Here is a 56412-nt window from a genome sequence, read left to right on the forward strand (position 1 = left end):
ATGTGCTGATGAAGGTGGAAACGCACAACCACCCCACGGCCATCTCGCCGTTTCCCGGTGCATCGACCGGCGCCGGCGGCGAGATCCGCGACGAAGGCGCCACGGGCCGGGGCTCCAAGCCCAAGGCGGGCCTGACGGGCTTCACTGTGTCCAAGCTCTGGGGCAGCACCGTGGGCAAGCCTGAGCACATTGCCAGCCCGTTGCAGATCATGGTCGAAGGCCCCTTGGGCGGCGCGGCGTTCAACAACGAGTTCGGCCGTCCCAACCTCAACGGTTACTTCCGCGAGTACGAGCAGAACGTGGGCGGCGTGCAACGCGGCTACCACAAGCCCATCATGATCGCGGGCGGCGTGGGCGTGATCGATGCCGAGCTGACGAAGAAGATCGAATTCCCTGCAGGCTCGCTGCTGATCCAGCTGGGCGGCCCCGGCATGCGCATCGGCATGGGCGGCAGCGCCGCCAGCTCCATGGCCACCGGTACCAACGCGGCTGAGCTGGACTTTGACTCCGTGCAGCGCGGCAACCCCGAGATCGAGCGCCGTGCTCAAGAGGTCATCAACCACTGCTGGGCGCAGGGCACAGCCAACCCCATCCTGGCCATCCATGATGTGGGCGCGGGCGGCTTGTCCAACGCCTTCCCCGAGCTGACCAACGACGCAGGCCGTGGCGCACGCTTTGACCTGCGCGCCGTGCAGCTCGAAGAATCTGGCATGGCTCCCAAGGAAATCTGGAGCAACGAATCGCAAGAGCGTTACGTGCTGGCGATTGCGCCCGAGTCGCTGGAACAGTTCAAGGCCTTCTGCGAGCGCGAACGCTGCCCGTTCGCCGTGATCGGCACCGCCACCGAAGAACGCCAGTTGGTGCTGCACGACCCCGCCGCCACGGCCGACGACCAGAAGCTGCCCGTGGACATGCCCATGAACGTGCTGCTGGGCAAGCCGCCCAAGATGCACCGTGACGTGAAGACCGTGGTGCGCGAATTCGCTCCCATGGACCTCACCGGCGTGCCGCTGCAAAAGGCCGTGATCGACGTGCTGGCCCATCCCACGGTGGCGTCCAAGCGCTTCCTCATCACCATCGGCGACCGCACCGTGGGTGGCCTCTCCCACCGCGACCAGATGGTCGGCCCCTGGCAGGTGCCTGTAGCCGATTGCGCGGTAACGTTGGCCGATTACAAGGGCTTTGCGGGTGAGGCGATGAGCATGGGCGAGCGCACGCCGCTGGCCGCCATCAACGCGCCTGCGTCGGGCCGCATGGCCGTGGCCGAGGCCATTACCAATCTGCTGGCTGCGCCCATTGAGCTGCCGCGTGTGAAGCTGTCGGCCAACTGGATGGCCGCCTGCGGCGAGCCCGGCGAAGACGCTGCGCTCTACGAAACCGTGAAGGCCGTGGGCATGGAACTGTGCCCCGCGCTGGGCGTGTCCATTCCCGTGGGCAAGGACAGTCTGTCCATGCGCACGCAGTGGAATGAAGGTTCCGACAAGAAGAAAGTCACCTCGCCCGTCAGCCTGATCGTGAGCGCCTTTGCTTCGCTGTCCGACGTGCGCGGTACGCTCACTCCCCAGCTTAACGCCACCGAGGCCGATACCACGCTGGTGCTGATCGACCTGGGCAAGGGCCAGAACCGCATGGGCGGCAGCATCCTGGGCCAGACGCTGGAGCAAAGCGGCAACGTGGTGCCCGATGTGGACGACCCCAAAGACTTGGTCAACTTGGTCAACGCCGTGAACGCACTGCGCGCCCAGGGCCGCATCCTTGCGTACCACGACCGCAGCGACGGTGGTCTGCTGGCTGCAGTGGCAGAAATGGCCTTTGCGGGTCATGTGGGCGTGTCGCTCAACGTCGATCTGCTCGTGACCGAAGGCGACGGTATCAGCGACAGCCGCGCCGAAGTGGGCGATGCCAAGAACTGGTCGGGCCAGGTCAGTGCGCGCCGCGAAGAACTCACGCTCAAAGCTCTGTTCAATGAAGAACTGGGCGTGGTGCTGCAGGTCAAGACCAGCGAGCGCAATGACGTGATGCAGACCTTGCGCGAGCATGGCCTGTCCAAGTTCAGCCACTTCATTGGCAAGACGCGTCCCGCCTCGTCGTCCATCGATGCAGGCAAGGGCGAACTCCAGGTCTGGCGCGATGCCAAGGCCGTGTTCAGTGCCTCGCTGGCCGACCTGCACCAGGTGTGGGATGCGGTGAGCTGGAAGATCTGCCAGCAGCGCGACAACCCCGCCAACGCCGATGCCGAGCACGCTGCAGCGGGCGAGCCCGCCGACCCGGGCCTGCACGTGCACCTGACGTTCGACGCGGCCGACAACGTGGCCGCGCCGTACCTCAACCTGGCCAAACCCAAGGTTGCGATCCTGCGCGAGCAGGGCGTGAACTCGCACATCGAGATGGCCTACGCCTTCACCGAGGCAGGCTTCGAGGCGTATGACGTGCACATGACCGACCTGCAGACTGGCCGCGTCAAGCTCGAAGACTTTAAGGGCGTGGTGGCCTGCGGCGGCTTCAGCTATGGCGACACGCTGGGCGCGGGCATTGGATGGGCGCGGTCCATCACCTTCAACCCGGTGTTGGCCGCACAGTTCCAGGGCTTCTTCGGTCGCACCGACACGTTCGGCCTGGGCGTGTGCAATGGCTGCCAGATGTTTGCTGAGCTGGCCGACATCATCCCCGGCGCGCAAGACTGGCCGCGCTTCACCACCAACCAGAGCGAGCGCTTCGAGGCCCGCCTGTCGCTGGTGGAAGTGCTCGAATCCCCCAGCCTGTTCCTGCAAGGCATGGCAGGCAGCCGCCTGCCGATTGCGGTGGCACACGGCGAGGGCTATGCCAACTTCAAGTACCGGGGCAATGCCGACAAGGCCATCGCCGCCATGCGCTACGTGGACAACCATGGCCGCGCGACGGAGCAGTACCCATTCAACCCCAACGGCAGCGCGGGTGGCCTGACGGCAGTGACCACGCAGGATGGCCGCTTCACGGCCATGATGCCGCACCCCGAGCGCGTGTTCCGCAACGTGCAGATGAGCTGGACCAGCGAAGACAAGGCGCAGTACAGCGGCTGGATGCGCATCTGGCGCAACGCGCGCAAGTGGGTGGGGTAGCAAGGGGCATCCCCCTGAGCGGCTGCGCCGCTTCCCCCTTCTCTCGATTCGCTGCGCGAATCGGGAAGAGGGACGCAGCCCTCGCTGCGGGGCGGCCCTTGCTCGGCAGCCCTGGCGCTTAGGGTGCGCGGGCTCGGCGGTCTGATGGTGGCGCTATCGCGCCGGGCCAACCCTTCAAAGTCGTGTTCAGGCCGCTGTTAAGGTGCGCTGGTACATCAGCAGCCGCCCTTTGTACGCCGGCACATCGGCCAGGGCGGGGTGGTCCAGTCGCTCTTCGATCACATCGAAACGGTGCACAGCCATCTGCTTATGGAAGGTGGAGCGGTTGCCCCTGTTCGGGTCCACGATCCAGATCTGCGCGCCGTCGCCTGCGTGGTGGTCCAGAAAGGTGGCCAGGGACGCACGAGCGTCGCGTTCGTACAGCACATCGCTGCCGATGATGAGGTCGAACTGGCCTTGCACCGCGTTGGCCGGTGCTGGCGCGTCCGAGCCCCATTGACCCGTGCGGTACTTCACGGGTGACAGGCCGTTCAAGCGCGCGTTTTCCTGCAGAAACTGTTGGGCCAGAGGATGGCAGTCGCTGGCGGTGACATCGATACCGCGCCGGTGGCACACCAGGCTGGCCAGACCCAGTCCGCAGCCGATCTCCAGCACACGTTCGCCCGCCAGCAGGGGGCGGCTGGCCATGCGCTGGGCCAGCTGCGCGCCCGACGGCCACAACAGGCCGAAGAGGGGCCAGGCGGCCGATGAGATACCCAGCGCCTCGGCGGCGCCCAGCGGGTCGGCAAACTGCTGCTTGTCCAGCAGCGACTGGATGATCAGGTCTGCCGCGCCGGTGATGGCGATGTCTTCTTGCTTGGTCAGGTAGCCGGGCATGGCGGGGCGGTGAAGCCCGCAGAAGGCCCCATAGTGGATGAGGGCGCGAGTATGCGCCTTGTGGCTGGGCAGGCATGCCCGCAGGCGGTGTGGGGCTATCTGCAAATCGCATGGCCGCTGCACGACGATGGGGCTTGCGCGGCGGTTGCCTGTGCGTTGCTATAGTGCGGCGCACACCGGCGGCTTGTTCGCCGCATTTTTTTGCGACTCATCCCAAGGACTTCCCATGGCCGCTGGCAGCCTGCTTGCTTTGCTCGACGATATCGCCACCATCCTCGACGATGTGGCCTTGATGACCAAGGTGGCGGCCAAGAAGAGCGCTGCCATGGCCGACGATGTGTCGGTGATGACCAAGGTGGCTGCACAGAAGACGGCGGGCGTGCTGGGGGACGACCTGGCGCTCAACGCCCAGCAGGTGACTGGGGTGCGCGCTGAGCGCGAGATTCCGGTGGTGTGGGCGGTGGCCAAGGGCTCGTTCATCAACAAGGTCATCCTGGTGCCCGCTGCGCTGCTGATCAGCGCCTTTGCGCCGTGGGCCGTGACGCCGCTGCTGATGGTGGGGGGCGCATTCTTGTGCTTTGAGGGCTTTGAGAAGGTCGCGCACAAGCTGCTGCACGCCCAACATGAGGATGAGGCCGAGCATGAGAGCCACGCCAAGGCCAATGCCAATCCGGCGGTGGATCTCGTGGCCTTTGAAAAGGACAAGATCAAGGGCGCCGTGCGCACGGACTTCATCCTGTCGGCCGAAATCATTGCGATCACGCTGGGCACGGTGGCCGCTGCGCCCTTCGTGCAGCAGCTCACGGTGCTGTCGGGCATCGCCGTCATCATGACCATCGGTGTCTATGGGCTGGTGGCGGGTATCGTCAAGCTGGACGACCTGGGCCTGTGGCTCAACAACAAGGCCAGCAGCGCCGCGCGTGCCCTGGGATCGGGCATCCTGCGCGCAGCACCCTCGCTGATGAAGGGGCTGTCCATTGCGGGCACTGCGGCGATGTTTCTGGTGGGCGGTGGCATTCTGGTGCACGGCGTGCCTGCGTTGCACCATGCGGTTGAGGCCGCAGGCACGGCAGCGGCGCAATGGCCCGTGGGCGGGCTGTGGGCGGTGCTGGTGCCCAACCTGCTGAATGCCGTGGTGGGCATCGTGGCGGGTGGCTTGGTACTGGCCGGGTGGTCCCTGGTTCAGCGCCTGCGGGGCAAGTCCACAGCTTGATAGTGGGTATTCCTTGATCTAGGTCTAAGGGTTACTACCGAGGGCTTGAGGTAAGGCAAGGCCGGGTCGTGGCCGCAGCGGTTCAATGCATGCACGGGGGTCGTCCCCGTCCAACCGATGCGAAATACCATGAAAAAGAACCTGCTGGCTGTCGCCGTTCTCTGTGCCCTCTCTTCTGGCGCTGCCCTGGCGCAACAGGCTGAAGGCCCCTGGATGGTCCGTGCACGCGCGGTGCACCTGGACAGCGCCAACAAGGACAGCACCCCGCTGGGCCTGTCGGTCAACAACAAGACCATCCCTGAAGTGGATGTGACCTACTTCTTCAACAAGAACATCGCGGCCGAGCTGATCCTGACCGTGCCCCAGAAGCACACGCTCAGCGCTGGCGGCGCAGCCATTGGCACGCTCAAGCACCTGCCCCCCACACTGCTGGCGCAGTACCACTTTGATGCCCCCGGCTTCAAGCCCTATGTGGGCGCAGGCCTGAACTACACGCGTTTCTCGAGCGTGAACCTGCCTGCGGGTGTGAGCATTGACCGCAACAGCTTCGGCCCCGCGCTGCAAGTGGGTGTGGACATCCCGCTGGCCAAGAACCTGTACCTCAACTTCGACGTGAAGAAGGTTTTCATCAAGACCGACGTGAGCGCAGGCGGTGCCAAGCTGGGCACCTTCAAGGTGGACCCCGTTCTGGTGGGCGTGGGTCTGGGCTGGCGCTTCTAAGGGCACAGGGCCCCAGGCGGGCCCTGCGTTCCTGACAATAAAAGTTCTCCAAGGGTCTGAAGGGCTGGCGCCTGCGCCAGCCCTTTTTTTGTGGGTGCGGAAATGGCCTACACACGGCAGTCAGCGAGGCAACGCACAATGGGGCAGGGGAGCGTGTGGGGCGTGCCGCAATGTGGGCGCTCCAGGTGCCTCTGCTTTTGACCACCCGGCGGCGCTGCCGCCCCAACGTCCTGACGACCCATGCTCCTGCCTCGCTATTCCGACATCACCCGCGGACTGACCCAGCGGCCCGCACGCATCTCCCCCAAGTATTTCTACGACCAGCATGGCTCGCAGCTGTTTGAAGCCATTACACGCCTGCCGGAGTACTACCCCACACGCACCGAAATGGCGCTGATGCAGACACATGCAGACAGCATCGCGGGCGCCGTGGGCGCAGGCCGCACCCTGATCGAACTGGGCGCGGGCAACTGCCAGAAGGCCCGCACCCTGTGCCGCCTGGTGCAGCCGGCCTGTTTTGTGGGCGTGGACATTTCGGCGGATTTTCTGGAGCAGGCGGTGCAAGGGCTGCGCGACGACTTCCCGGCGCTGGATGCCCGCGCGCTGGCGGGCGACATGACCCTGGGGGTGTCACTGCCTGACGACATTCCCCGCACCGGGCGCCTCGTGTTCTACCCGGGCTCGTCCATCGGCAACTTTGACCCGCCGCACGCGCTGGAGCTGCTGGCCCACATGCGCGATCTGATCGACGACGATGGCGGCCTGCTCATCGGCATCGATTTGCCCAAGGATGTGGCGGTGCTCGAAGCCGCCTACGACGATGCAGCTGGGGTCACCGCCGAGTTCAACCGCAATGTGCTGAGGCATGTGAACCGCCTGATCGGCAGCGACTTTGACGTGGCGCAGTGGCGGCACCGTGCGTTCTTCAACACCGAGGCGTCGCGCATTGAAATGCACCTGGAGGCTGCCTCTGCCACCGAGGTGTGCTGGCCCGGCGGCGGTCGCAGGTTCGACCAGGGCGAGCGCATCCACACCGAGAACAGCTACAAGTACCCGTTGCCCGTGTTCACCGACATGCTTGCGCGCGCCGGTTTTGCGCAGGCACAGGCGTGGACGGACGAGCAGGGCTGGTTCGCGGTGGTCCACGCCCGTCCTTGATCGGTGGCCGCCATGACCGTGACATCCCCCGCATTTGACACGCTGCTGGCGCGCTACACCGCGGTACGCGGCCGCTCGCTGGCCCTGGCGGCTCCGCTGTCGCCGGAGGACTGCGCCGCGCAGTCCATGCCCGACGCCAGTCCCACCAAATGGCACCTGGCCCACACCACCTGGTTCTTTGAGACCTTTGTGCTCGAAGCCCACGAGCCAGGTTTCCAGCCGTTTGCACCGGCGTTCCGGGTGCTGTTCAACTCCTACTACAACGGTGTGGGCGCCAAGCACCCGCGTCCGCAGCGCGGGCTGCTCACGCGGCCATCGCTGGACGAGGTGCTCGCCTACCGGGCCGACGTGGACGCCCGCATGGCGCGCCTGTGGCCCACTGTGGCGCACGACGCTGCGCTGCGTGGCCTGATCGAGCTGGGCCTGCAGCATGAGCAGCAGCACCAGGAGCTGATACTCACCGACATCCTGCACCTGCTGTCCTGCAACCCCTTGTTCCCTACCTATGCCAAGCCTTCAGACGCTGTGGCGCCCGAGGCTGACCAAACACTGGCGTGGCATTCCTTTGACGGGGGGCTGGCCGATATCGGCCACGCTGGCAGCGGCTTTGCCTTTGACAACGAGGGCCCGCGCCATCGTGTGTATCTGCATCCCTACGCGCTGGCCTCGCGGTTGGTGACGCAGGCCGAGTATCTGGCGTTTGTGGAAGGTGGCGGCTACCGCAACCCACTGCTCTGGCTGGCCGAAGGCTGGGACTGGCGGGCGGCGCAGGGTCTGGAGCAGCCGCTGTACTGGCATCGCGTCGACGGGGCCTGGCACCAGTTCACGCTGGCCGGCCTGCAACCGCTGCAGGGCAACCAGCCGGTGGTGCATTTGTCGTACTACGAGGCCGATGCCTACGCGCGCTGGGTGGGCGCGCGCCTGCCCACCGAGGCCGAATGGGAGCATGCGGCCGCGCAGGGTGCCGCCGGCATGGCCTATTGGCAGGGCGCTGCCTGGCAGTGGACGCAGTCGAGCTACGCGCCGTACCCCGGCTTCCGGGTGGCCGAAGGTGCCGTGGGTGAGTACAACGGCAAGTTCATGGTCAACCAGTACGTGCTGCGGGGCTCGTCCAGTGCCACGCCGCTAGGGCACGAGCGGCTGACCTACCGCAACTTCTTTCCGGCCACGGCGCGCTGGCAGTTCACCGGCATCCGGCTGGCACGCGACATCGGCTGAAGGCGGCCAGCGCCCGGCGCTGGCCGTCATCGACCCGCCGCGTTGGGGCCAGCATGACGGTGTCGCTGCGTGCCGTGGTCTTGTTTGCTATCAAATATGTAGCTGATGGCGCATATTCCACTAGCGCTTGGACGCAAAAAGCCTCAAAAGTACGGTGACAGGTGCCTGGCCATGCGCCTGTGGGGGCGCATGGCCATTCGCACATCACACCTTGTCGAGTGCCTGGGCCAGGTCCGCCCGCAGGTCGTCGATGTGCTCGATGCCGACCGACAGGCGCACCATGCTTTCGCTCACGCCCGCCTTGGCCAGCTCTTCGGGATTCAGCTGGCGGTGGGTGGTGGACGCGGGGTGGGTGGCCAGCGACTTTGCATCGCCAATGTTCACGAGGCGCGTGAAGAGCTGCAGCGCGTCGAGGAAACGGGCACCTGCCGCACGTGGATCGGCGTCGCTGTTCTTCACGCCAAAGCTCAGGATGCCCGATGCCTTGCCGCCTGACTGGCGTTGCACCAGCGCGTGGTCCGGGTGGTCGGGCAGACCGGCGTAGCGCACCCATTCGACCTTGGGGTGGCTTTGCAGGTAATGGGCAATGGCCAGCGTGTTGTCGCAGATACGGTCCATGCGCAGCGCCAGGGTTTCGATGCCTTGCAGGATGAGGAATGCATTGAGCGGCGCCAGCGCCGCACCCGTGTTGCGCAGTGGCACCACGCGTGCACGGCCGATGAAGGCGGCGGGGCCCAGCGCCTCGGTGTAGACCACGCCGTGGTAGCTCACGTCGGGCTCGTTCAGGCGCGGGAAGCGTGCCTTGTGCTCCGCCCACGGGAACTTGCCGCTGTCCACAATCGCGCCGCCCACGCTGTTGCCGTGGCCGCCCAGGTACTTGGTGAGCGAGTGCACCACGATGTCCGCGCCATGCTCGATGGGGCGCAGCAGGTAGGGGCTGGGTACCGTGTTGTCCACGATCAGCGGCACGCCATGGTCATGCGCCACCTTGGCCAGCGCGGCGATGTCGGTCACATTGCCCAACGGGTTGCCGATGGACTCGATGAAGATCGCCTTGGTGCGCGCATCGATGTGCTGCGCAAAGCTGGCCGGGTCGCGCGGGTCGGCAAAGCGGGTGGTGATGCCCTGCTGCGGCAGCGTGTGGGCAAAGAGGTTGTAGGTGCCGCCGTAGAGCGTGCTCGCCGAGACGATGTTGTCGCCCGCCTCGGCAATGGTCTGGATGGCGTAGGTGATGGCGGCCATGCCCGAGGCCACGGCCAGCGCGGCAATGCCGCCTTCCAGCGCCGCGACGCGCTTTTCGAGCACGTCGGTGGTGGGGTTCATGATGCGGGTGTAGATGTTGCCCGGCACCTTCAAGTCAAACAGGTCGGCGCCATGCTGGGCGCTGTCAAACGCGTAGGCCACCGTCTGGTAGATGGGCACGGCCACGGCCTTGGTGGTGGGGTCGGGGCTGTAGCCCGCGTGGACGGCCAGGGTTTCGATCTGCATGGGTGCTGTCTCTTTCATTGAAGGGATGGGAGTGGCACAACCGGGCTCAGCCCATGGCTGGACGAGGCCCGGTGTGCCGATGGCGCGGGCCATTCTGGCACCCTGGACCCCTGGCGTCATCGAATCGTTGGCTATGTGCTTATGACGTTCTTGTGCGCGCTGGACTCTTTCAGGCCGAGGGCTCGTCCATGGCGCTGTCCATGGGCTCTGGGGTGGTGCGGCGCGCCTGCTGGCTGCGGCGCCAGGCCTTCTCGATTTCCACGACCACCAGCACCACCAGCGCGGCGCCGATGCACAGCACCAGCTCACCCAGGCTCAGCGGCTCGGTGCGGAAGATGGGGTTGAGCCAGGGCACATAGATGGTGGCCATCTGCAGCGCAAAGGTGAGCAGCACGGCACCCAGCAGCGGGCGGTTGCTCAGCAGGCCCAGGCGCCAGCTGGGTTCGGATTCGGAGCGGATGGCGATCACATGCGCCATCTGCGCCAGCGTGAGCACGGTGAACACCATGGTCTGCCAGTGCGCGTGGCCGGTGTGCAGCGCCCAGGCCTGCACCGCCAGGCAAAGCCCGCCAATGAGCAGGCCCACGCCCAGGATGTGCTGCCACATGCCGTGGGCAAACAGGCTTTCGCGCGGCGCGCGGGGCGGGCGCTGCATGATGCCGCGCTCGGCCGGTTCGGCCGCCAGCGCCAGGCCGGGCAGGCCGTCTGTGACGAGGTTGACCCACAGGATGTGGATGGGCAGCAAAGGGATGGGCAACAGCAACAGCGGCGCCAGGAAGATGGTCCAGATCTCGCCCGAGTTGCCCGTCATCGCGTAGCGCACAAACTTGCGGATGTTGTCGTAGATGCGGCGGCCCTCGCGCACCGCGGCGACGATGGTGGCGAAGTTGTCGTCCAGCAGCACCAGGCTTGACGCCTCACGCGCCACGTCGGTACCGCCCTGGCCCATGGCCACGCCGATGTCGGCACGCTTGAGCGCGGGGGCATCGTTCACGCCGTCGCCCGTCATGGCCACGAAATGGCCTTGCGCTTGCAGGGCTTCGACGATGCGGATCTTCTGCGCCGGGTCCACGCGGGCGTAGACCTGCACCTGCTCCACGCGGGCGCGCAGGGCAGCATCGTCCAGTGTGGCCAGGTCGGCGCCGGTGAGCACCGGGGCATCGCTGCTCTTCACAATGCCCAGGCGGTGCGCAATCGCGCGCGCAGTCGCAGGATGGTCGCCTGTGATCATTACGGGCGTGATGCCCGCGCTGATGCAGTCGCGCACTGCGGCCTGGGCCTCGGCGCGGGGTGGGTCGATGAGGGCGATCAGGCCCAGCAGCTCCAGCTGGTTTTCTACTGCGTCGATGTCGTTGGTGTCGGGCAGGCGGGCGTGGCTGCGGCGGGCGAGGGCCAGCACCCGCAGGCCCTGGGCGGCGAGCTGCTGGGCGGTGGCGAGGACCTTGGCGGTGTCGAGCGCGGCAGCGCCTTCAGGCGTCCAGTGGGCGGTGCAGCGGGGCAGCACGGATTCGGGCGCGCCTTTGGTGTAGGCCACAAAGCCTGCGGCCGCGCGGTGGAAGGTCGTCATGCGCTTGCGGTCGGAGTCAAACGGTTGCTCCTGCACGCGGGGGCTGGCAGCGTCGAGCTGGGCCTTGTCCAGCCCGCCCGCGTGGGCGGCCAGCACCAGCGCGATCTCGGTGGGGTCGCCCAGCCAGTGGATGCCCGACTGGCCCTCTTCGTTGTGGACCTGCAGCGTGGCGTCGTTGCACAGCGCGGCGGCGCACAGGGCTTCGGCGTGGGCCGCACCGGGCAAGGGGTCGCCGGGCACCCAGCGCACACCGTGTGCCAGCAGCAGCTCGGCATGCATGCGGTTCTGGGTCAGGGTGCCGGTCTTGTCCGAGCAGATGGTGGTGACCGAGCCCAGGGTCTCCACCGAGGGCAGGCGCCGCACCAGGGCATGCACTGCCACCATGCGGCGTGCGCCCAGGGCCAGCAGCACCGTGACCACGGCGGGCAGGGCCTCGGGGATGGCGGCCACCGCCAGGCTGATGGCGGTGAGGGCCATCAGCAGCGGCGCCTCGCCGCGCAGCACGCCCACCACAAAGATCACCGCGCAGATGCCCAGCACCGCTATCGCCAGGCGCTTGCCAAACGCCGCGAGGCGCAGTTGCAGCGGCGTGCTGCGGTCGCCGGTGTCGAGCAGCGTGGCCACCTTGCCCAGCTCGGTGTGCATGCCGGTGGCCACCACTAGGCCGCGTGCGCGGCCGTGGGTGGCTGTGGTGCCCTTGAAGGCCATGTTGGTGCGGTCGCCCAGCGCGCCCACGTCTTCGGCTGCCAGGGCTTCGGTCTGTTTGGCTACCGTGACGGACTCGCCCGTGAGGGCCGATTCATCCACCTGCAACTGCGCAATCTCGATGAGCCGCAGGTCGGCCGGGATCTGGTTGCCCGCCTCCAGCAGCACGATGTCGCCCGGCACCAGCGCCGTGGCGGGCACCACCTGCACGGCTCCGCTGCGCAGCACCGTGGCGTGCGCCGCCGCCAGCTGGCGCAGCGCCGCCATGGCCTGGTCGGCGCGCCAGGCCTGAACAAAGCCGATGACGGCATTGAGCACCACGATCACCAGGATGACCAACGTGTCGGTGACCTCGCCCACCAGCCCCGAGATGACGGCCGCACCCAGCAGCACCAGCACCATGAAGTCCTTGAACTGGTCGGCCAGCAGGCGCCACCAGGGGCGGTCCTGCGATGCGGCCAACTCGTTGGCGCCGTGGGTGGCGCTGCGGCGCAGCGCTTCGTCGGCGTGCAGGCCTGCGTCAGGGTTGACGCCATGGGCCTGGGCCACGGCGTCGGTGGGGTGCAGGTGCGGCGCGGTGGATGGGGACATGCGGCGATCGGTGAAACGGGCCGCACGCCCACACAAGGGCTTGTTCGCGTTGCCTTAGAGCGGCTAACAAAACTCAGCGAAGCGGCCCTGGCTAGGCGTTTCGCCGCAGGCAGTACAAGTAGTACGACAAGGCGAGACAACGACGCTAGGGGAGTTTTGTTAGCCGCTCTTAGTGCGCGACTTGCGGCCGGGCTTTGTAGAACTGGAGCGGGGCTTCTGGCACCTGGTTCAGCACCTGGCGCTTGATCTTGCCCACCACATGCATTTCACAGGGCTTGCAGTCAAAGCGCAAGGTCAGCTTTTCCTTGCCATTGATCAACATCAAGGGTTCGGCCTTGATGGTGCCCTGGACACCCGTCACGCCCTTGGCCTGTTTGGGGCACAGGCTCATGGAAAAGCGCACGCAGTGCTTGGTGATCATGAGGCTGACCTCGCCTTCCTCTTCGTGCGCCTCGTAGGCCGCGTCGATCACCTTCACGCCGTGGCGCACGTAGAAGTCGTGGGCCTTGTGGTTGAACACATTGCCCAAGAAAGAAAGCGTGTCCTCTGGGTAGGGCGCAGGCGGCTCCACCGGCGTGGCGCGCGGCAGGCGGGCAAAGTTGTGGGCCCGGTTGGCTTCCAGTTCGGCCACGGCATCGCGGCGCAGGGCGTTGAGCACCGAGGCGGGCACAAACCACGGCTGCGAGAGCTGCAGCGCAATGTCATGCACCGCAAACACCGTGGCGCCAAAGCGGCCGAGCTGCTCGCGCAGGCTCGCCTCGGCCTTGGCCGTGTCAGTGGCTGGCTGGTGGGGTTGCTGCACGGATGCACAGCCCACGTTGCCGTCCTCGTCGGTCAGCATCAGGCTGAAGCCGGTGGGCGTTTCGCTCAGGTGTGCCCACAGGCCGATGCGGCGGTCGCTGGACTTTTTCTCCAGCGTGCGCACCCAGTCCATGTCGCGGTTGCGGTTGACCTCGGTGCCCTTGCGCAGGTCCTTGAAGCCGTCCATCGGGTCTTTCGGATACACCCGCCACTGGCCCACGCTGCGGGCCGACACCGGCTCGGCTACGTTGATGGCCATGCCCACCAGCTCCTTGTGCAGGTCGTAGTAGCACAGGCCGTCGCCGTTGTGCAGCACGGTGGCCGGGTCGCTCAGTTCCAGCTCCACAAAGTCTGGGCCCAGCTTGGTCACCCAGCCGATGGCCTGGCCGGGGTTCTTGGGGGTGTCGAACGCGCCGATGTCTTCCTTGCGGCCTGTCACGAAGTAGTCGGTGAACTCGCGGTTGAAGTTCTGCAGTGGGTCGGGTGTGAAGGTGAAGGTGGTGCGACCGCTGGACGAGCGCGACAGCGGCCGGCCTTGGGCCTCGCGCTCTTCGATGATCTCGTCGAGCAAGGTGCGGTAGTGGGCGGTGATGTTCTTCACGTAGCCCATGTCCTTGTAGCGCCCTTCGATCTTGAAGCTGCGCACGCCCGCATCGATGAGGGCGCGCAGGTTGTCGCTCTGATTGTTGTCCTTCATGCTCAGCACATGCTTGTCGTGCGCAATGAAGCGGCCCTGCGCGTCGGTCACCTGGTAGGGCAGGCGGCAGGCCTGGCTGCAGTCGCCGCGGTTGGCGCTGCGGCCCGTTTGCGCATGGCTGATGTTGCACTGGCCACTGTAGGCCACGCACAACGCGCCGTGGATGAAGAACTCGATGTTGGCGCGCCCCGGCGCATCCACGGGCCCCAGCGCCTTGTGCACTGCGGCGATCTGCTGCACCGTCAGCTCGCGTGCCAGCACGATCTGAGAGAGGCCCGCGTCCTGCAAGAAGCGTGCTTTTTCGGGCGTGCGGATATCGGTCTGGGTGCTGGCGTGTAGCTGGATGGGCGGCAGGTCGATTTCGAGCAGGCCCATGTCCTGGATGATGAGGGCGTCGGCACCGGCTTCGTACACCTGCCAGGCCATCTGGCGCGCGGCTTCGAGCTCGTCGTCGCGCAGGATGGTGTTGAGCGTGATGAAGATACGGCTGTTGAAGCGGTGCGCGTGCCTGACCAGGCGCTCGATGTCCCGGATGTCGTTGCCCGCACTGGCCCGCGCGCCAAAGGCCGGGCCGCCGATGTAGACGGCATCGGCGCCGTGGTTGATGGCTTCGATGCCAATGTCTGCGTCGCGCGCAGGCGAGAGCAGTTCGAGCTGGTGGGGCAGTAGGGACATGGGGCGTGATTATCCCAGCCTGCCTTGCCGGGCGGTGCGCGCCGGACGTATTAGCCCGGTTAATGCTGGAGCAACTTACTAAGTTTGCTTAGTAATTTTCCAGAAATGAGGGTTCGGGTGGCTACGATGCAGGGTTTGTTGTGTACAAGTTCGGTGCACAACAGGATGCTTTGACCGACCCAGGAGACTTTGTACTGTGCTGCGCCCCGTTTTCGCTTCTTCGCCCCTGTTCCGAATTTCTGCACTGACCGCCCTTGCGCTGGCGGCCCATCTGGCCTCTGCCCAGGACGTACAGACCGTCAAGATCGCCCATGCGGGCCCGGTGTCGGGCGGCATTGCCCACATCGGTAAAGACACGGAAAACGGTGTGCGTCTGGCCATTGACGACCTGAACGCCCAGAACCTCGTCATCGGCGGCAAGAAGATCAAGTTTGAAATTGCGGCCGAAGACGACGCGGGCGACCCACGCCAGGCCACCGCCGTGGCCCAGAAGCTGTGTGACCAGAAGGTGGCGGGCGTGGTGGGGCACCTGCAATCGGGCACCTCCATTCCCGCCTCGGCGGTCTACGCCAAGTGCGACCTGCCACACATCACGGCCTCGGCCTCCAACCCCGACCTGACCAAGCCCGGCCACAAGACCACCTTCCGCCTGATCGCCAACGACAACGCGCTGGGTGCTGCCCTGGCCTTGTTTGGTGCGGACCACCTCAAGCTCAAGAGCGTGGCCATCATCGACGACCGCACGGCCTATGGCCAGGGCGTGGCCTCGGTTTTCAAGGCGACGGCGCAACAAAAGGGCCTGAAAGTGGTGGCCGAGGAGTTCACCAACGACAAGGCCACCGACTTCATGGCCATCCTCACCGCCATCAAGAACAAGAAGCCCGACGCGATCTTCTACGGCGGCCTGGACGCCCAAGCCGGCCCCATGCTGCGCCAGATGGAGCAGCTGGGCCTGGGCAACGTGAAGTTCTTCGGCGGTGATGCGCTGTGCACCGAGAAGCTGCCCGAACTGTCGGGCAAGACCCCCGCGCTGAAGAATGTGACCTGCGCGACGGGCGGTGCCTCGGTGGACAAGATGCAGGGCGGCTCGGACTGGAAGAAGCGCTACGACGCCAAGTTCCCCGGCCAGTTCCAGATCTACAGCCCCTACGCCTATGACGCTGCCATGGTGCTGGCCGACGCGATGAAGCGCGCCAACTCGGTGGACCCCAAGGTGTTCGCGCCGTTCCTCGTCAAGACTGAATACAAGGGCGTGACCGCCAACATCGCCTTCACCGCCAAGGGCGAGCTGACCACGCCCGCCGTGACCTTGTACACGTTCAAGGACGGCAGCCGCGTGGCATTGAACTGAGGTCACTCTCCGGCGTTGCTTCAGCGACTCCTGACCTAACGGCCGCTCCCTGCGGCCGTTTTTGCGTGCGGCGTTTGGCTTTACAGTCAGATCCCATCGCAAGAACGCGCGGGCCGCCGGTGCCCGCCAAGGAGCCCAGGTATGCGCGCAATGTTTGGATTGGTCGGACTGGTGGTGGTGCTGGCCATCGTGGGCCTGCTGGCCAAGAAGCAACTGGCGGCCACGCGCGCCCCCGTGCCCGCATTGCAAACCGCCACAGGCGCGGCGGGGCCTGCGTCGGCGCCGACTGGAACGGTGCGTGAGCAGAGCCAGCAGATGCAGCAGCAGGTCAAGCAGCAGGTAGAAGGCCTGATGCAACAGGCACGCCCCATGCCCGAAGACGAGAAAAAATGAGCCAGATCGGCTTCAAGCGCTAATATTTCATGCCTTGGATGCTATTGAAAATATAGTGATGAAAATCGCCGACGATGCGCACTGGATGCGACTGGCCCTGGCCGAGGCGCAAGCCGCAGCCAGCGCGGGCGAGGTGCCCGTGGGCGCCATCGTGGTCAAGGACGGCCAGGTCATCGCCACTGGCCGCAATGCCCCGGTGGAAGGCCACGACCCGACGGCCCATGCCGAGATCGTGGCCCTGCGTGCCGCGGCGCTGCGCCTGGGCAACTACCGGCTGGACGGCTGCAGCCTGTATGTGACGCTGGAGCCTTGCGCCATGTGCAGTGGCGCCATGCTGCATGCTCGCCTGGCACGGGTGGTGTTTGGCGCGATGGAGCCCAAGACGGGTGCGGCAGGCTCGGTGCTCAACCTGTTTGGGCATGCCGAGATCAACCACCAGACCGAGGTGCAGGGCGGGGTGCTGGCCGAGGAGTGCGGCGGCCTGCTGAGCCGCTTTTTTGCGCAGCGGCGCCTTCAGCAACGCGCCGAGGCATTGGCCCGCCACCCCCTGCGTGACGATGCCTTGCGCACACCCGATGCGGCTTTCGCGAACCTGCCCGGCTACCCCTGGGCTCCCCACTACGTCAGCGACCTGCCGACTCTGGCGGGCCTGCGCCTGCACTACCTGGAAGAAGGCCCGCGCGACGCATCGCGCACCTGGTTGTGTCTGCATGGCAACCCGGCCTGGAGCTACCTCTATCGCCGCATGCTGCCCACCTTTCTGGCTGCAGGCGACCGCGTGGTGGCGCCCGACCTGATCGGTTTTGGAAAAAGCGATAAGCCCAAGAAGGAAGGTGCGCACCAGTTCGAATGGCACCGCCAGGTGCTGCTGGAGCTGATCGAGCGGCTGGACCTGCGCAGTGTCGTGCTGGTGGTGCAGGACTGGGGCGGCATCCTGGGCCTCACGCTGCCCATGGCGATGCCCGAGCGGTTTGGCGGCCTGCTGGTGATGAACACGCTGCTGGCCACAGGCGATGCACCGTTGCCCCAAGGCTTTGTGGACTGGCGTGCGATGTGCCGGGACAAGCCGCTGTACGGGGTAGGACGCCTGTTGGCACGCGGCAACCCGCACCTGAGCGCTGCGGAATGCGCAGCCTACGATGCCCCCTTTCCGGACAAAGGTTACCGGGCTGCGCTGCGTGCGTTCCCTGACCGTGTCCCTGCCGCCCTGGATGACGCCGGTGCGGCGCTGTCGCGTGCAGCCCGCGATTTCTGGCAGCACCGGTGGCCAGGCCGCAGCCTGATGGTGGTGGGGGCGCAAGACCCTGTGCTGGGGCTGCCCACCATGCGGGCGCTGCAACACAACATCCGTGGATGCCCCGAGCCGGTGGTGCTGCCGCATGCGGGCCACTTTGTTCAGGAGCATGGCGAGGCCATTGCCGCACAGGCTGTGGAATACTTCACGCACTGATGTGCCCGCTGGCGCCCCTTGACTGCATGGGGCAGCGGGCATCCCCCCTGTTTACGGAGCAGGCCCCACCGGGGCCTGAGCGCTTTGCACGACCACCATCACGATCCCTCGCAGTGCGACCACGACCGCGGTCCCAAGCACATCTACATCTACTCGCCTTCCAGTGCAGTGCGCGACAAGGTCGCCTTCAAGCGGGGCATCGCCCGTCTCAAGGCCCAGGGCCATGAGGTGGAGGTGGATGTGGACGCGCTGGCCACACACACACGCTTTGCGGGCGACGACGCCACCCGGCTGGCCGCCATCCACCGTGCGGCGGCCAGTGGTGCCGATGTGGCGCTGATCTCGCGCGGGGGCTATGGCCTCACCCGCATCCTGCCGGGCATCCGCTACAAGGCGGTGGCCAAGGCCATCGAAAAGGGCACCCACTTCGTGGGCGTGAGCGACTTCACCGCCTTTCAGCTTGCCGTGCTGGCCAAAACCGGTGCCACCACCTGGGCGGGGCCGTCGCTGGGGGCCGATTTTGGCGTAGAGGGCGCGCCTGACGACATCATGGAAGCCTGCTTTGACGACCTGCTGACCGGCCATGGTGAAGGCACGGGCTGGCGCATGCACAAGGAAAAGCCCCATGCCACTACCGGCAAGCCGGCTGTGCCCAACGTCTATGTGAAAAGCGCCACCCTGTGGGGCGGCAACCTGGCGGTGCTGGCTTCGCTGGTGGGTACGCCGTACTTCCCGCAGGTCAAGGGTGGGGTGCTGTTTGTGGAGGATGTTCACGAGCATCCCTACCGCGTTGAGCGCATGCTGACCCAGCTGCTGCACGCCGGTGTGCTGGCTCAGCAGAAAGCCGTGGTATTGGGGCAGTTCACCAACTTCAAGCTGGCGCCGCACGACAAGGGCTACAAGCTGCAGTCGGTGGTGGACTGGCTGCGCACCCAGATCAAGGCGCCCGTGCTGACCAACCTGCCGTTTGGGCATGTCGAGACCAAGGTGCTGCTGCCCGTGGGTGCAACAGTGTCGTTGTCGGTGGAAGAGCGTGATGCGCTGATCTATTGGGGCCACCAGCACTGAACTGGCGGCGCTAACCCGGGGCCGCTGCGTGGCACGATGCCGGTGCGGCGTGGTGACCGGCCCCGGCCGTCAGGGCTGCAATCTCAGGGTTTCAGAGGTGCGCGCGGGGTCCGTTGGGCATTTGTGGCACCCGCAGCGACAGCGGCAACTGCCCCTGGAACATCGGCGTCACCCGGTCCAGCACCGTCTGCGCGATGGCCTCGCCGCGCAGCAGGGTGAGCGTGTCGAGCAAATCGCTGCGCAGGTACCACAGCGCTTCAATGTCGCCCGCATAGCGCAGGCGCATGTTCATGCGCGCCACTTCGCAGCCGGTCAACCCCATCAGGCTGTGCAGCATGGCACGCCGCACCTCTTCCAGACCCTGGTCGCGCACCCAGGCCGTCGATGACGGCTTGTCACGACCGAGCAGGTCGTGCAGGTTGTTGCGGAGATTGGGCTTGTTCCAGCGCATGTGCGGAGGGAAGTGCGGTTTTTGTAACAGGGTCGATCAAAGTAAGCGGGACTCAGGATTGACGCAAGGGTGGCGCTCATGTTTTTGCATAAAGACAACACGATGCCCCGGTTTGTTGCGAACTTTTACGCAATTCATCGCGAAGGCTTGCTGCGGCCTGACGCGAGGCAACCAGGCGAACAGGTGCGCGGCTCGGCGCGGGCTTTGCCGGGTCTTCAGGCACCCAAGATGCGCACCTTCCACGCCTACCGCCACCATCAGCGCCTGCAGTGAGGCCGCAAGTACTGGGGTGCGTGGCTCGCAAAGACCTTGGCAAAGGATTGTTGACGCTTTGATAGATGCGTCTTCGTTGAGCTTGCACTAAACTGATTCACATGATGTTACTAATCGGCCATCGTTCATGAGTGTGTTGTCGACGGTGGTCTTCGCAGACATCTCGGGCAGCACCTCGTTGTATGAAACGCTGGGCAACGAGCGCGCCACCGAGGCGGTGACCCAGGTCACGCAGTGGATCAGTGACACCATCGAGGCGCATGCGGGCCGCGTCGTCAAAAAGCTGGGCGACGGGGTGCTGTGCGTGTTTGGTGACGCGGCCAGTGCCGTCACTGCCACCACCCACATGCTGCGCCAGCACCAGGCGCGTCTGGACCGGTGGCCGCAGCCGCTGCGCATGGACATCCGCGTGGGAGTGGCCAGTGGCGAGGTGGTCGATGTGGATGGCGACTGTTACGGTGATGCCGTCAATGTGGCCTCCCGCCTGTGCGAGCGCGCGGGCCCCGCCGAAATCTGGGCCACCGAGACGACTGTGCTGCTGGCGGGGGCCGCTGCCGATGTGTGGTACCGCAAGCTGGGCCTGATGGAAATTCGCGGCAAGGCCGAGCTGCAGATGCTCTACCAGGTGGAGTGGCGCGAGAACGAAGAGCCCGATTCGCTCACCATGCAGGCGGCGCTGGTCAGCAGTTTTGCTCCGGCCGATTCCATCCTGGGGCAGATCCAGTTTTCCTGGCATGGGGTGGACATGTCGTTCACTTCGTCGGATGCGCCCGTGCATGTGGGGCGCGCCAACCATGCCCAGCTGTGCATCAATGACCCCCGCGTTTCACGGCTGCATGCGCGCATCGACTGGCGCAACAGCGGCTTTGTGCTGACCGACATGAGCAGCTTCGGCACCTGGGTGCGGTTTGACGGCAGCGACTCGCCCGTGCGGCTGCGCCGCGATGCCTGCATCCTGCATGGCACGGGGCAGATTGCGCTGGGGGTTCCCTTTACCGAGTCCAGTGCTCCGATCATGAACTTTCAGGTCGCCGGCACCAGCGTTCATCTGGGCTGAGGCCGTCGGCTGCCGCCGACAGCTGTCACAGCGCGGCGGGCTCCCGGTCAGCGCGCAGCCCTTTCACTTCCGAACCCACACAAACAACCCAGAACAATCAGGAGACACGAGACATGGCGTGGATGAAGCGAACAGCCGTCGGGCTGGTGGTGGCGGCCTTGCTGGCTGGCACGGGGGCCGCCGTGTATGTACAGCGCAGCTTTGCGACACTGGATGGCAAGTTGGTCATGAAGGGCCTGCGGCAGGCCGTGCAGGTGCAGCGCGATGGCGCAGACGTCACCCACATCCGCGCGCAGAGCCCGCAAGACGCCTGGTTTGCGATGGGCTACGTGCATGCGCAGGAGCGCACCTGGCAGCTGGAGTTCAACCGCCGCGTGATGCACGGCGAGCTGTCCGAAGTGTTTGGGCCGGCCACGCTGGAGACCGACAAGCTCATGCGTACGCTGGACATCATGGGCACGGCCAGGCGGCAGTACGCAGGCCTGCCGTTGTATGCCCAGGAGGCCCTGCAGGCCTACAGCCAGGGCATCCACGCCTTCCACCAGAACCGCCCCCAGGCGCTGCCGCCGGAGTTCCACATCCTGGGCGTTCAGCCCGGCGGGACCACGGGCGCCGTGTGGGAGCCGGAGGACAGCGTGGGCTGGGCGCTGATGATGGCGCTGGACCTGGGCGGCAACTGGGGCAACGAGTTTGCGCGGCTGTCCATTGCGAAAACGCTGGACACCGAGCGTTTGTGGCAACTGATGCCACCGTACCCGGGCGAGCGCCCCGCAGCCTCGGCCGACCTGGCCGCGTTGTACCGGCAGCTGGGGGTGTACCGGGCCACCGATGCCAGCGCTTCTGCTGCACCGGCGGCCGCCGCTGAACCGGTCGACCGGGGGGCTGCATCTGCCGCGCTGGGTGACGGGCCTTTGTCCCGCCAGATCAGTGCCGGCATGCTGGCCTGGGCTGACGAACTGACCCGCAACGCAGGTATCAACGAGGGCAAGGGCAGCAACAACTGGGTGCTGGCGGGCACCCGCACCGTCAGTGGCAAACCGCTGCTGGCCAACGACCCGCACCTGGGCCTGTCGGCACCCGCCATCTGGTACTTTGCGGGCTTGCAGGCTCCCGCAGGCCAGGCGTCTGACGGCACCCCCATGGGTGCTATCGACGCGGTGGGTGCCACCTTGCCCGGCATGCCCTTTGTGGTGCTGGGCCGTACGGACAAAGTGGCCTGGGGCTTCACCAACACGGGTCCCGATGTTCAGGACCTGTACCTGGAGCAGATCAACCCCGCTGATGCCTCGCAGTACCGCACGCCCGAAGGCTGGGCACCCTTCACGGTGCGCAACGAAACCATCCGCGTAAAAGGGCAGGCCGATGTCGCCCTGAAAGTGCGCAGCACCCGGCATGGCCCTGTGTTGAGCGACGCGCAGAAGTCGCATTCGGACGTGCTGGACCTCGGCAAATACGTGCTGGCGCTGCGCTGGAGCGCGCTCGATGCCGACAACCAGACGGTGCTGGCGGGCCTCCAGACCAACCAGGCGAAATCGGTGGACGCGTTGTTCGCGGCCCTGTCGCACTACCACTCGCCGATGCAGAACGTGGTGGCGGCCGATGACCAGGGCAACATCCGCTTCAAGGCCGCAGGCCGCGCGCCCGTGCGAGACCCTGCCAACGACATCCGGGGCGTGGCGCCTTCGCCGGGCTGGGACGCCCGGTACGACTGGAAGGGGTGGCTGCCTTACGACCAGACGCCGGAGGATAACGGCGCCCGGGGCTGGATAGCCACCGCCAACCAGCGGGTGACTGCGCCCGACTATCCCCACTACCTGACCCAAGACTGGGCCTTGCCCTACCGCTACGAACGCATTGCGCAGCTGATCGAGGCGACCGACAAGCACGATGCCGCAAGCATGCAGGCCATTCACCGCGATGTGACCTCCCTGGCCACGCGCAGGCTGCTGCCCTATCTGCAGCAGGCCAAGTCATCACACCCCCTGGCCGCAGCTGCGCAACAGCAGCTCCAAGGCTTTGACGGTGTGATGGATGCGGGCAAGGCTGCGCCCCTGGTGTTTGCCGCGTGGACCGACGAGCTGGCGCGTGGCCTGATCGTGCCGCGCATCGGTGACGCGCGGTTTACCGCCACCTACGGCAAGCGCGACTACCGGGCCGCGCTGGAGGGCATCCTGGAGCGCAACGACCCCTGGTGGTGCCAGCCCGCAACGTGTGCAGAGCAGTCGGCCGCAGCCCTGGGACGCGCGCTCGACCGGCTGCAGGCGGCCTACGGCGCAGACCCCGCGCAATGGCGTTGGGGCGCGGCGCACCCGGCACTCAGCGTGCACCGGCCATTTGGCAATGTGCCTGCACTGGCCCGCTTTTTTGACGTGAGCGAGCCATCGCATGGCGACGCCTACACCGTCAATGTGGGGCAGTACAACGCGGGCGAAGCCAAGGGGCCGTTTGTGAACCGTCACGCCGCATCGCTGCGCGCGGTGTACGACCTGGCCGACCTGGAGCAGTCGCGCTTCATCTACCAGACCGGACAAAGTGGCCTGGTGTTTTCGCCGCGTTACCGCGACATGAGCAGCACCTGGGCGCAGACGGGCTACCGTGTCCTGCAGCGCCAGCCTGCTCGCTGGTCCCATGAGCTGACGCTGGCCCCCGCACCGGCGGCGCAGTAACCACTGCTGGATATCACCATGGGTTTTGTTCCGCTGATCGAGGTGACCCGGGGCGACCTCGCCGAATGCCAGCACTGGGGCGCCGTGGCGGTGGCCGACCGCCATGGCCGTGTGCTGGCGCAGGTGGGTGACCCGTACACGGTCACGTTCACGCGCTCCACCATCAAGGCATTTCAGGCCCTGCCGTTCATGCAGTCTGGCGGCGCCCAGGCGCTGGGCTGGGGCGCCGGTGAACTAGCCCTGCTGTGCGCCAGCCACAACGGCGAGGCCATGCATGTCGAGCAGGTTGAGCACATGCTGGGCAGTGTGGGGCAGAGCTACCACGCCCTGCGCTGCGGCTGCCACCGGCCGCTGTTTGCCGAGCTGGGGCTGGGTTCGCTGCCAGACGGCTTTGTGCCGGACGAACGCCACAACAACTGCAGCGGCAAACACGCGGGTTTTGTCGCCCATTGTGTGCAGCAGGGCTGGCCGCTCGACAACTACCTGGACCCTGCGCACCCTTTGCAGCGGGCGATTCGTGAGCATGTGGCGCAGGCTGTGGGGCTGGGGCCTGAGCAACTGGTCATGGGCATCGACGGCTGCTCCGCCCCCAACTACGCCATGCCGCTCGCGCACCTGGCCCGGGGCTATGCGCGCCTGGCGGGTGGGGCGCCCGACACGGATCTGGACCAGAGCCTGACCGCACTGGCCGATGCCATGGTGCAACGCCCGGAGCTGGGCTCCGGCACCGGCCGGCACGACCTGGATTTCATGCGGGCAGGGCAGGGAGACTGGGTCTCGAAGACCGGGGCCGACGGGGTGCAGGTGGTGGGCAGCCGCAGCCGTGGCGAGGCCTTTGCCCTCAAGATCATGGACGGCAACATGACGGCGCAGGTGGCGGCTGCGGTGGAGGTGATGGACCAGCTGGGATGGCTGGACGCCACCCAGCAAGAGGCCCTGGCGTCGCGCAGAAACGCGGTCATCCGCAATGCCAAGGGGCTGGTGGTGGGCGGCCGGCGGCCTGTGTTTCGCCTGCAGCGCGCAACGGCTTGAGCCGGGGTGGCGTGTGCGTGGCTACTGCCGGAAGTGCCAGCGCGTGAGCCCAGGCCGTGCTGGGCAAGAATATTGAATCAAATGTGCCGGTAGCGCACTATTTATATGCGCTAGCTGCTTTAAAAAATGTAGCAAAAGGCTCGGTGTCCGGCAGCACGTAGATCACCCCCGGTGCCCTCCCGAACCAAGGCGCGATGAACTGGTCGTAGAACGCGGCAGGTGCGTTCACGCAGCCGTAGCTGATGCGTTTGTCCCGCGCGCCGGGGCTCGCCAGGCGCTGCAGGCGGCGCTCAGCGGCGCTGACGCTGCGCACCCGGTGCAGTGAGACGGCCGCGTCGTAGTCGATCCACACAATGTCGTCACCCTGCAGGTTGCGGCCGGGCTCAGTCACAAAGCGGCCCGCAGGGGTGGTGCGTTCGTGCGGGCGGATGTGGGACAGAGGCTTGGCCCCGATGCCCGGGGCTGAGCGGTCACCCGCAGCGGCCCCCAGCAGCACGGGCGCGCTGCCGAGCCATTGGGCCTGTGCCGAAAACACGTGGATGTGCGCCGCAGGCTTGTCGATCACGGCAAACGGCAAGCCCTGGTGGTCGGCCGTCGCTGCGGACCAGCGCACCAGCTGGCGCACCCGGGCCGATGCATCGTCGGGCAGCGCCAGGGCGGTCCCCGGAGCGGCCAGCGCACCAGCCACGGTGATGAGGGCAAGTCTGCGGTCCATAGAGAAGAGCATGTGGGTTGTTCAGATCGCCAAAAGCGAATGCGGCCGGGGCGCTCCGGCGCGGTGCAGTGCCCATGCGCGTGGGTAGTGGCCGCACCAGCCGTTCGCCGCTTTGCCCTTCCGACATGGTGAACCAGGTCACAGAAGGCGTCCCGCCGGTTTGCCGCAGCGGCCGATGCCCCCAATAATGCCTGCATCCGTGACTTCCGCGAAGCCTTGGGCTTCGAATCGCCATGTTTGACCGTCTTCGCAAAGCGCTGCATCTGCCCGGTGGCCCGAATGCCGCGCGGCCCGTGTCCAACCAGGAGGTGGTGCGTTGGGCGGCCACCCAGCGCTTGGCGGTGGTGCCGCAGGCCGTGGACGGGCATTTTGACCTGGGGGGCGACCTGAATGGCCACCCGTGGCGGCTGGAGTGTGGCAACCCCACGCGTGACTATGTGCGCGGCCTGGAGTTGCGGGGGCGTGCCGACCTGGGGGTGGACCCGGACGCGGCGGTGATGGTGCTTAATCGCCCCTTGCAGGAGTCCCTGGAGGGCAATGCCTACAACGCCATCACCGACACCCTGCAGACCACAGTGAATGCCAGCCTGCCCGAGGAAATGCGCTGGCTGGCCATGTTTGAAGAGGTGACCTGGCCGGGCCTGCCGGCCTCGTTTCGCCAGCACTTTGCGGTGGTGGCGGAGCGCATGGAGACCGCGCAGCGCTGGATCCATGCGCCGGTGGTGTCCAAGTTGCTCAACATCGTGGAAGGTGAGGGCGGGGAGGTACGGGCGCAGTCGCCGCTGCTGTTGATGCTGGTACGCGGCAAGGTGTATCTGCGCATGGAGCACACGCAGCGCAGCCTGACGGAGATCGCCCAGGCCACGCAGTTGCTGCTGGCGGCTGCCCAAGGGGCATTGCAGAACCTGCCGCCCCCTCCGCCTGCGGGTGTGCCGACGGAAGGCACTGCAGGCCCGCAGTAGGGCCTGCGGGTGTCAGGCTCTACGGAGGTTGGCGTCAGCTGCCGCGGGTGACCGGCACGGCGGCGTCCCGGCCGTAGGTGCCGTACTTGCCCAGCTCCCACTTGGCAATGGCGTTGCGGTGCACTTCGTCCGGGCCGTCGGCAAAGCGCAGGGTGCGCGCACCGGCGTAGGCATAGGCCAGCGGGAAGTCGTCAGACATGCCGCCACCGCCGTGCACCTGCATGGCCCAGTCGATGACCTGGCAGGCCATGCTGGGGGCCACCACCTTGATCATGGCGATCTCGGTCTTGGCGACCTTGTTGCCAGCCACGTCCATCAGCCAGGCAGCCTTCAGTGTGAGCAGGCGGGCCATGTCGATCTTGCAGCGGGCCTCGGCAATGCGCTCCTGTGTCACGGTCTGCTGGGCCACAGTCTTGCCAAAGGCCACGCGTGACGATGCGCGCTTGCACATCAGCTCCAGCGCACGTTCGGCCAGGCCAATGAGGCGCATGCAGTGGTGAATGCGTCCAGGGCCCAGGCGGCCTTGGGCGATCTCGAAGCCACGGCCTTCGCCCAGCAGGATGTTGGAGACGGGCACACGCACGTTCTCGAAGGTCATCTCGACGTGGCCGTGCGGTGCGTCGTCGTAGCCCAGAACATTCAGCGGACGGATGATCTTGATGCCAGGGGCGTCGGCGGGCACCAGCACCATGCTCTGCTGCGAATGGCGCGGGGCTTCGGGGTCGGTCTTGCCCATGGTGATGAACACGGCGCAGCGCGGGTCGGCGGCACCAGAGATCCACCACTTGCGGCCGTTGATCACGTACTCATCGCCCTGGCGCTCGATGCGGGTCTCGATGTTGGTGGCGTCGCTCGATGCCACATCGGGCTCGGTCATGGCGAAGGCCGAGCGGATCTTGCCTTCGAGCAGGGGCTTGAGCCAGCGGGCCTTGTTGGCTTCGTCGCCATAGCGGGCAATGGTTTCCATGTTGCCGGTGTCGGGCGCGGAGCAGTTGAACACCTCGCTGGCCCACGGCACGCGGCCCATGATTTCGGCCAGCGGTGCGTATTCCTGGTTGGTCAGGCCGGCACCTGCATAGCCGGATGCTGCGGCGCTGTCGACCGGCAGGAACAGGTTCCACAACCCGGCGGCCTGGGCCTTGGGCTTGAGGTTCTCGATGGTGTTCAGCGCGCTCCAGCGCTTGCCTGCGACGGTGTTGGCGGCCAACTCATCCTTGTAGGCAGACTCGTTCGGATAGATGTGGTCATCCATGAACTGGAGCAGCTTGGCCTGCAGTTCCTTGGTTTTGGGCGAGTAGTCAAAGTCCATGGGTTTCTTCTCCGTTGGTAATCGTGGGCGGCGCTGGTGTTGCGTCGTGTGTTCAGCCGCGTTGCGCGAAGGACCAGGCCAGCTGGGCCATGGGTCGTGCGGTGTCGCCCGAGGCCTTGGCCTGGGCGCTGGAGGCCGTGCCAGCCTCTACCCGCTTGGCAATGCCCTGCAAAATGGCGGCGATGCGGAACATGTTGTAGGCGAGGTAGAAGTTCCAGTCGGCACGCAGCGCATCGGGGGTGGTGATGCCGGTGCGCTCGCAGTACAGGCGGATGTAGGTGTCTTCGTCGGGAATGCCCAGCGCGCCCAGGTCCAACCCCGCAATGCCACGCCCCAGCGAGGCAGGAATGTGCCAGCTCATGCAGTGGTAGCTGAAGTCCGCCAGCGGATGGCCCAGTGTGGACAGCTCCCAGTCGAGCACGGCGATCACGCGGGGCTCGGTGGGATGGAACATCAGGTTGTCCAGGCGGTAGTCGCCGTGCACGATGGACACATGGCCCTCGTCGCGTGCGCTGGCGGGCATGTTGGCGGGCAACCATTCCATGAGGCGGTCCATCTCTTCGATGGGCTGCGTGATGGAGGCCACGTATTGCTTGCTCCAGCGGCCGATCTGGCGGTCAAAGTAGTTGCCGGGCTTGCCGTAGTTGGCCAGGCCTCGGTCTGCAAATTTCACCGTGTGCAGCGCTGCGATCACCCGGTTCATCTCGTTGTAGATGTCACCGCGTTCAGCTGGCGTCATGCCGGGCAGGGACTGGTCCCACAGCACGCGGCCCTGCATGCACTCCATCACGTAGAAGGCGCGCCCAATCACCGATTCGTCCTCGCACAGCACAAACATGCGCGGCACGGGCACATCGGTGCCGTGCAGGCCGCTCATCACCGCAAACTCGCGCTCGATGGCGTGGGCCGACGGCAGCAGTTTGGCCACGGGCCCGGGCTTGGCGCGCATCACGTAGCTGGCGCCGGGGGTGATGAGCTTATAGGTGGGGTTGGACTGCCCGCCCTTGAACATCTCCACCGTCAGCGGGCCCGCAAAGCCCTCCATGTTCCTGGAGAGCCATGCGGTCAGTGCTTCGATTTCAAAGGCGTGCTGATCGGAAACAGGGCGGGTGCCGACGAAATGGTCAAAGTTGCTCATGGAGGCGGATGAAGGTTCTGGCTGTCAGTGATGGGGTAAGTGAGTCAGTTGTCGGCTTCAGCGATGCGCATCAGGGCTTCGCGGTCCCGCACCACCAGGCCGCCCGGCTCGATGCGGATGGCGTCTTCGCGTTCCATGGCCTTGAGTTCCTGGTTCACGCGTTGGCGCGACGCACCCAGCAGTTGTGCCAATTCTTCCTGCGCCAATTGCAGACTGATCCGCATTTCGCTGCCGTCCGACAGGCTGGGCACGCCGTAGCTGCGCACCAGGTGCACCAGCTGCTTGGCCAGGCGCGATCGCAGGGGCAGCGTGTTGAGGTCTTCCACCAGCCCGAACAGCTGGCGAATGCGCCGCGCATGCAGGCGCAGCATCGCTTCGTACAGCTCGGTGTGCACGGCCAGGATCTTGCGAAAATCGGCCTTGGCCACACACAGGATCGTGGTGTCGCCGTGCGCGTAGGCGTCGTGCGTGCGCCGGTCTCCATCGAAGATCGCCACGTCGCCGAACCAGATGCCCGGCTCCACATAGGTCAGCGTGATCTGCTTTCCCGAGATGGATGTGGAGCTCACCCGCACTGCACCGCGCGCGCAGGCAATCCACTCCTCGGGCGGGTCGCCGCGTGCGGCGATGAGGCCGCCGTCCTTGAAGCGTTTGACGTATGCACATCGCAGGATGTCGTGGCGTAGCGAAGGTGAGAGTGATGAAAACCAGCGACCGGAGTTGATCGCTTCACGTTCTTCGATAGTAAGAATCGGGTCGTCCATGGCCTGTCTTTTGGGTGACTAGAAACAGGCCCATTGTCGCGTCAGGGACCTGCGCAATGCGTCAGGGTTGTCACCTGCGTGTCTGCCCCGTAGGCCAAAAGAAAACCCCCGGCGCTGGGTGGCAGCGTACGGGGGTTGATGGGTCTGCGACGGTGGATGCGTCGAGGCGTTTGTGGTGCAGCGCTACTCGTAGCGTGGCACGCGCTTTTCCAGAAATGCTGAGATGCCTGCGCCGCCATTGGCGTGGTGCAGGTTCTTCACGAAGTGGTCGCGCTCATGGCCCAGGTGGTGTGTGAGCTGGGCATGGGGAGCCTCGTTCAGCAGCTCCTTAATGCTGGCCAGTGCATTGGGTGCACGGGCATTGAGCTGCTCAGCCAGCGCCAGGGCGGTGTCGAGTGCATTGCCTGCTTCGGCAAGGCGGTTGACCAGGCCCAATGAGTGCAGGCGTTCTGCGCCGATGCGGTCCCCGCACATGAGGATCTCGGTGGCAATCTGGCGGGGCAGCGCGTGGGCCAGGCTCCAGCTGGCGCCGCCATCGGGCGACAGGGCCACGTTGCTGTAGGCCATCACAAACACGGCATTGCGGGCCGCCACGATGAAGTCGCAGGCCAGTGCCAGCGAAAACCCTGCACCGGCTGCGGCGCCCTCCACGGCGGCGATCACCGGCTTGGGGTAGGTGCGGATGGTCTCGATCCAGTTGTGCAGGCCTTCAATGCTTTGTGCCTGCACCTGCGGCGCTTCCTGGCGGTTGGCCAGCAGGCGCTGCAGATTGCCGCCCGAGCAGAACATGCCATCGGCGCCCGTGATGACCACGCTGCGGATGTCGGGGCTGCTTTCGGCCACGCCCAGCGCTTCCACACCCGCGGCATACATCACCGGGTCGATGGCATTGCGCCGCTCGGGGTTGCGAAGGGTCAGGATCAGGGTTTGGCCCTGGCTGGTGCTCTGGAGTTCTGCGGGCATGGTGGTCTTCAGTGAGGCGGCCGTGGTGCTTGGCAATCAGTCTTCTTCGACATGGCTCAGGCTCAGGCCAATCGCACCCCTTCGGCGCAGCCATGGGCTGGGGCGGTAGCGCGTGTCGCCATACACGGTCTGCATGTTGAACAACACTTCCAGGATGTTGGTGGGGCCCCAGCGGTCGCCCATGGCCAGGGGGCCCAGCGGGTAGCCCAGGCCCAGGGTCACGGCGGTCTCAAGATCCTTGGGGGTGCAAATGCCTTGCTGACAGATGTCGCTGGCGATGTTGACGATGGTGGCCACCACGCGCTGCGTGACGAAACCACCGCTGTCACGGATCACACTGACAGCCTTGCCGTCGCGCGCAAACAGCGCATGTGCAGCGTTGCGGATGTCCACGCGCGTGGCGGGGTTGGTGGCCAGCACGCGGCGCTTGGTCGCGGCGTCATCGATGAGCATGTCGATGCCGATGGTGCGGGCTGGGTCCAGCCGCTCCACCACGGCGACGGTGGTCACGTCAAAGCCAAGCGGGGCAACCAGCGTGATGGCCTGGGGGGAGGGGGATTGGCCGGTCTCGATGGTGGCCCCCAGGTCCTTGAGCAATTGGTACAGCTCGGCCCGGCGTGCAGCGCGCGGGGACACCCACACGGGCGGAATGTCGTTGACCACGGGGGCAGGCGCCTCGGCAGGCACCTGCGCTGTGCCCTCCACGTAGCGATAGAAGCCTTCGCCCACCTTCTTGCCCACCACGCCCCCCGCCAGACGCTGCGCGGTGATCACGCTGGGGCGGAAACGGGGTTCGTCGTAGTACTGGCGGTAGATGGACTCCATGACCGGGTGCGACACGTCCAGCGCCGTCAGGTCCATCAACTCGAAGGGCCCCAGCTTGAAGCCGACCTGGTCGCGCAGGATGCGGTCGATGGTGGCGAAATCGGCCACACCTTCGCCCACGATGCGCAGGGCCTCCGTGCCGAAGCCGCGCCCCGCGTGGTTCACGATGAAGCCAGGGGTGTCCTGCGCCTGTACAGGGGTATGGCCCATTTCCTTGGCATACGCGGCCAGCGCAGTGCAGATCGCTGGATCTGTCTTGAGGCCCGCGATCACCTCCACCACCTTCATCAAAGGGACGGGGTTGAAGAAGTGGAACCCAGCCAGGCGTTCGGGGCGCTTGAGGGCTGCGCCAATGGCCGTCACGGACAGAGAGGACGTGTTGGTGGCCAGCACCGCATCGGCGCGCACCACCCCTTCCAGTTCGACGAAGAGGGCCTGTTTGGCATCCAGCCGCTCCACGATGGCTTCCACCACCAGATCGCAGGCCGCCAGGTCTGCCGCCGTTTTGACGGGGTGCAGCCGCGCGGTCAGCGCTGTGGCTTGGTCCGCTTCGATCCGGCCCTTGGCGACCAGCTTGTTCCATTGCTCCTGCAGGGCAGCCCGTGCGGCGTCGGCGGCTCCGGGGTTGGCGTCCAGCAGAAAAACCTGACTGCCAGCCTGGGCAGCAATTTGTGCGATGCCTCGGCCCATGGCACCGGTACCCACGATGGCGATGTTGGGAAACTGAATTTTCATAGCGGCATTATGGCTCTGGCCTTATCTGGGTCTTATGTGCAAGAATCCTCCGGACCGAAAAACAGAAATGATTGTGAAAATCCGTAACACCGTTTTTGGACCAGGATTGTGGGCGCTTGCAGCCGGTGCTTCGGCGCTGTCCCTGGGCAATGGTAGTGGTACGGTCGTGTTGGGCGCCCCGGTCGATCTCTCGTTCGAGTTGCAGCCCGACCCGGGCACGGATGTCGCATCGTCCTGCGTCACGGCCAAGCTGGTGGCAGGCGACAACGCCATCAGTGACAACAAGGTGCGCGTGGTCCCATTGCCCGAGGTGCGTGGGCGTCCTTCAGGGGTCCGCGTGCTGGCCTCGGTATCGCTGGATGAACCGGTTCTCACCGTGACCCTGACCGCAGGGTGCAACGGAAAAACCACGCGCAGCTACACCTTCCTCTCGGATTTGCCGACCACCGTCACCCGGTCCGCCTCTGCATCCCCGGTGGACTTGGCGCGGCTTCCTGCAGCAACCCCCAGCGCAGCTTCAGAGTCACAGCGTTTGCCTTCACAGGGCAGTGGCAGTGCATCTGCGGCTGCGGCCGGTGCTATGCAGGCCACCAGGCCGCGTGACAAGGCGCCTGCACTGGCAAGGGCCTCGGGCTCGCCCTCCGCTGAGAGCCGCGCTCCCGGCTCTCCAGCTGCCGCACGGCCTTCCGCGCGTGTGGGCACGGCAACACCTGGCAAGTCGGTGGTGGCCGCTGCACCTGCAGCGCGCTCGCGTTTGGTGGTTGAGCCCCTGGATACCTGGTTGGACAGTCCTGTGGCGTTGCGCTCTACCGCGCAGCTACCCACGGCACCTTCTGAAGAGATGTCGGCCCTGCGCACCCAGGCCGCCGCGTTGTGGAGGTCGTTGAACGCGCAGCCGGAAGAATTGCAAAAAGACGGCGAACGGTTGAAGGCGCTGGAATCAGACACCGCCGCATTGCGAGCACAGGCCGCCAAGGACCGTGCAGCCGCTGGTCAGTTGCAGCAGCAGCTGGAGGCGATGGAGCAGGAGCGTTTTCCTGCGACGGTGGTATATGCTTTGGGCGGTCTGCTGGCCTTGGCCTTGGCGGGGGTGGCATGGATGTGGTCGCGGATGCGCAGCGCCTCTGACAAGGCAGTGCGTTCGTGGCGCGATTCTGTGGCTTTGGGCGCACGTGGCGATGCAGCATCGGCGCATGAAGAAGCGGTCAGTCTTACCCCCCATCCCGGTGACACCTGGCTGCCGTCGGAAACCCAGCCTCATGCCGTCGCGGCGAACCCAGAGTCCGGTGCCATGCCCCTGCGCAAGGCAGCCCCTGCGGCCGTGGAACCACGCTTCGTAGCGACCAGCCCGGCGGCGAGTGCTCCCGCTCCCTTGCAGGCGAAGTCGGTTTCCGCGCCGGCCGCCGCCTCGGTAGCGCCCCACATCGTCAACCCTGAAGAGCTGTTTGACATCCAGCAGCAGGCTGAATTTTTTGTTTCGGTGGGCGAGCACCAGCAGGCCATCGAGGTGCTGAAGAATCACATTGCCGAGCACCGCCAGACCTCTCCGTTGGCCTACCTGGAGCTATTGCGGCTGTATCACACGCTCAGCCGTGTGGATGAGTTTGCGCAGCTGCGAACGCAGTTCATGCAGTCCTTCAACGCGCAAGTGCCGGAGTTTGCGGGCTTTCACCGCACGGGCCGCATGCTGTACCACTACACCGACGCACTCGCCGAGATCGAGGCCGAGTGGACAACGCCTGCGGTGCTGGGCTTGCTGGAGAAATTCCTGTTCCGCCGCACGGGCGCTGAAGCGGTGGAGCCGTTTGATCTGGCGGCCTATGACGATCTTTTGCTGCTGCTGGCGATTGCACAGACCACGCCCGCCAGTGCGCGCGGTGCAGCGCCCCCGCGCAAGCGGACGACGCCCCTGGCACCGCCCCGGTCCGAGACCCTGGTGGCACCTGCAGCTCCGGAACCGGTGGCGCTGCACGACGACCAGCCGCTTGATTCACTGGCAGCCAGCCTCGAGTTCGAGTTTGCGATGAAGGCCCAGCAGGAGCCCGAGCCCGTGCGCTCTGCAGCCACTCCCTCCAGGCCTGCAGCAGCATTAGGCGAGGATTCGCGGGGCATTCCGCTTGACCTGGATCTGTCGGACCCACCCCACCTCACGCTGAGCGATCTGCCCCCGGTGCCCGTGACGGCGCCGCCGCCAGCGGGCCAGCCGGTCGGCTTTGGCATGGAGAACGATCTCATGGAGCTCCGCCTTGAGCTGGAGCAGATGAAGAAGCCCGACAACAAGTAGCGAGCAGGCGACCAATCGGCCACCCGGCGACTATCCAGGGGGCGCTGCGACGGTCGTGAGGGATGCGCGATAACCGCCGTGGCCGCTATCGCCACCGAGCCGTCACCGCATCAGCGCCATCAGCTCTGCGGCCGATGCTTCAGGGTCCGGTGCATTGACCAAGGCACGCACCACGGCCACGGAACCCACGCCAGTGGCCAGTACCCTGGGGAACTGCTCGGCGCTGATCCCACCAATCGCCACCTGCGGGTAGTGCCGCATCAGCCGCGCATACACGCCCAGCCTGCCCACGCCCTGGGGAGCGGTGGCCATTTTTTTCAGGGTCGTGGGGAACACTGCACCCATCGCGATATAGCTGGGCCCCACGGCGTCGGCACGCACCATTTCGGCATATCCATGGGTGCTCACGCCCAGACGCAGGCCCGAGCGATGAAGCGTTTGCAGTTGCTCTGCGGTGAGTGCGTCCAAGTCTTCCTGGCCCAGATGAATGCCGTAGGCGCCAGCTTCGATGGCGTCCCGCCAGTGGTCGTTGACGAACAACAGCGCGCCTGTGCCTTGCACCGCCTGGACGGCGGCCTGAACTTCGGTCCGGATGGCCTGGGCGTCGTCCGACTTGAAGCGCAATTGCACCGTGGGCACCCCGGCACGTGCCATGCGGCCCACCCACTGGGCGTCGGGCAGTACGGCATACAAGCCCAGGTGCTCCGGGCACGCGGCGAACTGCTGGGCGCGCGGAAGGCGCTGCAGGCCAAAGTCTTGGGGCTCGTTGGGCCACTGCTCGGGCTGTGCGCTGCCGGTGCGCAGCGCGCGCGCCTGCCAGGCACGGGCCAGGCATTCGGCGTCGTGGGCGATGAAACCCAGCTGGCTGCAGGCCTGTAGCGCGGCGAGATAGACAGGGTCTTGCAACGTGGGGGCTGGCACGGGCTCGGGCGCAAACCCCGCAAAGGTGGCCGCGTGGTGGCTCAGGATGGCGTTCGCCAGAGCGGTGGTGTCATGCATGGGCGTGGTGCCAGAAAGGGGTGCCCAGCACGGGGGTGCTGGGCTGGGCGGCTTCTTGTGCGGCCATGGCACCGGCCAGGCGGGCGGCGCGCCCGGCGCTGACGGCATCGGCAAATGCGCCGGCCATGGCCACCGGGTCTTGGGCCAGGGCCACGGCGGTGTTCAGCAGCACGCCGTCATAGCCCCACTCCATGACCTGGCAGGCGTGCGAGGGCAGGCCCAGCCCGGCATCGACCAGCATGGGCACGTTCAGGCGCTCGCGCAGTGTCTGCAGCGCGTAGGGGTTGACCGGACCGCGCCCGGTGCCGATGGGGGCGGCCCAGGGCATCACGGCCTGGCAGCCCACATCGACCAGGCGCTGGCACAGTACCAGGTCTTCGGTGCAGTAGGGCAGCACCTGAAAGCCATCCTTGATGAGGTGCTCGGCCACGCCCACCAGGTTCAGCGTGTCGGGCTGCAGGGTGTAGTCGTCGCCGATCAGCTCCAGCTTGATCCACGGGGTGTTGAATACCTCACGCGCCATCTGCGCGGTGGTGATGGCCTCTTGCGCACTGTGGCAACCGGCGGTGTTGGGCAGCACGGGCACGTTGAGCTTGCGCAGCAGCTCCCAGAAGCTGCTGCCGCTTTCGGCCGGGTTGCTGCCCTGGCGGCGCAGTGAGGCAGTGACCATGGCGGGCCGGGCGCGTTGCACAGCGGCTTCGAGCACGGCGGGCGAGGGGTAGCGCGAGGTGCCTAGCAGCAGGCGGCTGGCGAACGTCTGGCCGTACAGCACCAGCGGGTCTTGGGGCGTCGGAGTGGTCATTGGATTACTATGGTTTTGATAGCTGCTGGCGCATAATTTGTATGCGCTTGCAGCCGTTTTCATTGAGTTTCTGCTACCTCAGCCCCCGGTGACCGGCGAGATGATCTCCACGCGGTCGCCAGGCTGCAGTGCATGGGCGGCGTAGCGGGTGTTGGGTACAAAGGTGGTGTTCACGGCCACTGCAAACGGGGGGCGCGCTTCGATGGCGGCCACAGCATCGGCCACGGTGGCACCTTCGGGCAGTTCGTGCGGGATTTGGTTGATCGAGATGTTCATGCAAATGCGGGGGCTGCAACGCCGGTCGGGGCGGGTGCGGCTGGCTCCAGTTCCAGCCGGAGGTCAAAACGTTCGGACAGGGTCGATTGTCCCGTGTTCAGCACCTCCAGGGTCACATCCAGCATGGCGGGCGAGATCATGAAGCCGTGGCGGTACAGACCGTTGATCTCCAGCACGCCCGGGCGGGTCTGGCGGATGGCGGGCAGGTTGTCGGGCAGCGTGGGGCGGCACTGCGTGGCCAGCTCGAGGATGCGGCCCTCGCCAAAGCCGGGGTGCACCGCATAGGCGGCGCTCAGCAGTTCCAGGGTGGAGCGAACACTGGCCGGGGAGCGGTCGTCGGACTCGATCTCGGTCGCGCCAATGACAAACAGATGGTCTTCCTTGGGCGCAATGTAGATGGGGTAGCGCGGGTGCACCAGCCGGGTGGGGCGCTGCAGCGTGACGTCGGGCGCATGGATGCGCGCCACTTCGCCACGCACGCCGCGCAAGGCACTCCACTGGCCCTTGGCGCCCAGGCCCCGGCAGTCCAGCACCCGGTCAGGCTGGCCGGGTGCGCCGGGCGTAAAGGCTTCGGGCGACTGGGGCGTGTGCCAGTGCATGCGCACTCCCAGGCGCTCCATTTCCACCACCAGGGCGGCCAGCAACTGGCGGTTGTCTAGCTGGCCTTCGCCGGGCAGGTACAGGCCCTGGTTGAAGCGGTGCGCAAGGGCGGGCTCCACCTGTTCCAGGGCGCCACTGTCGAGCTTTTGCAGGGCGGGCAGCTCGGGCAGGCTGCGCTGGTTGTTTTCGAGCTGGCGGGTGAAACGCTGGGCTTCGGCAGCGTCCTGGCGGTGCCACACGATCAACGTGCCGGCCTGCTGAAAAAACACAGGCGCTGACAAGGTTGCCAGCAACTCGGGCCAGCGCGTCAACGCGTGGTGGCCCATGCGCACCACGCCGGGTTCGGTGATCGCAGACTCTGCCAGCGGGGCCAGCATGGCCGCAGCCACGGTGGCGGCAGAGTTTTCGGCGGCGGGGCTGCCCGCGTCGTAGATGTCTACACGGTGCCCCAGACGCGCAAGCTCCACAGCCAGCAGACGGCCCATGAGCCCTGCGCCCAGGATGGCAAAGGAAGAAGGTGGAAGTGACATAGCTCCGTCAGTGTGTCCATGTAGTGGCAAGCAGCCATGGACAAAACGGGGTCACCGCTGATGGAAACTCCCCACGCCAGCATGACCTGGATCGGGTAGCGGGGCTGCTGCGTGTGCCGCAGTGCACAGAGTTCTGTGCGGGCCCCAGGGTATTTCTCAGTCGCGCACCATGCGGTGGGACACCCCTGTTTCGTCCGGAAAATGAATTACAGCACATCCCCTAAGCGCCCCGTTTTGACGTGGCGCATAGGCCATAATTTTTGCCATGATTTCACCGACGATCTCCTTGCCCTCCACGGGCCACCGCTACGCACGCGTGCTCTCCATTGCCGGGTCTGACAGCGGCGGCGGCGCGGGCATCCAGGCCGATCTCAAAACCTTCAGTGCCTTGGGCTGCTATGGCATGACAGCCATCACCGCCATCACGGCCCAGAACACCTGTGGGGTGACAGGCATCCATGGCATTCCGCCCGAGATGCTCAAGGCCCAGATCGATGCGGTGGTGCAGGACATTGGCGTGGACGCCGTCAAGATCGGCATGCTGCACTCACCGGGCGTGGTACACGTGGTGGCAGAAGCCATTCGGACCTATCAGCTGCCGCACGTGGTGCTGGACCCGGTGATGGTGGCCACCAGTGGCGATCGGCTGATTGCCCAGGAGACGGTGGCCGTGCTGGTCCAGGAGCTGTTTCCGCTGGCCGAAGTGGTCACGCCCAACCTGGACGAGGCCGGATGGCTGCTGGGGCGCAGCATCGAGGGCGTGGAGGCGCTGGAGCTGGCCGCGCAAGACCTGCTGCGACTGGGCGCCCGCGCCGCGCTGCTCAAAGGCGGGCACCTTCCGGGCGACTGGGTGGTGGATGTGTTGGCCGTGCAAGGCGGGGAACACGCACAAGGTCAGGGCCACCGGTTGCAGTCACAGCGCATTGCCACCCACAACGGGCATGGCACCGGGTGCACCCTGTCGTCAGCGATTGCCGCGCAGCTGGCACTGGGCCAGCCGCTGCAGCAGGCCGTGGAGCAGGCACGGGCCTACATTCTGGGGGCCATTGCTGCCGGGGCGGATGTCACCACCGGCCACGGCCATGGCCCGCTCAACCACGGCTACGCGCCCGTGGCGCAGCGGGTGTTTCAGGCACTGTAGAGCGATTTTTGGGTGTTTTGAGGCTCAAGCGCTAGTCAATCATGCGCTGAGCGCTCATCTTTTGATAGTGACTGATTGGTTCAGTGTGCCTTGGGCCTCGTGGCCCAGGCGAGCACAAAGCTGAACACCAGTGCGGGCAGTGCAGAGCCCGCGTCAGGCAGTACCTTGGGTGCCAGGTGGTACACCGCGATACCCGCCAGCCAGATGGCCACGGGCGCCGCATTCACCTTGCGCGCAGCCGCGAGCAGGGCGGGCGCATCGGTGCCGAAGGCCAGGCGCCCCAGAATCACGCCAAACAGCGGCACAAACACCGAGCTGAGCAGCAGCAGAAATGGCTCCAGGCTGTGCATGGGTAGCACCAGTGCCAGCCCGGTGCACAGCGCGGCCACCAGCAGGCCCCAGGCGCGCACGCCCCAGCGCGGCAGCAGGCTGTGGGCCGACACGGCGCCCGAATAGGCGTCGCCATAGGCGTTGTCCACCTCGTCGATCAGGATCAGTGACAGCGCAATCAGCCCGCCCTGGGCCAGCAGCAGCGCCTGCACCAGGTCCTGGCTGGGCAAGGTCAGCGCCACCAGAACACCGAGGCTGTAGCACCAGATATTGGCCAGCGCATAGCCCAGCCAGGTGCCGCGCAGTGCGGAGCCGCCGTTCTTGCCATGGCGCGCGTAGTCGGCCACCAGCGGCAGCCATGAGATGGGCATGGCGATCACCAGGTCCAGCGCGGGCAGCACGCCCATGCCTCCGTCGCCCTTGCGTGTCCACAGCGCTTCAAAACCTTGGGTTTGCGCCAGCGAGAGGAACTGCCACGACAGCCACAGCAGCGACAACACGACCAGCGGCAGGGCAATGCGCGCAATCAGCTTGCGCACCAGCTGCACCATCGACCCGCTGATCAGTAGCATCACCACGCCGCCCCACAGCAGCGTGGCCAGCACCGGCCAGTGGGCACCAGCCATGGCGCCCGACTGCTGGCCGATGGCCACGGTGGCATCGCGCATCACCACCAGCTCAAACGTACCCCAGCCCACCAGCTGCACGATGTTCAGGATGATGGGCAGGCTGGCAAACGTGCGGCCGTACACGGCGTGCATCAGCCCGGCGCTGGCTAGGCCGCTGTCGCAGCCCAGCTTGGCCACCCAGCCCAGCAGGCCCGCGCCCACGATGGAACCGGCGACGATGGCGATGAGTGCCTCTTTGGTACCCAGCGCAGGCATCAGGTAGGCACCCACCTGCATGACCAGCAGGCCCACGCCCAGGCTGAACCAGAGCGAGGCGTGGTCATGCCACTGGAAGACGCGGCGGTCGGGGGAGACGGGGGCCAGCGCTTCGTTGGTGGCGTGCGTGGCAGGCGATGAGGACATGGAATGGCTCCGTAAGCAGATACAGAGCAGGGGCCGCCCACCGGTGCGCCCTGACGTGTTCAGGGCCGTGCCATAGCGGACTTGCTTCCCTGCGCGAGGATGATCTCAATCAGGTTCAAAGGGACTCTCTCAGTCGATTCCGGTGGCCCGGTCTCGACACCCCTAGCGTGGGCACTTCGGTGGAAGTGCGCTGCGGATTGTAGTGGCAGCGGGAACGGGTTCGGGACGCCGTCTTAGGAAGACTCAGGAAGACGAGGCAGAAGCTGCAGAGGTAGCGAGCGCCACGCCCAGCAACTGGTGCAGGCGCAGACTGGTGGTGGTGTATTGCAGCGCCACCTTGTCGCCTTTGAGCACCTCGGCCGCACCAAAGGCCGCCAGCGTGGCTTCGTGGAAGCCGCACAGGATGAGCTTGCGTTTGCCGGGGTAGGTGTTGATGTCGCCCACGGCGTAAATGCCGGGCACGCTGGTGCGGAAGGCTTCCGTGTCCACCACCAGTTGTTTGCGGTCCATGGCCAAACCCCAGTCCGCAATGGGTCCGAGGCGGGGCGAGATGCCCAGCACGGCCACCAGCAGGTCCAGCGCCAGGGCGCGGGTGCTGCCGTCGGCATCCACCACCTGCAGTGCGGTGAGGCGGTCGCCCGCAGTGTCAATACCGGTGATCTGTGCGGCCTCGACGTGGATGCGGCCCGCATCGCGCAATTGCTGCAGGCGTTGCAGCAAGGCTTCAGGCGCCTGGAACACGTCGCGGCGGTGCAGCAGGCTGACGCGTGCGGTCTGGCCTTGCTCGACCAGTTCCACGGCGCGGGCCACGGCGGGCTCGTCGCCGCCGTGCACGACCACGTGGCGCCCGGTCACATCCACAGTCGCGGCCAGATTTTGATAGTGGACCTGGGTGCCCACAAAGCGCTCGATGCCGTCCACCTTGAGCGTGCGCGGCACAAAGGCGCCCACACCTGCGGCAATGAACACGCTGCGGGCCAGCAGTTGCGAACCTTGCGAGGTTTCGACCAGCAGGCGCCCATCGGCCTGCACGGTGAATGCGGACACCAGCGTGTTCAGGTGCCACTGGGTCTTGAACGGCGCAATCTGCTGAAGCAGCAAAGCGGCCAGCTCGCGGCCGGTGCACACCGGGATGCCGGGGATGTCGTAGATGGGTTTGTCGCCGTACAGCTCGACGCACTGGCCGCCCGCATGGGGCAGGGCGTCGATCAGGTGGGCGGTGATGCCTTGCAGGCCCAGCTGGAAGACCTGGAACAGGCCCACGGGACCCGCGCCGATGACGACGGCGTCGGTCTCTACGACGGCGGGCGCTTGCAAAGTCTCAGTCACCAGCGGGGCGCGCGGCGGGTTACTTGATCAGTTCGTTGACCTTGCCCGGCTTGCCGTTCCATTCGTCGGCGTCGGGCAGCGCCGGCTTGCGCTTGGTGATGCTCTTCCAGCCGTCGGCAAAGGCCAGGTCGGCGTTGAGCTTGATGAAGGCGATCTGGTCTGCGGGCAGGTCTTCCTCGGCAAAGATGGCGTTGGCCGGGCACTCGGGGATGCAGACGGCGCAATCGATGCACTCATCGGGATCGATGACGAGCATGTTCGGGCCTTCGCGGAAGCAGTCCACGGGGCACACGTCCACACAATCGGTGTACTTGCACTTGATGCAGTTTTCGGAAACGACGTGGGTCATGACAGGAGTTGTGTGGGTCGGTGAAAACCCTCGATTTTAAAAGCTTTCACCGACCTTTGGTTGCAGGGTCCCTCACCCCGATGGGGTGACTGGGGCTTGGGGCGCTGATCTGGATCAGTTGACGAGCACGGCGCCAGCGGTTTTGTGGCTGGCGGTGTCCACCAGAATCAGCGAGCCCAGCACGCGGGCCTGGCTGAATGCTGCGGCGGGAATCGCCTCCTGCAGCAGCAGGTCCACATGGCCGATGGCATTGGGATCGAGCTGCGTGGCGGCTTCTTCGGCCAGCGTGTTGATGTTGAGCTTGTGCACCACAGCCTTGACCTTGGCCTTGACCCAGCGGTGGCCGTGCAGCGCCCAGTACACGCGGCCTGCGACCAGGGGCTCGTCGTCCATCCAGGCGACGGTAGTGCGCAGCTCGCGGCTGGCGGGCCAGGCCGGGGTGGCGGCGGGCGTGTCGCCAAAGTCGTCATCGGCTGGGGCTGCAGCGGGTGTGGGCGCTGCCAAAATCCAGTCGCCGCGCGATACGTCCACCTCGCGGTCCAGGATGATGCCCGCGCTGGTGCCTGCGGGCACGTCCTTGGGGCGGCGGGCGTGGTCCAGCACCTGGGCCACCGTGGCGAGCTGGCCGCTGGGGAAGATCTGCACCGCCGTGCCGGGCGCAAAACTGCCGGCGGCCACGCGGCCCCAGAACACGCGGCGGCCCTGGCTGGTGTCCGACGAGGACGAGAACTTCTCGACCCACTGCACCGGGAAGGCCGGTGCCAGTGCTGTGTCTGCCGGGGTGTTGGGCAGTTCTTCCAAGACTTGCAAGAGGGTAGGACCGTCATAGCCGCACCAGCCTGCGTGGGCGTCCACCACGTTCCAGCCCTTGAGGGCGGAGACCGGCACCATGGCGCGCACGGTGATGCCTGCCGCCTGGGCAAAGGCCTGCAGTGCGCCTTGAATATGCTTCCAGGCCAGTGCGGGGTCTTCCACCGCGTCCAGCTTGTTCACGGCAAACACCAGCGAGTGCACGCGCAGCAGATGGGCCAGCAGGCTGTGGCGGCGCGTCTGCGGCAGCAATGCGAGGCCAGAGTTCTTCCAGTCGAGCTTGGTCGCATCGACAAGTACCACGGCGGCGTCGGCGCTGGATGCGGCCGTCACCATGTTGCGGGTGTACTGCTCGTGGCCGGGCGCATCGCCGATGATGAACTTGCGCTCTTCCGTGGCGAAGTAGCGGTAGGCCACGTCGATGGTGATGCCTTGCTCGCGCTCGGCGGAAAGGCCGTCGGTCAGCAGGGCCAGGTCGGTCTCACCCTGGCGCTGCACACCGGCCAGGTGGTCTTGCAGCACGGCCTTGCTGTCCACCAACAGGCGGCCGATCAGCGTGCTCTTGCCGTCATCGACGGAGCCGCAAGTGATGAACTTGAGGGCGGAAATATGGTCGTTTTGGCCGGTAGCGCTAGTGTTGTTTGTGCTAGTAGCTATTGAATTGATAGCAGTCATCAGAAATACCCGTCCTTCTTGCGCTTCTCCATCGAAGCATCGGATGTCTTGTCGTCCATGCGCGTGGCGCCACGCTCGCTCACGTCGGCGGCCAGGGTCTCGATGACGATCTCGGCCGGGGTGGCTGCGGTGCTTTCCACGGGGGCGGTGCAGGTGATGTCGCCCACGGTGCGGAAGCGCACATCGCGCGTTTCCACCACATCGCCCTCACGCGGCGGGGTCAGGTCGGTCACGGGCATCAGCAGGCCCTTCTTGTCCACCACCTGGCGCTTGTGTGTGTAGTAGATGCTGGGCAGGCCGATCTGCTCGCGGTCGATGTACTGCCACACGTCCAGCTCGGTCCAGTTGCTGATGGGGAACACGCGGAAGTGTTCGCCGGGCTGCAGGCGGGTATTGAACAGGGTCCACAGCTCGGGGCGCTGGGCCTTGGGCTGCCATTGGCCAAAGCTGTCGCGGTGGCTGAAGATGCGCTCCTTGGCGCGCGCCTTTTCCTCGTCGCGGCGGGCACCGCCGATCAGGGCGTCAAAGCGGAACTCTTCAATCGCTTCGAGCAGCGTGACCGACTGGTGCACGTTGCGCGACTCGCCGGGGTGGGCCAGGCGCACGGTGCCGCGCGCCATCGAATCTTCCACGCTGCGCACGATGAGTTCGGCGCCCAGCTCCTTCGCTCGGAAGTCGCGGAAGTCCGTCACTTCAGGGAAGTTGTGGCCCGTGTCGATCATCAAGAGCGGGTAAGGGATGCGGCCCGCGCCAAAAGCCTTCTCGGCGCACTTGAGCATGACCAGCGAATCCTTGCCACCCGAGAACAGCAGGGCGGGGCGCTCGAAGGCGGCGGCGACTTCGCGCAGGATGAAGATGGTTTCTTCTTCCAGGGCGTCGAGGTGGGAGTTGTTGAGGTGGTAGCTCATGTTGTTGGTTTTCTCAAGCAGCGCTGAGTCGGTGCGGGCGTTCATGGTCGGACCTGGGGTCAGTGGGCAATGTGCAGGCCACACTCACGGTTGTCTTCGCCCTTGGTGGGGTCCACGTAGTCGAAGTTGTTGGGCAGGCCGTGTTTCACGCAGTACTCGTGCAGGTCTTTGGACGACCAGTGCAGCAGCGGAGCCACTTTGATGAGGCCGTCGGGGTTGATGCTCACCGGGTCCATCTGCGCGCGCACGGCGGTGTCAGTGGCGCGCAGCGCAGTGAACCAGACTTGCGGTGCGGTCTCGCGCAGGGCGCGGGCAAAAGGCTCCAGCTTCACCTCTTCGGTGAAGGCGGCGTGGCGTGGGTCGTCCAGCGCGGGCGTAGGGCCGTCCACCGCTTCGCGGTGGGCGCGCGAGCGCAGTGGCAGGTAGATCTTCAGCTTCAACCCCAGCTGCTGGGTCACTTCGTCGGCAAAGCGGTAGGTAGCTTCGGTGTTGTAGCCGTTGTCCATCCAGACCACGGGTACGTCAGGATTCACCTGCGTGACCATGTGCAGGATCACGGCTTCGAAGGGGCGAAAGTTGGTGGTGACGATGCTGGCCTTGCCCAGGCCCAGGGCCCATTCCACCAGGGCGGGTGCGTTGCGGCCCAGGTCGGCGTTGATGCGTGCGAGATCGATTTGGCTCATGGTGAGGGACTCGTTTGTTGGTGCAGCGGGCGCGTGGGCAGTGCGCCTGTCAGGCAGCCTTGGCGGCAAACAGGGGTTGGGGGTTCACTGCGTCGCCCTGGTAGAAGCCAGGGAAGCGTTCAAACTGGCGCTGCGCATCGGCAGCGTCCACGCCCTCGCGCAGCACGGCGCTGGAAAAGCCCGTGCGTTGCATCTGCACCAACTGATCGATCAGCACATCGCCGGTGGCTCGGATCTCACCCGTAAAGCCACGGCGGCGGCGCAGCAAAAAAGCCTGGCTGAATGCGCGGCCATCGGTGAAGTTGGGGAAGTGCAGATCCACACGGTCCACGCCATCGAGCGGCAGGGCCAGCGCATCGGCATCGTTGGGCAAGGCCACGGCGCGGGCGTCGCCATCGGCAGGTGGCTGGTGGTCTTGGGCGGCGATTAGTTTCAACATCATGTCTGTGGGGCTGTGCTGTACGGCGCTGCGGGGCTCAGGCGGCAGCGGTTTCTGGTTCTTTGTGGCGTGCCTGCTTGGCGGCTTCCTTGAACGGGTCGAGGCCAGTGCGGCGCACGGTGTTCTGGAAGGTCTCGCCGCTTTCGCGCAGGTCGCGGTAGGTGCCGAGCACGGCCTCGATCACATCCGGCACTTCGGCCGCCGAGAACGATGGGCCAATCACCTTGCCGGCCACGGCAGCGCCCGACAGGTCAGAGCCGTCGGAGCCGCCCAGCGTGACCTGGTACCACTCCTTGCCGTCTTTATCGACGCCCAGGATGCCGATATGGCCGCTGTGGTGGTGGCCGCAGCTGTTGATGCAGCCGCTGATGTGCAGGTCGATCTCGCCGATGTCATCCAGCTCGTCCAGGTCCTGGTAGCGCTGGGTGATGGCCTCGGCAATCGGCAGCGAGCGGGCGTTGGCCAGCGCGCAGAAGTCGCCGCCGGGGCAGGCGATCATGTCGGTGAGCAGTTGCACGTTGGCGCTGGCCAGGCCCAGGGCCTTGGCCTCTTGCCACAGGTCAAACAGGCGGCTGGCGTGCACCCAAGGCAGCAGCACGTTCTGGTCGTGCGTCACGCGGGCTTCGCCGGCGGAGTATTTGTCCACCAGGTCGGCCAGTGCGATGAGCTGGTCGCTGGTGGCGTCGCCGGGCGATTGGCCGGGGCGCTTGAACGATAGGGTGACCGCGCGCAGCTGGGCGTTTTGGTGGGCGTGCACATTGCGCTTGAGCCAGCGGCCAAACATCACATGCTCTGCCGCCTGTGCGTCCAGCGATGCCTGCAAGGCTGCGGGGGCCACGTCGGCAATGTCGGCCAGCTTGGGTGGCACAAAGCAGGCGGCCACGCGGTCAAATTCAGCTTGCGGGATGGTGTGGGGGCCGCCGTCGATCTCCAAAATCTGGCGGTATTCGGCTTCCACATCGTCGATGTACTGCTGGCCCTCGGACTTCACCAGAATCTTGATGCGGGCCTTGTACTTGTTGTCGCGGCGGCCGTGCTCGTTGTACACGCGCACGATGGCCTCGATGTAATTCATGATCTGGTTCCACGGCAGGAACTCGCGGATCACGGTGCCGATGACTGGCGTGCGGCCCATGCCGCCGCCCACAAACACCTTGAAGCCGATCTCACCTGCATCGTTCTTGACCAGGTGTAGGCCCACGTCGTGCCAGCCGGTGGCCGCACGGTCGTCCTTGGCGCCGGTGATGGCGATCTTGAACTTGCGGGGCAAGAACGCGAACTCGGGGTGCAGCGTGGACCACTGGCGGATCAGCTCCGCATAGGGGCGGGGGTCCACGATCTCGTCCACGGCGATGCCTGCCAGCGCGTCGGTGGTGGTGTTGCGGATGCAGTTGCCGCTGGTCTGGATGCCGTGAAGGTTCACGCTGGCGAGCAGGTCCATCACGTCGGCGCTCTTGGACAGCGGAATCCAGTTGAACTGCACATTGGTGCGGGTGGTGAAGTGGGCGCAGTGCGTGGGCAGGAACGTGGTGCCCAGCTTGCCCTGGCCTTCCATGGCGGCCTTGAAGACGGCGGCTTCGGGCTCGTCGTATTCGCGGGCAATCTGCGCCAGCACGCGCAACTGGCGGCTGGCGATCTCGCCGTAGGGCACTGCCACGCGCAGCATGGGCGCGTAGCGCTGCACATACCAGCCGTTTTGCAGGCGCAAGGGGCGGAAGTCGTCCTCGCTCAGCTTGCCCGTCTGCCAGCGCGTGAGCTGGTCACGGAACTGTGCGGCACGCTGTTTCACGAACTGGGTGTCGAAAGCGGTGTATTGGTACATAGGGGCTCAGATCAGAATCAGTTTGAAGCCTGCCCAGGCCAGCAGAATGGACAAGGCGGAGCGAATCAGGCGCTCAGGGGTACGGGCGACGAGGCGAGAGCCCAGCCAGATGCCCGGCAGCGAGCCAGCCAGCAATTGTGCAAGCAAAGGCCAATCCACCGAGCCCAGGGATGCATGACCCAACCCTGCCACCAAGGTCAAAGGCACGGCGTAGGCAATGTCGGCACCGATGATGCGCGGCAGCGGCAGCATGGGGTAGACCAGCAGCAGCACCGTGACGCCGATGGCGCCCGCGCCCACCGAGGTAAAGGTCACCAGCGTGCCGATCACGGCGCCCAGCAGCACAGGCAGGCTCCAGTGGCGGGGGCGGGTGGGGTCTCCGGTGTGGCTTTTGCGGGCAGCGGCTTCGGCTGCCTGGCGCTGGGCAGAAAACGCCACCACCTTGTAAAGCGTGGCCGCCGCCGTGAGCAGCAGGGCAAAGCCCAGCGTGGTGGTCATGATGGCCTGCGCCGTGCCGCTGGCGGGCCCCAGGACTTTCAGCGCCCACAGCGCCAGCAGCGCCGCCGGAATGCTGCCGGCGCACAACTGGCCCACCACTTTCCAGGGCACCAGCCGTTGGCGGGCCAGGCTCACGGTGCCGCCCATTTTGGTGAAAGCCGCGAACAGCAGGTCGGTGCCGACCGCCATGTGGGGCTTGATGCCGAAGAAGAAGATCAGGATCGGCGTCATGAGCGAGCCGCCGCCCACACCGGTCAGGCCAACGATGAGCCCGACGGCAAAGCCCGCAAAAACAAACGCCAATTCATGCATGGCGGCGAATGTAGAGGGGCTTCTTATGGATGCAAACTATTGTTTTGCTCTGCCAATATGCTTTTTTGTTTATAAGCAAGGTTTGGCGCGGGCTGGCGGGGTGGCGGCCGCTGGCCACCCACTTGCCGAGAGGGTGTTACGGCAGGCGCTCGGTGCCCAGCGCCTTGGCCAGCCGCGCATCCAGCGGCAGCGGCTCGCCCTGCAGCCGGGCGGCCAGCAGTTCGCCGCACAACAGCGCCAGTGTCAACCCCCGTGCGCCCATGGCCGTGCTGGCCCACAGGCCCGGCAGGTGGGCCGCGTCCACCGGGCCCACGAGAGGCAGCCGATCGGGCGCGGTGCAGCGCACGGCGGCCCAGGTGCGCAGAGCCGGGGACTCGCCCGGGGCGGGCTGAGGCGCTGACACGGCCAGCGCCTGGGTGAACAAAGGCTCCAGCTGGGGCGCGATGCCGGGCAGCAGGCCCTGCAGCTTGGCCCAGTTGGTGGCATGGGCGGTGTGGATGTCGGCTGTGCTGGGCGGCAGGGCCTGCACATCGCGTTCGAACGTCGAGCCCATCACCCAGCCTTGATCGCCATCGGCTTGATCGCCCAGCGGGAACCGGGGCACCAGGTTGCCATTGCCGTTGGCTGGGAACGGAATCGATGGTCGCAGCGGCGTTGCCGTGTCGGCATGTTGGCCCCACGACACCTGCCCGCGCACCGGCTGCAGGGGCCAGCGATGGTTCAGCAGCGCCGCGCTGCCGGCGCCTGCGGCAATGACCACGGTGGGCGCCTCGGCCAGCAATTGGCCGTGGGTGTCGATCATTTGCCAGGTGGCGATGGCCGGACTGTGTGTCGTGGCGGGTGTCTCCACGCGCCGCAGCTGGGCCACCGCGCAATTCCCCCGCCATTGAATGCCGGGTTGGCCCAGCAAGGCCCTGGCCAGGCGCGCCGGGCGCACCCAGCCCGCCTGGTGGTGCCAGCAGGCAGTCGCGTCAGGCGGCAACTGAGCGGCGGCCAGGGCAGCAGATGGCGCAGGCTCGCTCCAGGCGGCGCCCGGCCCTTGGGGCCATTCGGGCGACAGACCTGGGCTGCCGTCGGTGCGGTGCTCCAGCACGCCGCAATGCGCCCAGTCCACCCCCTCGTTCAGCAACCAGCGGGCCTGCTCCAGCGTGGAGCGGATGCCGCTGCGCGACAGGCGCGACAGCACACTGTCGTCGGGCGACACGTGGGGCGCAAACACGCCAGCGGGCAGGGCTGAGGCGCCCGCAGCGGGCTCGGGGGCCTGGTCCAGCACCGTGACCAGCCAGCCGCGCCGGGCCAGGCTGGCGGCGGCGGCGGCACCTGCAATGCCGCCTCCGATCACGATGCAGGGGCCGGGCAGAGAGGGCTCCGGTGTCGCCCCGGGCTGGCGCGGGGTGCGGGGCTCCCAGCGCGGGTTGAAGGTGGCACGCAGGTTGTCGCGCTTGGGCGGCACGCCGGGCACGCGGGTCACTTCAAAGCCGCATTGCGCCAGGGCATCGCGCACGGCGCGTGCGATGGTCCAGGTGGCGAGCTGTGTACCGCGACGGCAAGAGCGCGCCACGGCCTTCAGAGTGTGCAGGTCCCAGCTTTCGGGGTTGCGCTGGGGGCTGAAGCCGTCGAGGTAGATGGAGTCCACCGTCAGGTTCTGCTGGCGCAGCATGGCCTGGGTGTCGCCCACATACAGGGTGAGCAGCACCCGGCCTTCATCAAAACGCAGGCGGTGCACGCCCGGCAGCAGGCCCCACCACTGGCGTTGCAATGCCTCAGCCAGCGGCGCCAGCTCAGGGTGGACCGAGGTGGCACGCAGCAGATCGGCTGCACTCACAGGCCAGGCTTCGGTCGATACGAAGTGCAGCAGCGTGGGGCGCTTCGGGTCGGCGCGCCAGGCGGCCCAGGTCACCAGGAAATTCAGGCCAAAGCCAAACCCGGTTTCCAGAATGCGCCACTGCGGCTGCCCCGCCCAGGCCTCGGGCAGGCCACAGCCGTGCAAAAACACGCGGCGGGCCTGGGTGAGGCCGCCGTTTTCGCTGTGGTAGCGGTCGCCGAAGCGGGGGCTGTAGGGGGTGCCATCCGGCAGCCACTCGATGGGTTCAGTCATGTGGACGGCAAAAGGCCGGCTTGGCGCCGGCCTGTTGGAAAGGGAAGGCGGTTTTTACCGCGAACCGCTCCACGGTGCGTTGCGTTGCGTCACGTGCCGGGCGGGACATATCCCGCCGCAGCGTCAGCACCGCTGCCAAAAAAGTGGTTTTAGCGAAACCATTTCTCGCAGTGCTTCACTACGTTATGCACTGGGCGGGACGTATCCCGCTGCGGCGTCTGCGCCGCCGCCGAAGAAATGGTTTTGGCGAAACCACTTTTTGCAGCGCTGCACTTCGCGTCGCTCCGTTACGCGCTGGGCGGGACGTAGCCCGCCGCGGCGTCTGCGCCGCCACCAAAAAAGTGGTTTTCCATCTGGCGTGCCAGGTACTGGCGGGCGCGCGCATCGGCCAGGTTCAGGCGGTTTTCATTGACCAGCATGGTCTGGTGCTTGAGCCAGCCGGCCCAGGCTTCCTTGCTCACGCTTTCCCAGATGCGTTTGCCCAGTTCGCCGGGGTAGGGGGGGAAGTCGAGGCCTTCGGCTTCCTTGCCGAGCTTGATGCATTGAACGGTGCGTGCCATGGGATGTCCTTGGTGTGGGGCGAGCGAAAAAAAGCTTCGCTCAGATGATTTGGATATTAAGAACTGAAATCTCAGTAGTTCCAGTTTTGAAGAGGGCCTTCCAGAATGCGTTCCATCGGTGATTTGCACCGCAACACATTCACAAAAAGAGGCCCTTCCATGAACTTTCGCCGCGACTTTATCAAGTTTCCCTTCGCCGCTGCCCTGGTCAGCAGTTTGGCCCTGACGGCATTGCCGTCGTTTGCACAGTCTGTGACGCTGCTCAATGTGTCGTACGACCCGACCCGCGAGCTGTACGTGGAGTTCAACCAGGCCTTCGCCAAGCACTGGAAGGCCAAGACCGGCCAGGACGTGACCATCAAGCAAAGCCACGGCGGCTCGGGCAAGCAGGCGCGCTCCATCATCGACGGGCTGGACGCCGACGTGGCCACCCTGGCGCTGGCGGGCGACACCGATGCGCTGCACACCAACGGAGGCTGGATCCCGAAAGACTGGCAAAAGCGCCTGCCGCACAACAGCTCGCCCTACACCTCCACCATCGTGCTGGTGGTGCGCCAGGGCAACCCCAAGGGCATCAAGGACTGGGACGACCTGGTGCGCCCCGATGTGAAAGTGATCACGCCCAACCCCAAGACCTCGGGCGGCGCCCGCTGGAACTACCTGGCAGCGTGGGAATTTGCCAAGCGCAAGTACGGTGGCGACGCCAAGGCCAAGGACTTCGTGGCCAAGCTGTACGGCAACGTGCCCGTGCTCGACACCGGCGCACGTGGCTCCACCATCACGTTTGCGCAGCGCAACCAGGGCGACGTGCTGATTGCGTGGGAGAACGAGGCCTACCTGCTCGAAAAGGAATTCGGCACCAAGTTTGACGTGATCGCGCCGTCCATCTCCATCCTGGCCGAGCCCGCCGTGTCGGTGGTGGACAAGAACGTGGACAAGAAGGGCACGCGTGCCGTGGCTGAGGCCTATCTGCAATACCTGTACACCGAAGAAGGCCAGGACATTGCGGGCAAACATTTTTACCGCCCCGCAGTCTCTGACAAGGCCAAGGCCAAGTACGCCAAGCAGTTCCCCAAGCTGAACCTGTTCACCATCAATGACGCGTTCGGTGGCTGGGACAAGGCTGCCAAGGACCACTTTGCGGACAACGCGAGTTTCGATCAGATCTACACGCGCAAGTAAGCAGGCCCAACCGCCCCGAAGGTGGCTGGGGCGATGCTCCAGCCTCCATGGAAGAACCCTGGCCCCAACGGGCCGGGCGGGGCGTTGTTTGTCCTTTTTATAAGAAAAACAAGCTCAAGCGCTAGTCCATTATGCGCTGGTAGCTATCAAAACAGTAGTAACAAAGGAACCAACACCATGTCCGCCTTGCTCATCGCTGGCAGCCCTTCAGAGCGCTCCCGCTCCGCCGCCTTGCTCGACGCCGTGGCCCAGCGCCTGTCGGTGCGCGGCGTGCTGGTGGATCGCGTCCATATCCGCGACCTGTCGCCCCAGGCGCTGTTGCTGGCCGATTTTGGCCATCCCACCGTGGTGAAGGCGATTGACCAAGTGGCAGATGCCAGCGTGCTGGTGGTGGCTACGCCTGTCTACAAGGCGGCGTACAGCGGCGTGCTCAAGGTGTTTCTGGATTTGTTGCCGCAGACAGCACTCAAGGGCAAGACCGTGCTGCCCCTGGCCACGGGCGGCAGCCCGCACCACATGCTGGCGCTGGACTACGCGCTGCGCCCCGTGCTGCAGTCGCTGGGTGCCAAGAGCATCCTGCCCGGCATCTACGCCACCGACGCCCAGGTCACGCTGACGCCCGAGGGCACCTACCACTTGCAGGCCGACATTGCCGCCCGGCTGGATGACGCGGTGAACGTGCTGGTCACCGAAACCCTTCGCCCATCGCCCGCCCAGGCCACACGGTTCGCGCCCGTGCATTTCTCGCAAGTGCGATGTAGCGTCTGACGGACCACGCGCCTGCGGCCCTGGCCGCAGGTGCCCACGCTCCGCCCGCCTTCCTCCTTTCCATTGTTTTCCTGGTTATGCCCGCTGAGCGCAGGCAGGGTGGGCTGTTGCCTGCTTGTACAAAAAAGGTGCTGTTCATGTCCGGTGACGCAATCCCTCTGTCCGCACAGCCACAGGCTCCATCGGTCCTTGAAGACCGACCCCTGGGTTTGCGCGACGCCCTGCGCTGGCTGGGTGTTGCCTTGCTGGTGGTGGCTTCGCTCGTGGTCATCGGTGCCTTCTTGCTCATGCCGGTAGTGCCTGTCGCGGGCTGAACTCCCACAGTTTTGGCCTCTTTTTGCCGCCCCATTTTTCTAGAAACAAACCATCACTATGACGACACATTTCTCTCTTCATCGCCGCCAGGCGCTGCTCACCGGTCTGGCCGCCGCCGCTCTCGGCGTCACGGGGGCCCCGGCCCTTGCACAAACGACTGCGCCCGGCCGCGTGCTGCGCGTGGGCCACCAAAAAGGCTGGCTTTCCATCCTCAAGGGCCGTGGCACGCTCGAAAAGCGACTGGCCCCGCTGGGCGTGAAGGTCACCTGGACCGAGTTCAACGCCGGCCCTGTGCAGCTGGAAGCGCTCAACGTCGGCTCCATCGACTTTGGCGACGTGGGCGAAGCCCCGCCCATCTTCGCCCAGGCCGCTGGCGCGCCGCTGGTCTACGCTGGCGCCACGGTGCCGCGCCCCGCGCTGGAGGCCGTGATCGTGCCCAAGGACTCCCCGATCCGCAGCGTGGCCGACCTCAAGGGCAAGCGCGTGGCCTACAACAAGGGCTCCAACGTGCAGTATTTCCTGGTCAAGCTGCTGGAGAAGAACGGCCTGAAATACGGCGACGTGCAGTCTGTCTTCCTGGCCCCAGCCGACGCGCGCGCCGCGTTTGAAAAGGGCGCAGTCGATGCCTGGATCATCTGGGACCCGTTCCTCGCTGCCGCCCAGAAGACGCTGGACGCCCGCCTGCTGGCGGACGCCACAGGTGTGGTCAACAACCGCGCCTATTACTTCACCTCGCGCGACTTCGCGACCAAGAACACCGATGTGTTGCGCATTGCGATCGAAGAGGTCAATGCGATTGACACCTGGGCGTCCAAGAACAAGGCGGCTGCAGCCGCAGAGCTCTCTGCCGTTCTGGGGCTGGACAAGTCCATCACCGAGCTGTACCTGAACCGCGCGCAGTTCGGCACCGCCCCGGTCACGCGCGAGATCCTGGCCGAGCAGCAAGGCATTGCCGACACCTTCTTCGACCTGAAGCTGATCCCCAAAAAGCTCAACCTGCTGCACGCCGCGCCGGTCGATCTGCTGTAACCCCACCACCCAGACCACAAACACGTTCCAAGGAGCTTGCCATGCCTGCGCCCATGCCTTTCCCGTTGCACGCCCAGCTGCGACGCGTTCTGTGCGTCACGGCCACCGCCTGGGGGCTGAACGGTCAGCAGCGGCGCGCGGTCTTGCGCCCGCCCCAGTTCGGCTTTGCCATCTCCTACTGATTTCGTTCGGACCTCGTTGAGATCCCGTTTTGAAAAGACCTGTCCCATGCAAATCTTCTGGTTCATTCCCACCCACGGCGACAGCCGCTACCTTGGCACTGCCAAAGGCGCACGCCAGCTCAGCCATGACTACCTCCAGCAGGTGGCGGTTGCCGCCGACAGCTTGGGCTACGAGGGCGTTCTGATCCCCACCGGCCGCTCCTGCGAAGACCCGTGGGTGGTTGCGTCCAGCCTGCTTGCCGTGACCAAGAAGCTCAAGTTCCTGGTGGCTGTGCGCCCCGGCCTGCACCAGCCCGCACTGGCTGCACGCATGGCGGCCACGTTCGACCGGCTTTCGGGCGGGCGACTGCTCATCAACCTGGTGACCGGGGGCGATCAGGCCGAGCTGGAGGGCGACGGCGTGTTTCTGGACCACGCCACGCGCTACGAGCAGTCGGCCGAGTTCATCCGCATCTGGCGCGAAATCCTCACGCGCAGCCACCAGGGCGAAAGCCTCGACTACGAGGGCAAGCACCTCACGGTGAAGGGCGCAAAGCTGCTGTTTCCGCCCTTGCAGCAGCCGCACCCACCGGTGTACTTCGGTGGGTCGTCCGACGCCGCCCACGACCTGGCGGCCGAGCAGGTGGAGACCTACCTGACCTGGGGTGAACCCCCCGCCGAAGTGGCCAAGAAGGTGGCCGACGTGCGCGCCCGCGCTGCAAAGCGGGGCCGCACGGTCAAGTTTGGCATCCGCCTGCACGTCATCGTGCGCGAAACCGAAGACCAGGCCTGGGCCGCTGCAGAAGAACTCATCAGCCATGTGGACGACGTGACCGTGGCGCGTGCCCAGGCGGTGTTCTCACGCATGGATTCCGAAGGCCAGCGCCGCATGGCACAGCTGCATGCGGGTGGCGTCAAGCGCAGCCGCGCCGACCTGGAGATCAGCCCCAACCTGTGGGCTGGTGTGGGCCTGGTGCGTGGTGGTGCGGGCACGGCGCTGGTGGGTGACCCGGAAACGGTGGCGGCGCGCATCGAGGAATACGCGGCGCTGGGGCTGGACACCTTTGTGCTCTCGGGCTACCCGCACCTGGAAGAGGCTTACCGGTTTGCCGAGCTGGTGTTCCCGTTGCTGCCCGTGGGTGTGCGCGAGAAGCTCTCTGGCGGCAACCCGCTGGGGCCGTTTGGCGAGACCGTGGCCAATGACTTTGTGCCCCGTGCGTCGCAAAGCTGAATCGGCACCGCAGGAGATATGCCATGAGCATCCAGTCCATCAACCACGTGCAACTGGCCTTCCCGGCTGGGGCCGAGGCGCCCATCCGGCGCTTTTACGCCAGCCTGCTGGGTCTGCCGGAGGTGCGCCTGCAGGCCGGTAACACGCTGCGGTTTGCCGCGGGCACTCAGCGCATCGATCTGGTGCCTACCGAGCACTGGCAACCGGCGCCTGCGGTGTCGCACCTGGCCTTTGAGGTGCAGGACCTGCCCGCGCTGCGCCACCGCCTGCTGCAGGCCGAGCTGCCGCTGGTGGAAAACCGCGCGCTGCCCGGCTACCTGCGCTTTTACGTCAAGGACCCGGCGGGTAACCAGCTGGAGTTCCTGGAGCCCGATAACGAACAGGACATCACACCATGACACAGACCACCCGAGAGCTGCAGATATCGCCTGTGGCGGACTCCGTCGATCTCCCGCTCGAAGGGCCTTTGCTCCCAGCGTCGCTGGTCCGCTTTGTGGCCAACGTGGCGCAGCGTCTGCTGCCCTGGGCCGTGCCTGTAGGGCTCATCGTGTTGTGGCAGATCGCCTCTTCTTCGGGCTGGCTGTCCACCCGCGTGTTGCCTGCACCGCTGGAAGTGGTGAAGGCAGCCTGGACGTTGACCCTGTCCGGCGAGCTGTGGACCCACGTCAAGGTCAGCGCAGGCCGGGCGCTGGCGGGTCTGGCCATCGGGGGCGGGCTGGGATTGCTGCTGGGTCTGCTCACCGGCTCGGTCAAGCTGTTCGAGACGCTGCTCGACTCCACCATCCAGATGGTGCGCAACATCCCTGCGCTGGCGCTGATTCCGCTGGTGATCCTGTGGTTCGGTATCGACGAGTCGGCCAAGCTGTTCCTCATCAGCGTGTCGGTGTTCTTCCCGATCTATCTCAACACCTTCCACGGCATCCGCAATGTGGACCCGGGCTTGATTGAGATGGGCCGCACCTACGGCCTCGGGCGCTGGCAGCTGTACCGCCAGATCATTCTGCCCGGCGCCTTGTCGAGCATCCTGGTGGGACTGCGCTTCTCGCTCGGCCTGATGTGGGTGATCCTCATCGTGGCAGAGACCATTTCGGCGCAGGCGGGTATTGGCTACCTCACGATGAATGCGCGTGAGTTCCTGCAGACCGACATCGTGCTCGTGGGCATCCTGCTGTACGCGTTGCTGGGCAAGCTGGCTGACGTGTTTGCCAAGGGGCTGGAGCGCTACTGGTTGCGCTGGCACCCGGGCTACCAGACGGCTTGAGCTGCGGGGCGCTGACTCCGACATTCCTAC

At 65.9% G+C, this 56412-nt stretch carries 49 protein-coding genes and 1 riboswitch (1 of these 50 running past the window's edge); of the genes, 23 read left to right on the top strand and 26 right to left on the bottom strand.

From position 1 onward, the window contains the following. Window positions 1-3098: the 3' portion of a phosphoribosylformylglycinamidine synthase gene (gene purL, locus AC07X4_RS03375; protein WP_494739228.1), read on the top strand. It extends 910 nt beyond the left edge of the window; 3098 of the gene's 4008 nt are visible here — the last part of the coding sequence; its start codon lies beyond the left edge, outside the window; its stop codon occupies window positions 3096-3098. A gap of 186 nt (window positions 3099-3284) precedes the next feature. On the opposite strand, the gene AC07X4_RS03380 is transcribed toward purL, so the two are convergent. After that, window positions 3285-3974 (bottom strand): class I SAM-dependent methyltransferase, encoded by a 690-nt coding sequence (locus AC07X4_RS03380; RefSeq protein ID WP_116749566.1) that lies wholly within the window; start codon window positions 3972-3974, stop codon window positions 3285-3287. Between the two features lie 226 nt (window positions 3975-4200). On the opposite strand from AC07X4_RS03380, the gene AC07X4_RS03385 reads away from it, so the two are divergent. The 4 genes from AC07X4_RS03385 (at window position 4201) to egtB (ending at window position 8283) form a co-directional block, all read left to right on the top strand. Continuing rightward, window positions 4201-5187, top strand: coding sequence for a DUF808 domain-containing protein (locus tag AC07X4_RS03385; RefSeq protein WP_494739229.1), 987 nt, complete (start codon window positions 4201-4203; stop codon window positions 5185-5187). Between the two features lie 129 nt (window positions 5188-5316). Then, window positions 5317-5907: an OmpW/AlkL family protein gene (locus tag AC07X4_RS03390; protein ID WP_015013729.1), complete on the top strand. Its 591-nt coding sequence runs from the start codon at window positions 5317-5319 to the stop codon at window positions 5905-5907. A gap of 240 nt (window positions 5908-6147) precedes the next feature. After that, window positions 6148-7065, top strand: a complete 918-nt coding sequence (egtD, locus tag AC07X4_RS03395) for an L-histidine N(alpha)-methyltransferase (RefSeq protein ID WP_494739230.1) — start codon at window positions 6148-6150, stop codon at window positions 7063-7065. A 12-nt stretch (window positions 7066-7077) separates the two neighbouring features. Further along, the gene (egtB, locus tag AC07X4_RS03400) at window positions 7078-8283 is read left to right on the top strand and encodes an ergothioneine biosynthesis protein EgtB (RefSeq protein ID WP_494739231.1); all 1206 of its coding nucleotides are present in this window, start codon (window positions 7078-7080) and stop codon (window positions 8281-8283) included. Window positions 8284-8487: 204 nt separating this feature from the next. Here egtB and AC07X4_RS03405 read toward each other — a convergent pair whose 3' ends face one another. From AC07X4_RS03405 to AC07X4_RS03415, 3 genes are all read right to left on the bottom strand, one after another. Further along, window positions 8488-9771 carry an O-acetylhomoserine aminocarboxypropyltransferase/cysteine synthase family protein gene (locus AC07X4_RS03405; protein WP_494739232.1) on the bottom strand — a complete coding sequence of 428 codons (1284 nt, stop codon included), beginning with the start codon at window positions 9769-9771 and terminating at the stop codon, window positions 8488-8490. Between the two features lie 169 nt (window positions 9772-9940). After that, on the bottom strand, window positions 9941-12634 hold the full coding sequence (locus tag AC07X4_RS03410; protein ID WP_494739233.1) for a cation-translocating P-type ATPase: 2694 nt from the start codon (window positions 12632-12634) through the stop codon (window positions 9941-9943). Window positions 12635-12803: 169 nt separating this feature from the next. Beyond that, complete coding sequence (locus AC07X4_RS03415) at window positions 12804-14807, bottom strand: peptidase U32 family protein (protein WP_494739234.1); 2004 nt, start codon at window positions 14805-14807, stop codon at window positions 12804-12806. A gap of 196 nt (window positions 14808-15003) precedes the next feature. Between AC07X4_RS03415 and AC07X4_RS03420 the strand changes: the two genes are divergently transcribed. From AC07X4_RS03420 to AC07X4_RS03435, 4 genes are all read left to right on the top strand, one after another. Beyond that, complete coding sequence (locus AC07X4_RS03420) at window positions 15004-16158, top strand: branched-chain amino acid ABC transporter substrate-binding protein (RefSeq protein WP_494739235.1); 1155 nt, start codon at window positions 15004-15006, stop codon at window positions 16156-16158. Between the two features lie 141 nt (window positions 16159-16299). Then, complete coding sequence (locus AC07X4_RS03425; protein ID WP_056067393.1) at window positions 16300-16551, top strand: hypothetical protein; 252 nt, start codon at window positions 16300-16302, stop codon at window positions 16549-16551. A gap of 58 nt (window positions 16552-16609) precedes the next feature. After that, window positions 16610-18001, top strand: coding sequence for a tRNA adenosine(34) deaminase TadA (gene tadA, locus AC07X4_RS03430; protein ID WP_494739236.1), 1392 nt, complete (start codon window positions 16610-16612; stop codon window positions 17999-18001). A gap of 84 nt (window positions 18002-18085) precedes the next feature. Next, entirely contained in the window at window positions 18086-19069 is a 984-nt protein-coding gene (locus AC07X4_RS03435; protein WP_494739237.1) for an LD-carboxypeptidase, read from the top strand. A gap of 91 nt (window positions 19070-19160) precedes the next feature. On the opposite strand, the gene AC07X4_RS03440 is transcribed toward AC07X4_RS03435, so the two are convergent. Continuing rightward, window positions 19161-19520 carry a hypothetical protein gene (locus AC07X4_RS03440; protein WP_395455188.1) on the bottom strand — a complete coding sequence of 120 codons (360 nt, stop codon included), beginning with the start codon at window positions 19518-19520 and terminating at the stop codon, window positions 19161-19163. A 400-nt stretch (window positions 19521-19920) separates the two neighbouring features. Here AC07X4_RS03440 and AC07X4_RS03445 point away from each other — a divergent pair, with 400 nt between their 5' ends. From AC07X4_RS03445 to AC07X4_RS03455, 3 genes are all read left to right on the top strand, one after another. Beyond that, window positions 19921-20850 (top strand): adenylate/guanylate cyclase domain-containing protein, encoded by a 930-nt coding sequence (locus AC07X4_RS03445; protein WP_056744210.1) that lies wholly within the window; start codon window positions 19921-19923, stop codon window positions 20848-20850. A 113-nt stretch (window positions 20851-20963) separates the two neighbouring features. Next, on the top strand, window positions 20964-23516 hold the full coding sequence (locus AC07X4_RS03450) for a penicillin acylase family protein (protein WP_494739238.1): 2553 nt from the start codon (window positions 20964-20966) through the stop codon (window positions 23514-23516). Window positions 23517-23534: 18 nt separating this feature from the next. Beyond that, window positions 23535-24548: an asparaginase gene (locus tag AC07X4_RS03455; protein WP_494739239.1), complete on the top strand. Its 1014-nt coding sequence runs from the start codon at window positions 23535-23537 to the stop codon at window positions 24546-24548. A gap of 97 nt (window positions 24549-24645) precedes the next feature. On the opposite strand, the gene AC07X4_RS03460 is transcribed toward AC07X4_RS03455, so the two are convergent. Continuing rightward, the gene (locus AC07X4_RS03460; RefSeq protein ID WP_494739240.1) at window positions 24646-25263 is read right to left on the bottom strand and encodes a hypothetical protein; all 618 of its coding nucleotides are present in this window, start codon (window positions 25261-25263) and stop codon (window positions 24646-24648) included. 233 nt (window positions 25264-25496) lie between these two features. Between AC07X4_RS03460 and AC07X4_RS03465 the strand changes: the two genes are divergently transcribed. Next, window positions 25497-26225 carry a hypothetical protein gene (locus AC07X4_RS03465; protein ID WP_494739241.1) on the top strand — a complete coding sequence of 243 codons (729 nt, stop codon included), beginning with the start codon at window positions 25497-25499 and terminating at the stop codon, window positions 26223-26225. Window positions 26226-26259: 34 nt separating this feature from the next. Here the strand turns inward: AC07X4_RS03465 and AC07X4_RS03470 are convergent, their stop codons facing one another. The 5 genes from AC07X4_RS03470 to AC07X4_RS03490 all read right to left on the bottom strand — a co-directional run bounded on the left by AC07X4_RS03470 (window position 26260) and on the right by AC07X4_RS03490 (window position 31959). Further along, window positions 26260-27534, bottom strand: a complete 1275-nt coding sequence (locus AC07X4_RS03470) for an acyl-CoA dehydrogenase family protein (RefSeq protein ID WP_056067410.1) — start codon at window positions 27532-27534, stop codon at window positions 26260-26262. 52 nt (window positions 27535-27586) lie between these two features. Then, window positions 27587-28672: a phosphotransferase gene (locus AC07X4_RS03475; protein ID WP_494739242.1), complete on the bottom strand. Its 1086-nt coding sequence runs from the start codon at window positions 28670-28672 to the stop codon at window positions 27587-27589. A 44-nt stretch (window positions 28673-28716) separates the two neighbouring features. Continuing rightward, on the bottom strand, window positions 28717-29436 hold the full coding sequence (locus AC07X4_RS03480; RefSeq protein ID WP_015013747.1) for a Crp/Fnr family transcriptional regulator: 720 nt from the start codon (window positions 29434-29436) through the stop codon (window positions 28717-28719). 183 nt (window positions 29437-29619) lie between these two features. Then, window positions 29620-30399, bottom strand: coding sequence for an oxepin-CoA hydrolase, alternative type (locus tag AC07X4_RS03485; RefSeq protein WP_494739243.1), 780 nt, complete (start codon window positions 30397-30399; stop codon window positions 29620-29622). 36 nt (window positions 30400-30435) lie between these two features. Further along, window positions 30436-31959 carry a 3-hydroxyacyl-CoA dehydrogenase gene (locus AC07X4_RS03490; protein WP_494739244.1) on the bottom strand — a complete coding sequence of 508 codons (1524 nt, stop codon included), beginning with the start codon at window positions 31957-31959 and terminating at the stop codon, window positions 30436-30438. A gap of 166 nt (window positions 31960-32125) precedes the next feature. On the opposite strand from AC07X4_RS03490, the gene AC07X4_RS03495 reads away from it, so the two are divergent. Further along, window positions 32126-34243, top strand: coding sequence for a hypothetical protein (locus tag AC07X4_RS03495; protein WP_494739245.1), 2118 nt, complete (start codon window positions 32126-32128; stop codon window positions 34241-34243). Window positions 34244-34345: 102 nt separating this feature from the next. On the opposite strand, the gene AC07X4_RS03500 is transcribed toward AC07X4_RS03495, so the two are convergent. From AC07X4_RS03500 to thiO, 4 genes are all read right to left on the bottom strand, one after another. Further along, window positions 34346-35242 carry a thiamine phosphate synthase gene (locus tag AC07X4_RS03500; protein ID WP_494739246.1) on the bottom strand — a complete coding sequence of 299 codons (897 nt, stop codon included), beginning with the start codon at window positions 35240-35242 and terminating at the stop codon, window positions 34346-34348. Next, window positions 35235-36044 carry a thiazole synthase gene (locus tag AC07X4_RS03505; RefSeq protein WP_494739247.1) on the bottom strand — a complete coding sequence of 270 codons (810 nt, stop codon included), beginning with the start codon at window positions 36042-36044 and terminating at the stop codon, window positions 35235-35237. Before AC07X4_RS03505 ends, AC07X4_RS03500 begins: the two co-directional genes overlap by 8 nt. A 78-nt stretch (window positions 36045-36122) precedes the next feature. Continuing rightward, window positions 36123-36320 (bottom strand): sulfur carrier protein ThiS, encoded by a 198-nt coding sequence (thiS, locus tag AC07X4_RS03510; RefSeq protein ID WP_056067422.1) that lies wholly within the window; start codon window positions 36318-36320, stop codon window positions 36123-36125. Continuing rightward, the gene (thiO, locus tag AC07X4_RS03515) at window positions 36317-37450 is read right to left on the bottom strand and encodes a glycine oxidase ThiO (RefSeq protein ID WP_494739248.1); all 1134 of its coding nucleotides are present in this window, start codon (window positions 37448-37450) and stop codon (window positions 36317-36319) included. The genes thiS and thiO overlap by 4 nt, the downstream gene beginning before the upstream one ends. Before the next feature lie 265 nt (window positions 37451-37715). Here thiO and thiD point away from each other — a divergent pair, with 265 nt between their 5' ends. After that, entirely contained in the window at window positions 37716-38591 is an 876-nt protein-coding gene (gene thiD, locus AC07X4_RS03520; protein WP_494739249.1) for a bifunctional hydroxymethylpyrimidine kinase/phosphomethylpyrimidine kinase, read from the top strand. An 80-nt stretch (window positions 38592-38671) separates the two neighbouring features. Here thiD and AC07X4_RS03525 read toward each other — a convergent pair whose 3' ends face one another. From AC07X4_RS03525 to AC07X4_RS03575, 11 genes are all read right to left on the bottom strand, one after another. Continuing rightward, on the bottom strand, window positions 38672-39952 hold the full coding sequence (locus tag AC07X4_RS03525; protein WP_056067427.1) for a purine-cytosine permease family protein: 1281 nt from the start codon (window positions 39950-39952) through the stop codon (window positions 38672-38674). Window positions 39953-40021: 69 nt separating this feature from the next. Further along, a riboswitch (TPP riboswitch) is annotated at window positions 40022-40126 on the bottom strand. Window positions 40127-40195: 69 nt separating this feature from the next. Continuing rightward, the gene (locus AC07X4_RS03530; RefSeq protein WP_494739250.1) at window positions 40196-41281 is read right to left on the bottom strand and encodes an NAD(P)/FAD-dependent oxidoreductase; all 1086 of its coding nucleotides are present in this window, start codon (window positions 41279-41281) and stop codon (window positions 40196-40198) included. Window positions 41282-41300: 19 nt separating this feature from the next. Then, window positions 41301-41630, bottom strand: coding sequence for a ferredoxin FdxA (fdxA, locus tag AC07X4_RS03535; RefSeq protein WP_008904181.1), 330 nt, complete (start codon window positions 41628-41630; stop codon window positions 41301-41303). 114 nt (window positions 41631-41744) lie between these two features. After that, on the bottom strand, window positions 41745-43115 hold the full coding sequence (locus tag AC07X4_RS03540; RefSeq protein WP_494739251.1) for a sulfate adenylyltransferase subunit 1: 1371 nt from the start codon (window positions 43113-43115) through the stop codon (window positions 41745-41747). Beyond that, a complete protein-coding gene (gene cysD / locus AC07X4_RS03545; protein WP_494739252.1) occupies window positions 43115-44068 on the bottom strand; it encodes a sulfate adenylyltransferase subunit CysD in 954 nt (317 codons plus the stop codon). Before cysD ends, AC07X4_RS03540 begins: the two co-directional genes overlap by 1 nt. A 14-nt stretch (window positions 44069-44082) precedes the next feature. Then, the gene (locus tag AC07X4_RS03550) at window positions 44083-44706 is read right to left on the bottom strand and encodes a phosphoadenosine phosphosulfate reductase domain-containing protein (protein ID WP_444824493.1); all 624 of its coding nucleotides are present in this window, start codon (window positions 44704-44706) and stop codon (window positions 44083-44085) included. A 49-nt stretch (window positions 44707-44755) separates the two neighbouring features. Then, window positions 44756-45145: a DUF934 domain-containing protein gene (locus AC07X4_RS03555; protein ID WP_395458275.1), complete on the bottom strand. Its 390-nt coding sequence runs from the start codon at window positions 45143-45145 to the stop codon at window positions 44756-44758. A gap of 37 nt (window positions 45146-45182) precedes the next feature. After that, window positions 45183-46967 (bottom strand): nitrite/sulfite reductase, encoded by a 1785-nt coding sequence (locus AC07X4_RS03560; RefSeq protein WP_056067447.1) that lies wholly within the window; start codon window positions 46965-46967, stop codon window positions 45183-45185. Between the two features lie 6 nt (window positions 46968-46973). Next, window positions 46974-47777, bottom strand: a complete 804-nt coding sequence (locus AC07X4_RS03565) for a sulfite exporter TauE/SafE family protein (protein WP_056744255.1) — start codon at window positions 47775-47777, stop codon at window positions 46974-46976. A 136-nt stretch (window positions 47778-47913) separates the two neighbouring features. After that, entirely contained in the window at window positions 47914-49875 is a 1962-nt protein-coding gene (gene mnmC, locus AC07X4_RS03570) for a bifunctional tRNA (5-methylaminomethyl-2-thiouridine)(34)-methyltransferase MnmC2/FAD-dependent 5-carboxymethylaminomethyl-2-thiouridine(34) oxidoreductase MnmC1 (RefSeq protein ID WP_494739253.1), read from the bottom strand. 287 nt (window positions 49876-50162) lie between these two features. Then, a complete protein-coding gene (locus AC07X4_RS03575; protein WP_010461281.1) occupies window positions 50163-50435 on the bottom strand; it encodes an oxidative damage protection protein in 273 nt (90 codons plus the stop codon). Between the two features lie 159 nt (window positions 50436-50594). Here AC07X4_RS03575 and AC07X4_RS03580 point away from each other — a divergent pair, with 159 nt between their 5' ends. The 8 genes from AC07X4_RS03580 (at window position 50595) to ssuC (ending at window position 56382) form a co-directional block, all read left to right on the top strand. Then, window positions 50595-51617, top strand: a complete 1023-nt coding sequence (locus tag AC07X4_RS03580) for a sulfate ABC transporter substrate-binding protein (protein WP_056067453.1) — start codon at window positions 50595-50597, stop codon at window positions 51615-51617. Between the two features lie 177 nt (window positions 51618-51794). Further along, complete coding sequence (ssuE, locus tag AC07X4_RS03585; RefSeq protein WP_494739254.1) at window positions 51795-52385, top strand: NADPH-dependent FMN reductase; 591 nt, start codon at window positions 51795-51797, stop codon at window positions 52383-52385. A 137-nt stretch (window positions 52386-52522) separates the two neighbouring features. Beyond that, a complete protein-coding gene (locus AC07X4_RS03590) occupies window positions 52523-52699 on the top strand; it encodes a hypothetical protein (RefSeq protein ID WP_156379578.1) in 177 nt (58 codons plus the stop codon). Window positions 52700-52757: 58 nt separating this feature from the next. Continuing rightward, window positions 52758-53729, top strand: coding sequence for a sulfonate ABC transporter substrate-binding protein (locus AC07X4_RS03595; RefSeq protein WP_116749593.1), 972 nt, complete (start codon window positions 52758-52760; stop codon window positions 53727-53729). 41 nt (window positions 53730-53770) lie between these two features. Further along, window positions 53771-53911 (top strand): hypothetical protein, encoded by a 141-nt coding sequence (locus tag AC07X4_RS03600; RefSeq protein WP_165836556.1) that lies wholly within the window; start codon window positions 53771-53773, stop codon window positions 53909-53911. A 46-nt stretch (window positions 53912-53957) separates the two neighbouring features. Continuing rightward, window positions 53958-55121 carry an FMNH2-dependent alkanesulfonate monooxygenase gene (ssuD, locus tag AC07X4_RS03605; protein ID WP_099729974.1) on the top strand — a complete coding sequence of 388 codons (1164 nt, stop codon included), beginning with the start codon at window positions 53958-53960 and terminating at the stop codon, window positions 55119-55121. A 23-nt stretch (window positions 55122-55144) separates the two neighbouring features. Continuing rightward, window positions 55145-55519 carry a VOC family protein gene (locus tag AC07X4_RS03610; RefSeq protein ID WP_056744268.1) on the top strand — a complete coding sequence of 125 codons (375 nt, stop codon included), beginning with the start codon at window positions 55145-55147 and terminating at the stop codon, window positions 55517-55519. Further along, a complete protein-coding gene (gene ssuC / locus AC07X4_RS03615) occupies window positions 55516-56382 on the top strand; it encodes an aliphatic sulfonate ABC transporter permease SsuC (protein WP_056067463.1) in 867 nt (288 codons plus the stop codon). Before AC07X4_RS03610 ends, ssuC begins: the two co-directional genes overlap by 4 nt. Window positions 56383-56412 lie beyond the last annotated feature (30 nt).

This window comes from Acidovorax sp. GW460-11-11-14-LB4, assembly GCF_059423685.1.

Excerpts from the sequence above, each read along its gene's own strand:
- AC07X4_RS03380 (WP_116749566.1), bottom strand. The coding sequence starts at position 3,974 with ATGCCCGGCTACCTGACCAAGCAAGAAGACATCGCCATCACCGGCGCG.
- AC07X4_RS03385 (WP_494739229.1), top strand. The coding sequence starts at position 4,201 with ATGGCCGCTGGCAGCCTGCTTGCTTTGCTCGACGATATCGCCACCATC.
- AC07X4_RS03390 (WP_015013729.1), top strand. The coding sequence starts at position 5,317 with ATGAAAAAGAACCTGCTGGCTGTCGCCGTTCTCTGTGCCCTCTCTTCT.
- egtD (WP_494739230.1), top strand. The coding sequence starts at position 6,148 with ATGCTCCTGCCTCGCTATTCCGACATCACCCGCGGACTGACCCAGCGG.
- egtB (WP_494739231.1), top strand. The coding sequence starts at position 7,078 with ATGACCGTGACATCCCCCGCATTTGACACGCTGCTGGCGCGCTACACC.
- AC07X4_RS03405 (WP_494739232.1), bottom strand. The coding sequence starts at position 9,771 with ATGCAGATCGAAACCCTGGCCGTCCACGCGGGCTACAGCCCCGACCCC.
- AC07X4_RS03410 (WP_494739233.1), bottom strand. The coding sequence starts at position 12,634 with ATGTCCCCATCCACCGCGCCGCACCTGCACCCCACCGACGCCGTGGCC.
- AC07X4_RS03415 (WP_494739234.1), bottom strand. The coding sequence starts at position 14,807 with ATGTCCCTACTGCCCCACCAGCTCGAACTGCTCTCGCCTGCGCGCGAC.
- AC07X4_RS03425 (WP_056067393.1), top strand. The coding sequence starts at position 16,300 with ATGCGCGCAATGTTTGGATTGGTCGGACTGGTGGTGGTGCTGGCCATC.
- tadA (WP_494739236.1), top strand. The coding sequence starts at position 16,610 with ATGAAAATCGCCGACGATGCGCACTGGATGCGACTGGCCCTGGCCGAG.
- AC07X4_RS03440 (WP_395455188.1), bottom strand. The coding sequence starts at position 19,520 with ATGCGCTGGAACAAGCCCAATCTCCGCAACAACCTGCACGACCTGCTC.
- AC07X4_RS03445 (WP_056744210.1), top strand. The coding sequence starts at position 19,921 with ATGAGTGTGTTGTCGACGGTGGTCTTCGCAGACATCTCGGGCAGCACC.
- AC07X4_RS03450 (WP_494739238.1), top strand. The coding sequence starts at position 20,964 with ATGGCGTGGATGAAGCGAACAGCCGTCGGGCTGGTGGTGGCGGCCTTG.
- AC07X4_RS03455 (WP_494739239.1), top strand. The coding sequence starts at position 23,535 with ATGGGTTTTGTTCCGCTGATCGAGGTGACCCGGGGCGACCTCGCCGAA.
- AC07X4_RS03460 (WP_494739240.1), bottom strand. The coding sequence starts at position 25,263 with ATGGACCGCAGACTTGCCCTCATCACCGTGGCTGGTGCGCTGGCCGCT.
- AC07X4_RS03465 (WP_494739241.1), top strand. The coding sequence starts at position 25,497 with ATGTTTGACCGTCTTCGCAAAGCGCTGCATCTGCCCGGTGGCCCGAAT.
- AC07X4_RS03470 (WP_056067410.1), bottom strand. The coding sequence starts at position 27,534 with ATGGACTTTGACTACTCGCCCAAAACCAAGGAACTGCAGGCCAAGCTG.
- AC07X4_RS03475 (WP_494739242.1), bottom strand. The coding sequence starts at position 28,672 with ATGAGCAACTTTGACCATTTCGTCGGCACCCGCCCTGTTTCCGATCAG.
- AC07X4_RS03480 (WP_015013747.1), bottom strand. The coding sequence starts at position 29,436 with ATGGACGACCCGATTCTTACTATCGAAGAACGTGAAGCGATCAACTCC.
- AC07X4_RS03485 (WP_494739243.1), bottom strand. The coding sequence starts at position 30,399 with ATGCCCGCAGAACTCCAGAGCACCAGCCAGGGCCAAACCCTGATCCTG.
- AC07X4_RS03490 (WP_494739244.1), bottom strand. The coding sequence starts at position 31,959 with ATGAAAATTCAGTTTCCCAACATCGCCATCGTGGGTACCGGTGCCATG.
- AC07X4_RS03500 (WP_494739246.1), bottom strand. The coding sequence starts at position 35,242 with ATGCATGACACCACCGCTCTGGCGAACGCCATCCTGAGCCACCACGCG.
- AC07X4_RS03505 (WP_494739247.1), bottom strand. The coding sequence starts at position 36,044 with ATGACCACTCCGACGCCCCAAGACCCGCTGGTGCTGTACGGCCAGACG.
- thiS (WP_056067422.1), bottom strand. The coding sequence starts at position 36,320 with ATGAACATCTCGATCAACCAAATCCCGCACGAACTGCCCGAAGGTGCC.
- thiO (WP_494739248.1), bottom strand. The coding sequence starts at position 37,450 with ATGTCACTTCCACCTTCTTCCTTTGCCATCCTGGGCGCAGGGCTCATG.
- thiD (WP_494739249.1), top strand. The coding sequence starts at position 37,716 with ATGATTTCACCGACGATCTCCTTGCCCTCCACGGGCCACCGCTACGCA.
- AC07X4_RS03525 (WP_056067427.1), bottom strand. The coding sequence starts at position 39,952 with ATGTCCTCATCGCCTGCCACGCACGCCACCAACGAAGCGCTGGCCCCC.
- fdxA (WP_008904181.1), bottom strand. The coding sequence starts at position 41,630 with ATGACCCACGTCGTTTCCGAAAACTGCATCAAGTGCAAGTACACCGAT.
- AC07X4_RS03540 (WP_494739251.1), bottom strand. The coding sequence starts at position 43,115 with ATGACTGCTATCAATTCAATAGCTACTAGCACAAACAACACTAGCGCT.
- cysD (WP_494739252.1), bottom strand. The coding sequence starts at position 44,068 with ATGAACGCCCGCACCGACTCAGCGCTGCTTGAGAAAACCAACAACATG.
- AC07X4_RS03550 (WP_444824493.1), bottom strand. The coding sequence starts at position 44,706 with ATGAGCCAAATCGATCTCGCACGCATCAACGCCGACCTGGGCCGCAAC.
- AC07X4_RS03555 (WP_395458275.1), bottom strand. The coding sequence starts at position 45,145 with ATGTTGAAACTAATCGCCGCCCAAGACCACCAGCCACCTGCCGATGGC.
- AC07X4_RS03560 (WP_056067447.1), bottom strand. The coding sequence starts at position 46,967 with ATGTACCAATACACCGCTTTCGACACCCAGTTCGTGAAACAGCGTGCC.
- AC07X4_RS03565 (WP_056744255.1), bottom strand. The coding sequence starts at position 47,777 with ATGCATGAATTGGCGTTTGTTTTTGCGGGCTTTGCCGTCGGGCTCATC.
- mnmC (WP_494739253.1), bottom strand. The coding sequence starts at position 49,875 with ATGACTGAACCCATCGAGTGGCTGCCGGATGGCACCCCCTACAGCCCC.
- AC07X4_RS03575 (WP_010461281.1), bottom strand. The coding sequence starts at position 50,435 with ATGGCACGCACCGTTCAATGCATCAAGCTCGGCAAGGAAGCCGAAGGC.
- AC07X4_RS03580 (WP_056067453.1), top strand. The coding sequence starts at position 50,595 with ATGAACTTTCGCCGCGACTTTATCAAGTTTCCCTTCGCCGCTGCCCTG.
- ssuE (WP_494739254.1), top strand. The coding sequence starts at position 51,795 with ATGTCCGCCTTGCTCATCGCTGGCAGCCCTTCAGAGCGCTCCCGCTCC.
- AC07X4_RS03590 (WP_156379578.1), top strand. The coding sequence starts at position 52,523 with ATGTCCGGTGACGCAATCCCTCTGTCCGCACAGCCACAGGCTCCATCG.
- AC07X4_RS03595 (WP_116749593.1), top strand. The coding sequence starts at position 52,758 with ATGACGACACATTTCTCTCTTCATCGCCGCCAGGCGCTGCTCACCGGT.
- AC07X4_RS03600 (WP_165836556.1), top strand. The coding sequence starts at position 53,771 with ATGCCTGCGCCCATGCCTTTCCCGTTGCACGCCCAGCTGCGACGCGTT.
- ssuD (WP_099729974.1), top strand. The coding sequence starts at position 53,958 with ATGCAAATCTTCTGGTTCATTCCCACCCACGGCGACAGCCGCTACCTT.
- AC07X4_RS03610 (WP_056744268.1), top strand. The coding sequence starts at position 55,145 with ATGAGCATCCAGTCCATCAACCACGTGCAACTGGCCTTCCCGGCTGGG.
- ssuC (WP_056067463.1), top strand. The coding sequence starts at position 55,516 with ATGACACAGACCACCCGAGAGCTGCAGATATCGCCTGTGGCGGACTCC.